59 protein-coding genes (1 of these 59 only partly in view) are annotated in these 55791 nt (G+C 54.6%); 24 read left to right on the top strand and 35 right to left on the bottom strand.

From position 1 onward, the window contains the following. Positions 1 to 163: the 5' end (the start) of a TetR family transcriptional regulator C-terminal domain-containing protein gene (locus ACR0EN_RS16705; protein ID WP_170392839.1), read on the bottom strand. The gene continues 431 nt to the left of window position 1, outside the view; 163 of the gene's 594 nt are visible here — the first part of the coding sequence; its start codon is at positions 161 to 163; its stop codon lies beyond the left edge, outside the window. Positions 164 to 281: 118 nt separating this feature from the next. Between ACR0EN_RS16705 and ACR0EN_RS16700 the strand changes: the two genes are divergently transcribed. The 6 genes from ACR0EN_RS16700 to ACR0EN_RS16675 all read left to right on the top strand — a co-directional run bounded on the left by ACR0EN_RS16700 (position 282) and on the right by ACR0EN_RS16675 (position 5119). Continuing rightward, positions 282 to 659: a hypothetical protein gene (locus ACR0EN_RS16700; RefSeq protein ID WP_480587877.1), complete on the top strand. Its 378-nt coding sequence runs from the start codon at positions 282 to 284 to the stop codon at positions 657 to 659. A gap of 9 nt (positions 660 to 668) precedes the next feature. Continuing rightward, positions 669 to 1094, top strand: coding sequence for a GFA family protein (locus tag ACR0EN_RS16695; RefSeq protein ID WP_480587874.1), 426 nt, complete (start codon positions 669 to 671; stop codon positions 1092 to 1094). Then, positions 1091 to 1981, top strand: coding sequence for a haloalkane dehalogenase (locus ACR0EN_RS16690; protein ID WP_480587871.1), 891 nt, complete (start codon positions 1091 to 1093; stop codon positions 1979 to 1981). The genes ACR0EN_RS16695 and ACR0EN_RS16690 overlap by 4 nt, the downstream gene beginning before the upstream one ends. Positions 1982 to 2094: 113 nt before the next feature. After that, a complete protein-coding gene (locus ACR0EN_RS16685) occupies positions 2095 to 3054 on the top strand; it encodes an HlyD family secretion protein (RefSeq protein ID WP_480503697.1) in 960 nt (319 codons plus the stop codon). After that, entirely contained in the window at positions 3051 to 3977 is a 927-nt protein-coding gene (locus ACR0EN_RS16680; protein WP_170818982.1) for an ABC transporter ATP-binding protein, read from the top strand. The genes ACR0EN_RS16685 and ACR0EN_RS16680 overlap by 4 nt, the downstream gene beginning before the upstream one ends. After that, complete coding sequence (locus tag ACR0EN_RS16675; protein ID WP_170597677.1) at positions 3974 to 5119, top strand: ABC transporter permease; 1146 nt, start codon at positions 3974 to 3976, stop codon at positions 5117 to 5119. The genes ACR0EN_RS16680 and ACR0EN_RS16675 overlap by 4 nt, the downstream gene beginning before the upstream one ends. 115 nt (positions 5120 to 5234) lie before the next feature. On the opposite strand, the gene ACR0EN_RS16670 is transcribed toward ACR0EN_RS16675, so the two are convergent. Genes ACR0EN_RS16670 through ACR0EN_RS16655 form a run of 4 tightly spaced genes read right to left on the bottom strand, consistent with a single transcriptional unit; the run spans position 5235 to position 7746 of the window. Then, positions 5235 to 5870: an NAD-dependent epimerase/dehydratase family protein gene (locus tag ACR0EN_RS16670; protein WP_480587868.1), complete on the bottom strand. Its 636-nt coding sequence runs from the start codon at positions 5868 to 5870 to the stop codon at positions 5235 to 5237. A gap of 28 nt (positions 5871 to 5898) precedes the next feature. Further along, positions 5899 to 6378, bottom strand: coding sequence for an SRPBCC domain-containing protein (locus tag ACR0EN_RS16665; protein ID WP_170818980.1), 480 nt, complete (start codon positions 6376 to 6378; stop codon positions 5899 to 5901). 21 nt (positions 6379 to 6399) lie between these two features. Further along, positions 6400 to 6843, bottom strand: coding sequence for a hypothetical protein (locus ACR0EN_RS16660; RefSeq protein ID WP_170663969.1), 444 nt, complete (start codon positions 6841 to 6843; stop codon positions 6400 to 6402). Between the two features lie 21 nt (positions 6844 to 6864). After that, positions 6865 to 7746, bottom strand: a complete 882-nt coding sequence (locus tag ACR0EN_RS16655) for an oxidoreductase (protein ID WP_170818979.1) — start codon at positions 7744 to 7746, stop codon at positions 6865 to 6867. Positions 7747 to 7824: 78 nt separating this feature from the next. Here ACR0EN_RS16655 and ACR0EN_RS16650 point away from each other — a divergent pair, with 78 nt between their 5' ends. Further along, positions 7825 to 8388 (top strand): TetR/AcrR family transcriptional regulator, encoded by a 564-nt coding sequence (locus ACR0EN_RS16650; protein ID WP_170818978.1) that lies wholly within the window; start codon positions 7825 to 7827, stop codon positions 8386 to 8388. A gap of 108 nt (positions 8389 to 8496) precedes the next feature. Here the strand turns inward: ACR0EN_RS16650 and ACR0EN_RS16645 are convergent, their stop codons facing one another. Beyond that, positions 8497 to 9447 (bottom strand): aldo/keto reductase, encoded by a 951-nt coding sequence (locus tag ACR0EN_RS16645; protein ID WP_255612150.1) that lies wholly within the window; start codon positions 9445 to 9447, stop codon positions 8497 to 8499. A gap of 117 nt (positions 9448 to 9564) precedes the next feature. On the opposite strand from ACR0EN_RS16645, the gene ACR0EN_RS16640 reads away from it, so the two are divergent. After that, positions 9565 to 10392 carry a LysR family transcriptional regulator gene (locus ACR0EN_RS16640; RefSeq protein ID WP_170392827.1) on the top strand — a complete coding sequence of 276 codons (828 nt, stop codon included), beginning with the start codon at positions 9565 to 9567 and terminating at the stop codon, positions 10390 to 10392. A 20-nt stretch (positions 10393 to 10412) separates the two neighbouring features. On the opposite strand, the gene ACR0EN_RS16635 is transcribed toward ACR0EN_RS16640, so the two are convergent. The 12 genes from ACR0EN_RS16635 to ACR0EN_RS16580 all read right to left on the bottom strand — a co-directional run bounded on the left by ACR0EN_RS16635 (position 10413) and on the right by ACR0EN_RS16580 (position 28164). Next, positions 10413 to 11780, bottom strand: a complete 1368-nt coding sequence (locus ACR0EN_RS16635; protein ID WP_170392826.1) for a dipeptidase — start codon at positions 11778 to 11780, stop codon at positions 10413 to 10415. A gap of 370 nt (positions 11781 to 12150) precedes the next feature. Further along, a complete protein-coding gene (locus ACR0EN_RS16630; protein ID WP_480587864.1) occupies positions 12151 to 13188 on the bottom strand; it encodes a glutathione S-transferase C-terminal domain-containing protein in 1038 nt (345 codons plus the stop codon). Between the two features lie 10 nt (positions 13189 to 13198). Further along, a complete protein-coding gene (locus ACR0EN_RS16625) occupies positions 13199 to 13765 on the bottom strand; it encodes a hemerythrin domain-containing protein (RefSeq protein WP_170392824.1) in 567 nt (188 codons plus the stop codon). 913 nt (positions 13766 to 14678) lie between these two features. Next, positions 14679 to 17339: a nitrate reductase gene (locus tag ACR0EN_RS16620; protein ID WP_170818975.1), complete on the bottom strand. Its 2661-nt coding sequence runs from the start codon at positions 17337 to 17339 to the stop codon at positions 14679 to 14681. Beyond that, complete coding sequence (gene nirD, locus ACR0EN_RS16615) at positions 17339 to 17671, bottom strand: nitrite reductase small subunit NirD (protein WP_170818974.1); 333 nt, start codon at positions 17669 to 17671, stop codon at positions 17339 to 17341. The genes ACR0EN_RS16620 and nirD overlap by 1 nt, the downstream gene beginning before the upstream one ends. Further along, positions 17668 to 20103, bottom strand: a complete 2436-nt coding sequence (gene nirB, locus ACR0EN_RS16610) for a nitrite reductase large subunit NirB (protein ID WP_170818973.1) — start codon at positions 20101 to 20103, stop codon at positions 17668 to 17670. Before nirB ends, nirD begins: the two co-directional genes overlap by 4 nt. A gap of 4 nt (positions 20104 to 20107) precedes the next feature. Continuing rightward, positions 20108 to 21787: an ABC transporter ATP-binding protein gene (locus ACR0EN_RS16605; protein ID WP_170818972.1), complete on the bottom strand. Its 1680-nt coding sequence runs from the start codon at positions 21785 to 21787 to the stop codon at positions 20108 to 20110. Positions 21788 to 21792: 5 nt separating this feature from the next. Beyond that, positions 21793 to 22875 (bottom strand): ABC transporter permease, encoded by a 1083-nt coding sequence (locus tag ACR0EN_RS16600; protein WP_170424685.1) that lies wholly within the window; start codon positions 22873 to 22875, stop codon positions 21793 to 21795. A gap of 73 nt (positions 22876 to 22948) precedes the next feature. Continuing rightward, positions 22949 to 24313, bottom strand: a complete 1365-nt coding sequence (locus ACR0EN_RS16595; RefSeq protein WP_170407179.1) for a CmpA/NrtA family ABC transporter substrate-binding protein — start codon at positions 24311 to 24313, stop codon at positions 22949 to 22951. A 271-nt stretch (positions 24314 to 24584) separates the two neighbouring features. Further along, positions 24585 to 25754 (bottom strand): ABC transporter substrate-binding protein, encoded by a 1170-nt coding sequence (locus ACR0EN_RS16590; RefSeq protein WP_480587860.1) that lies wholly within the window; start codon positions 25752 to 25754, stop codon positions 24585 to 24587. Next, entirely contained in the window at positions 25751 to 26335 is a 585-nt protein-coding gene (locus ACR0EN_RS16585) for an ANTAR domain-containing response regulator (protein ID WP_170424691.1), read from the bottom strand. Before ACR0EN_RS16585 ends, ACR0EN_RS16590 begins: the two co-directional genes overlap by 4 nt. A 908-nt stretch (positions 26336 to 27243) precedes the next feature. Further along, positions 27244 to 28164, bottom strand: coding sequence for a LysR family transcriptional regulator (locus ACR0EN_RS16580; RefSeq protein ID WP_170392815.1), 921 nt, complete (start codon positions 28162 to 28164; stop codon positions 27244 to 27246). A 111-nt stretch (positions 28165 to 28275) separates the two neighbouring features. On the opposite strand from ACR0EN_RS16580, the gene ACR0EN_RS16575 reads away from it, so the two are divergent. From ACR0EN_RS16575 to ACR0EN_RS16560, 4 genes are all read left to right on the top strand, one after another. Beyond that, positions 28276 to 29199 carry an SDR family NAD(P)-dependent oxidoreductase gene (locus tag ACR0EN_RS16575; protein ID WP_170392814.1) on the top strand — a complete coding sequence of 308 codons (924 nt, stop codon included), beginning with the start codon at positions 28276 to 28278 and terminating at the stop codon, positions 29197 to 29199. A 17-nt stretch (positions 29200 to 29216) separates the two neighbouring features. Then, positions 29217 to 29591: a DUF4345 family protein gene (locus ACR0EN_RS16570; RefSeq protein ID WP_170392813.1), complete on the top strand. Its 375-nt coding sequence runs from the start codon at positions 29217 to 29219 to the stop codon at positions 29589 to 29591. Between the two features lie 272 nt (positions 29592 to 29863). Beyond that, the gene (locus ACR0EN_RS16565) at positions 29864 to 30190 is read left to right on the top strand and encodes a winged helix-turn-helix domain-containing protein (protein ID WP_170818969.1); all 327 of its coding nucleotides are present in this window, start codon (positions 29864 to 29866) and stop codon (positions 30188 to 30190) included. Then, complete coding sequence (locus ACR0EN_RS16560; protein WP_480587857.1) at positions 30187 to 30564, top strand: VOC family protein; 378 nt, start codon at positions 30187 to 30189, stop codon at positions 30562 to 30564. Before ACR0EN_RS16565 ends, ACR0EN_RS16560 begins: the two co-directional genes overlap by 4 nt. Positions 30565 to 30667: 103 nt before the next feature. Here ACR0EN_RS16560 and ACR0EN_RS16555 read toward each other — a convergent pair whose 3' ends face one another. Then, positions 30668 to 31621 (bottom strand): SDR family oxidoreductase, encoded by a 954-nt coding sequence (locus ACR0EN_RS16555; RefSeq protein ID WP_170818967.1) that lies wholly within the window; start codon positions 31619 to 31621, stop codon positions 30668 to 30670. A gap of 168 nt (positions 31622 to 31789) precedes the next feature. Between ACR0EN_RS16555 and ACR0EN_RS16550 the strand changes: the two genes are divergently transcribed. After that, positions 31790 to 32689: an AraC family transcriptional regulator gene (locus tag ACR0EN_RS16550; protein ID WP_170818966.1), complete on the top strand. Its 900-nt coding sequence runs from the start codon at positions 31790 to 31792 to the stop codon at positions 32687 to 32689. A 241-nt stretch (positions 32690 to 32930) separates the two neighbouring features. On the opposite strand, the gene ACR0EN_RS16545 is transcribed toward ACR0EN_RS16550, so the two are convergent. The 4 genes from ACR0EN_RS16545 to ACR0EN_RS16530 all read right to left on the bottom strand — a co-directional run bounded on the left by ACR0EN_RS16545 (position 32931) and on the right by ACR0EN_RS16530 (position 36521). Further along, positions 32931 to 33941 carry a DUF2955 domain-containing protein gene (locus ACR0EN_RS16545; protein WP_170424669.1) on the bottom strand — a complete coding sequence of 337 codons (1011 nt, stop codon included), beginning with the start codon at positions 33939 to 33941 and terminating at the stop codon, positions 32931 to 32933. Beyond that, positions 33931 to 34995 carry an HlyD family secretion protein gene (locus tag ACR0EN_RS16540; protein ID WP_170403695.1) on the bottom strand — a complete coding sequence of 355 codons (1065 nt, stop codon included), beginning with the start codon at positions 34993 to 34995 and terminating at the stop codon, positions 33931 to 33933. Before ACR0EN_RS16540 ends, ACR0EN_RS16545 begins: the two co-directional genes overlap by 11 nt. Next, on the bottom strand, positions 34992 to 36071 hold the full coding sequence (locus tag ACR0EN_RS16535) for an AI-2E family transporter (RefSeq protein WP_480587853.1): 1080 nt from the start codon (positions 36069 to 36071) through the stop codon (positions 34992 to 34994). The genes ACR0EN_RS16540 and ACR0EN_RS16535 overlap by 4 nt, the downstream gene beginning before the upstream one ends. Positions 36072 to 36251: 180 nt before the next feature. Continuing rightward, on the bottom strand, positions 36252 to 36521 hold the full coding sequence (locus ACR0EN_RS16530; protein ID WP_480439390.1) for a potassium channel family protein: 270 nt from the start codon (positions 36519 to 36521) through the stop codon (positions 36252 to 36254). Positions 36522 to 36944: 423 nt separating this feature from the next. Between ACR0EN_RS16530 and ACR0EN_RS16525 the strand changes: the two genes are divergently transcribed. Further along, on the top strand, positions 36945 to 39593 hold the full coding sequence (locus ACR0EN_RS16525; protein ID WP_480587850.1) for an AsmA family protein: 2649 nt from the start codon (positions 36945 to 36947) through the stop codon (positions 39591 to 39593). Positions 39594 to 40122: 529 nt separating this feature from the next. Here the strand turns inward: ACR0EN_RS16525 and ACR0EN_RS16520 are convergent. The 3 genes from ACR0EN_RS16520 to ACR0EN_RS16510 form a co-directional block, all read right to left on the bottom strand. Further along, entirely contained in the window at positions 40123 to 40464 is a 342-nt protein-coding gene (locus ACR0EN_RS16520; RefSeq protein WP_480587847.1) for a dienelactone hydrolase family protein, read from the bottom strand. A gap of 338 nt (positions 40465 to 40802) precedes the next feature. After that, positions 40803 to 41459 carry a GntR family transcriptional regulator gene (locus ACR0EN_RS16515; protein ID WP_255611858.1) on the bottom strand — a complete coding sequence of 219 codons (657 nt, stop codon included), beginning with the start codon at positions 41457 to 41459 and terminating at the stop codon, positions 40803 to 40805. A gap of 51 nt (positions 41460 to 41510) precedes the next feature. Continuing rightward, positions 41511 to 41897, bottom strand: a complete 387-nt coding sequence (locus ACR0EN_RS16510) for a YciI family protein (protein WP_170625007.1) — start codon at positions 41895 to 41897, stop codon at positions 41511 to 41513. An 84-nt stretch (positions 41898 to 41981) separates the two neighbouring features. On the opposite strand from ACR0EN_RS16510, the gene ACR0EN_RS16505 reads away from it, so the two are divergent. The 10 genes from ACR0EN_RS16505 to ACR0EN_RS16460 all read left to right on the top strand — a co-directional run bounded on the left by ACR0EN_RS16505 (position 41982) and on the right by ACR0EN_RS16460 (position 50194). Further along, positions 41982 to 42866, top strand: coding sequence for a fumarylacetoacetate hydrolase family protein (locus tag ACR0EN_RS16505; protein ID WP_170818964.1), 885 nt, complete (start codon positions 41982 to 41984; stop codon positions 42864 to 42866). After that, on the top strand, positions 42863 to 43528 hold the full coding sequence (locus tag ACR0EN_RS16500; RefSeq protein WP_170818963.1) for a malonic semialdehyde reductase: 666 nt from the start codon (positions 42863 to 42865) through the stop codon (positions 43526 to 43528). The genes ACR0EN_RS16505 and ACR0EN_RS16500 overlap by 4 nt, the downstream gene beginning before the upstream one ends. 18 nt (positions 43529 to 43546) lie before the next feature. After that, positions 43547 to 44002 (top strand): OsmC family protein, encoded by a 456-nt coding sequence (locus ACR0EN_RS16495; RefSeq protein WP_170818962.1) that lies wholly within the window; start codon positions 43547 to 43549, stop codon positions 44000 to 44002. A gap of 35 nt (positions 44003 to 44037) precedes the next feature. Then, complete coding sequence (locus ACR0EN_RS16490; RefSeq protein WP_170392798.1) at positions 44038 to 45111, top strand: C4-dicarboxylate TRAP transporter substrate-binding protein; 1074 nt, start codon at positions 44038 to 44040, stop codon at positions 45109 to 45111. A gap of 30 nt (positions 45112 to 45141) precedes the next feature. Further along, on the top strand, positions 45142 to 45693 hold the full coding sequence (locus tag ACR0EN_RS16485) for a TRAP transporter small permease subunit (RefSeq protein ID WP_480587843.1): 552 nt from the start codon (positions 45142 to 45144) through the stop codon (positions 45691 to 45693). Beyond that, entirely contained in the window at positions 45690 to 46994 is a 1305-nt protein-coding gene (locus ACR0EN_RS16480) for a TRAP transporter large permease (protein WP_170565456.1), read from the top strand. The genes ACR0EN_RS16485 and ACR0EN_RS16480 overlap by 4 nt, the downstream gene beginning before the upstream one ends. A 10-nt stretch (positions 46995 to 47004) precedes the next feature. Further along, positions 47005 to 47871 (top strand): dioxygenase family protein, encoded by an 867-nt coding sequence (locus ACR0EN_RS16475; protein WP_170597623.1) that lies wholly within the window; start codon positions 47005 to 47007, stop codon positions 47869 to 47871. Positions 47872 to 47892: 21 nt separating this feature from the next. Then, entirely contained in the window at positions 47893 to 48699 is an 807-nt protein-coding gene (locus tag ACR0EN_RS16470) for an amidohydrolase family protein (protein WP_480587839.1), read from the top strand. A gap of 68 nt (positions 48700 to 48767) precedes the next feature. Continuing rightward, complete coding sequence (locus tag ACR0EN_RS16465) at positions 48768 to 49073, top strand: hypothetical protein (RefSeq protein WP_170818960.1); 306 nt, start codon at positions 48768 to 48770, stop codon at positions 49071 to 49073. Between the two features lie 8 nt (positions 49074 to 49081). Further along, on the top strand, positions 49082 to 50194 hold the full coding sequence (locus ACR0EN_RS16460) for a cytochrome c peroxidase (protein ID WP_170818959.1): 1113 nt from the start codon (positions 49082 to 49084) through the stop codon (positions 50192 to 50194). 70 nt (positions 50195 to 50264) lie between these two features. Here ACR0EN_RS16460 and ureG read toward each other — a convergent pair whose 3' ends face one another. The 9 genes from ureG to ACR0EN_RS16415 form a co-directional block, all read right to left on the bottom strand. Further along, a complete protein-coding gene (gene ureG / locus ACR0EN_RS16455; RefSeq protein ID WP_170392791.1) occupies positions 50265 to 50894 on the bottom strand; it encodes an urease accessory protein UreG in 630 nt (209 codons plus the stop codon). Then, the gene (locus ACR0EN_RS16450; RefSeq protein WP_170625012.1) at positions 50891 to 51544 is read right to left on the bottom strand and encodes an urease accessory UreF family protein; all 654 of its coding nucleotides are present in this window, start codon (positions 51542 to 51544) and stop codon (positions 50891 to 50893) included. The genes ureG and ACR0EN_RS16450 overlap by 4 nt, the downstream gene beginning before the upstream one ends. Further along, a complete protein-coding gene (ureE, locus tag ACR0EN_RS16445; RefSeq protein ID WP_170424891.1) occupies positions 51528 to 51980 on the bottom strand; it encodes an urease accessory protein UreE in 453 nt (150 codons plus the stop codon). The genes ACR0EN_RS16450 and ureE overlap by 17 nt, the downstream gene beginning before the upstream one ends. A gap of 28 nt (positions 51981 to 52008) precedes the next feature. Then, complete coding sequence (locus tag ACR0EN_RS16440; RefSeq protein WP_170392788.1) at positions 52009 to 52233, bottom strand: DUF1127 domain-containing protein; 225 nt, start codon at positions 52231 to 52233, stop codon at positions 52009 to 52011. A 121-nt stretch (positions 52234 to 52354) separates the two neighbouring features. After that, complete coding sequence (gene ureC / locus ACR0EN_RS16435) at positions 52355 to 54064, bottom strand: urease subunit alpha (RefSeq protein WP_170818958.1); 1710 nt, start codon at positions 54062 to 54064, stop codon at positions 52355 to 52357. Beyond that, positions 54064 to 54369 carry an urease subunit beta gene (locus ACR0EN_RS16430; protein WP_170636296.1) on the bottom strand — a complete coding sequence of 102 codons (306 nt, stop codon included), beginning with the start codon at positions 54367 to 54369 and terminating at the stop codon, positions 54064 to 54066. Before ACR0EN_RS16430 ends, ureC begins: the two co-directional genes overlap by 1 nt. Continuing rightward, the gene (locus ACR0EN_RS16425) at positions 54366 to 54527 is read right to left on the bottom strand and encodes a peptidase M23 (RefSeq protein ID WP_170392785.1); all 162 of its coding nucleotides are present in this window, start codon (positions 54525 to 54527) and stop codon (positions 54366 to 54368) included. Before ACR0EN_RS16425 ends, ACR0EN_RS16430 begins: the two co-directional genes overlap by 4 nt. Before the next feature lie 13 nt (positions 54528 to 54540). Continuing rightward, a complete protein-coding gene (locus ACR0EN_RS16420; RefSeq protein WP_170392784.1) occupies positions 54541 to 54843 on the bottom strand; it encodes an urease subunit gamma in 303 nt (100 codons plus the stop codon). A gap of 1 nt (position 54844) precedes the next feature. Further along, entirely contained in the window at positions 54845 to 55612 is a 768-nt protein-coding gene (locus ACR0EN_RS16415) for an urease accessory protein UreD (protein ID WP_480503672.1), read from the bottom strand. Positions 55613 to 55791: the final 179 nt, after the last annotated feature.

Raw genomic sequence — 55791 nt, 5'->3', positions numbered from 1 at the left:
AGAACTTCTCTTTTCCGCCATAGGTGGTTTGCAGTGTGAACCGAGTTAGCCCGGTCTCCTGCTCCAGTTCCCGCGTGCTGGCACCATGGTATCCCCGCCGCCAAAACAGGTCCAAAGCGCCTGCCACAGCACTGTCGTGATCCGTCTTGCGTTTGCGCGCCACAGATTTCTCCTTGCTTTTTCTATCCGCATGGATAGTAATAAATTCCTATCCACTTGGATAGCATTGCGGGCGCGCGGCTGCAAATGCCGCGTGGCCCCACGTCAAACGGAGACCTGACATGACCGCCATCGACCCGACAACCGGGGCCTCAAAGCCCGTAACACTGCGCGCCATCTTCATTCTGAACGCGCTGAAAATCCTGCTGGCCCTTGGCTTCTTCGCCGCGTTCAAATTCTACGGGCTGCAGGTCGGAGAACTGGCAGGCCCCCAAGCCGCCAACCTGATGCTCTATACGATGCTGGGATATATGGTGACTTTTGCCTGCATCATCGCATCCATCCTCAGGCGCAGCCTGGTCGGTATCCGCGCAGCGATTGCCGTTGATTTTCTGGTCTCGATCCCGGCAACGGCGGTCATCGGCTTTATCATCGCGATCATCAGCTTGGGCCTGACTTTTACGGCCTCTGTCCACTCCTATTTCGCCTATCGCGGCTGAGGTGTTCAGATGAGTCACCCAAACACGATCGACGGCCAATGTATCTGTGGCTCGGTGCGCTATCGGGTGCGGGAAAACATGGCCGCCTTCAAACTCTGCTATTGCAGCTTCTGCCAGAAGGCCTCGGGCTCGGCCCATGTTGCGAATGCGTTCACCACGCCCGATCAGATCGAATGGCTGGAAGGCAAAAACATGCTGACCACCTTCGACGTGCCCAATTCCCAAGTACGCCGGGTGTTCTGCCGGAACTGCGGGACGACGCTGCCATTCGAGACTCAAAACGGCAAGATTCTGATTGTCCCCGTTGGCAGCTTGTCCTGCCCGCCGTCCCAATCCGTCAACGCGATCGTTGGCTGGTCGTCCCGACCTGCGTGGTATGGTGAGGCGCTGGGCCTGATCGAAGAGACTTGCAATGCAGAAAGAGTGGCTCAATGAGTACCGAACAAGAGATCTCAGCCGACTTCCCGTTTGACTCGAAATATGTCGAGGTGAATGGGCAGCGCATTCACTATGTCGAGGAAGGCGACGGCTCGCCGGTTCTGTTTCTGCACGGCAATCCCACCTCGTCTTATCTGTGGCGCAACATCATTCCCTATGCCGCCGGGCAGGGCCGCGCTATCGCGATGGATCTGATCGGTATGGGCAAATCGGATAAGCCGGATATTCCCTACCGCTTTGTCGACCACGTTCCCTACGTTGACGGATTCATCGAGGCGCTGGGGTTAGAGGACGTAACGCTCGTCATTCATGACTGGGGCTCGGCATTGGGGTTTCACTATGCGCACCGACATCCCGAGAACATCCGCGGCATCGTGTTCATGGAGGGCGTGGTCCGCCCGATGAGTTGGGCGGGATTTCCGCCCGATTTCCGCACCGGGTTTCGCTTGATGCGGACGCCGGGTCTGGGATGGATGATGATCTCGGGCCTGAATATGTTCGTCGAGAAAATCCTGCCAAGCGCCATAGTACGTGATCTGGCACCGCAAGAAATGTCGCAGTACCGTGCGCCCTTTCCCACAGCACGAAGTCGCAAGCCGGTTCGTGTGTGGCCTTGCGAGATTCCGATCGATGGCACGCCTTCTGACGTTCATGAGATCGTCAGCGCCTACGGCCGTTGGTTGGGAGAAACGCAAACCCCGATGCTGATGTTCCACGCCACGCCCGGAGGCACCATCGGGACAAAAGAGGTCGCCTGGTGCCATCAGACCATCCAGAACCTCGAAGCGGTGGATATCGGCAAAGGCATTCATTTCCTACAGGAAGATAACCCCCATCTGATCGGAGAAAAGCTGGAGGAGTGGTTGGCGCGATTGCCCGCATGACCCCGTGCTGCCACGTGTAGCGGCTGAGCCGTATACATAAATCAGATTTCCTGATTTTATGCTTTAACTATCACCCAATACGTTCAAAGGCCAAACACCGGAGGGAAACCCTGTTGAATCTGACGACCCCCATCCCTTTGATTCTAGCGGCTGTACTGCCCGCCTTTCTGGACCGGTGCTCCGGGTCTGATACCAGCGTCGCTTTGGGCGTATTGGCGCGCGACCGGGTGGCCTTGACCGCGACAGCCAGCGAAATCGTCGTCGATTTGCCTATTGCCGAAGGTGCCGTGGTCAAGGCAGGCGACACGCTGGTTCAGCTTGATCCAACATTGCAAAGCTCAAAACTGGCACTGGCGCAGGCTGAACTGGAAAAGGCGCAGGCCACGCTTCTGAAGCTGCAGGTGGGGCCGCGAGAGGAGGAGATTGCGATAGCCGAGGCCAAAGTCGCGGGCGCTGTTGCACGCCTTGCCGATGCCGAAGCCATCTATGACCGAAACGCCAGACTGGTCGAAAACTCGGTCGTGACCGAAGCGCAGGTAGCAAATGATCTGGCCCTGCGCGATTCCGCGCGAGCTGAACTGGCCAGCGCTCAGGAATCGCTTAAAGAGTTGCAGAACGGGACCAGACCCGAAGACCTGGCGGTTGCCGAAGCCAACGTACGGGCCGCCGAAGCGTTGGTTTCCGCCGAGCAAACAGTTCTGGACGACTTGACGGTTACGGCCACCCGCGACGGCGTGCTGGATTCCCTGCCGTGGAATTTGGGCGAGCGGGTAACATCCGGCAGCCCGGTTGCCGTGATGGTCACGGGCCAGACGCCTTACGCGCGCGTCTATGTGCCCGAGCCGCATCGCGTCAATCTGAAACCCGGCGACACGCTGGAAGTACGCATTGACGGGCTGGCCGATCCGCTGGACGGCGTGATCCGCTGGATCAGCGACGACGCGTCCTTCACCCCCTATTACGGATTGAACAAGGACGACCGCACGCGCCTGGTGTATTTGGCCGAGATTGACTTGCCCACTGCAACACCCGACCTGCCCGCCGGAGTGCCAGTGCAGGTCCCCATGCCATGAGTGAAATCGTCGTCTCGACGCAGGGGCTGACCCGTCGGTTTGGGGAAAACACCGCAGTCAACAATCTGGACCTCGAAATCCGAATGGGCCAGATATACGGGTTTCTCGGCCCCAACGGCTGCGGCAAGACAACCACCATGCGCATGCTGACCGGCCTACTGACCCCCAGCAGCGGGGCAATTTCGGTTTTGGGCCGATCAATGCCCGAAGCGGCTGAGCAGTTAAAAAATGAGATCGGGTACATGACCCAGATCTTCTCGTATTACCGCGACCTGACAGTGCTGGAGAACCTTCGGTTCGCGGCAGAAATTTATGGCATTCCAGTGAAGTCGGCCAAGGACCGGATTGAAGAACTGCTGCACACCTATGACCTGACAACCAACATTGATCAGCTCAGCGGCAGCATGAGCGGCGGGCAAAGACAAAAACTCGCCCTTGCAGCGACCGTCATGCACCGACCAAAACTGTTGTTTCTGGATGAACCGACCTCGGCCGTTGACCCCGAAACCCGACGCACTTTCTGGGAACAGCTGTTCGATCTGGTCGATCAGGGCGCGACGATGATCGTCTCGACCCATTTCATGGACGAGGCCGAACGCTGCCACCGGTTGGCGATCTTGCAACACGGGGTGAAGAAGGCGGACGGCTCTCCGCGTGAGTTGATGGATGATCTGCAGGCCGATGTTGTCGAAGTTGAAGGCCCGGACCTGCGCAAGGTCAAACACGCATTGGACGTCCAGCCCATGATCCTGTCGACCGCGCAAGTCGGATCGCGGCTGCGTGTGCTGGTGGACAAATCCGAACCTCAGCCGGTGGACATGTTGCGCGGCCAACTTGCTGCGTTTCCCGACCTGTCCCTGACCCCGCAGCGACCAAATCTGGAAGACGTGTTCGTCAGCGCCACACGGGGGCCAAAACAGTGATCTCGCCACGCCGCATCGCTGCTGTATTGAAGAAAGAGCTGCTACAACTTCGGCGGGATCGGATGACCTTTGCCATGGTGATTATGATCCCCCTGATCCAACTGCTGCTGTTTGGCTATGCGATCAACACCAACCTGCGCCATGTGCCTGTCGCACTGGTGGACAAGTCCGGAACCGAGTTGTCCCGAACATTGGCGCAGATCGTTCAGGCCACGCAGGTCGTAACCATCACCGAACATCTAACAACCCCACTAGAAGCCGAGCGCGCGATCACTGAATCCCGCGTGCGCGCCGCGCTTATCATCCCATCAGACGTCAGCCAACGCCTTGCCCGAAGCCCGTCTGTCGGGCTGGGCCTGCCCAACGCAACGGACAAGACCAGCAGCCGACCGGTTGCCCATTGGATCGTCGATGGCTCGGACACGATGGTGGCCAGCGCAATCAAATCCCTGCGCACGATGCCTTTGACAGAACTGCTGAAACAACCACCAAACCGGCAGGTGCCTACCTTCGAGGTGACGCTTTACTTCAACCCTGAACAGCGATCAGCAGTCAATATCGTGCCAGGTCTTGTCGGCGTGATCCTGACCATGACGATGATCCTGTTCACTTCAGCCGCCATCGTCCGCGAACGCGAACGGGGCAATATGGAGATGCTGATCAACACCCCGATCAAATCGATCGAACTGATGATCGGGAAGATCATCCCCTATATCTTTCTGGGCCTGATACAGGTCGCAATCATCCTCGGCCTCGGGCATGTCCTTTTCGATGTCCCGATAAACGGCGGATTGGGCACTTTGCTTGTGGTGACTTTGTTGTTCATCATCGCCAGCCTGTCGCTTGGGCTGGTGATTTCCACGCTTGCGCAGAACCAATTGCAATCAATGCAGATGACTATCTTTGTTCTGCTGCCATCGATCCTGATGTCGGGCTTTATGTTCCCCTTCGACGGCATGCCGCAACCAGTCCAGATGATTGCTCAGGTTCTGCCCGCCACTCATTTTATGGACATGATCCGCGGCGTGGTCCTGCGTGACGCGTCGCTATACGAGTTGCGCTGGGGAATTCTCTGGATGATTGGATTTGCGGCATTCGGATTGTTGGCGGCCACTTTAAGGTTCAAGAAACGGTTGGGTTGAAGGCGGCCCAGAGCCGCCGTCCGTGCGGGATTTGAATGCTGCATTGAGGCTTCCCAGAATCGGGAATTGAAAGACCTCTGTTGAAAACTAAACAACTCGAGGCGCAACCGCAGCCTCATCCGAGCAATGTACGCAACTCACCGTTTTCAAGAACAGCAGTACGACGAGGATCGTGCATCGCAGTTTGAAGCATGGCATGAGCCAATTCATCGGAAGTTACACCGATGGACGGCATCAGCCTTTGGAGCGGTTTGAGAAGATAATCACCCTTCTTCCACGTGTTCCTCGGCCCCGACGGCGCAATATAGCCTGGACGAAAGGCGAATTTCCTTTCGAGGTCAGATGCAAATAGCTTGCTCTCCGCTTCGCCCTTAATCTTCAAAGCAAAGGACATGCCGCCGCCAACAGACCCAGCGCCTTGAGCGGAAAACAAGCAGAACGTCACACCGGGCGCAGACCTCTCGCAAGCCACCAGCAAAGCGCGCATCCAATCGACTGTGATTTCCTCGTATTCTGTTCGACTGACGCGCGCGGAATAAGTGGCAAGGCAATGGAAGACGGTGTCGATGCCATCAAGATAGGCTTCGATGGCTTGGGTATCGCCGAATGCTGCAAACCTCACATCGGTCAGCTTTGGTTGATTCATATTGCATGGCCTGCGCCCAAGTGACACGATTTCGAGCGCAGTTTTTTCGTTCAGCAATGCCGCAAGTACCGAGGAACCCACCATCCCCGTCGCACCGGTCAGCAAGACGCGTCCAAGTGGTCGTGTTGTCTTGTCAGGTGGATTGGGCACGGCGCTCTGCCTCGGCTTTCAAGCCGCGATTGAAAGCTTGGTAACCTTCCACATACATCTTTGCCAATCGTCCGCCCATCAGGAAAGTGATGCCCCCCATGATTTCATCGGATTGTAAGAAGCGAGTTTTGCCACCCTCCAACGGCTCAACACAAAAGTGGTGGTTATCGCGAATGCCACCCGGCCCCTTCTCAGCCCAGAAAAACTCCGTCCCCTGCACGACCGAGATGGTATGATCCAAGGTGGTCAGTTTCTTCTTTGATGAATCAAGCTGAAAGTCGACGGTGATTGTCGATCCATCCTTGATCTCTCCGTGGATGCCCACAAGGAACGCCGCCCAGTCCTTGTAGTTTGGCGTGTCGGTCAACGCCGACCAGACCACGTCCGGCGGCGCATCGATCACAATATCGGTGTGGATTTTGTAATGTGAGAGGCTCACTTTTTCCGATGATCCGGTTTCCATGACAATCCTTCCTTTGAGGTCTCAGGCGTTCTGTGGTGATACGCGATCCCCGCCCTGAATTGTGATCTGCCCAAAACGATCCCGCATGCGCTTGGATCGAAAAAGGTAGATCGAGATGATGATGTAATTGACACATTCCTGGGCGAAGTTCCGGTAGCGATCCGGATTTTCCAACATGTCTAAGGTTTGCACAGCACACATCGTGGCAAGCGCGGTGAACATGACCAGCATGGCAATCGGAGTGACGCTCCAGCGCAGGACGTATCCGGCCAGATAGGTGGCACCCGAAGCGGTGATCAAAATCCAATGGAGAGTTTGCATGCCCGGCGGAAAGGTCGCGTTTTGCAAAGGCATAAGCGGCGCCAGCCCGGTGAAGTATTCAAGAAACCCGAGAAGTCCCCAGCCCAACATGATAGCTGAGGCGAGCACGATCAGATACTCGAACCCCCGCGAGAGTCGCTGCATGAACCTGTTCATCCCCGTCCCTCAGATCGTGAATGTCTGGTCGGTCATCTCTTCCGAGAGACGCCACAAACGTTCGGTCAAACCGTGGTCTTCGCAAATTGGATTGCGGATCGCGATTCCGGTCTTGCCACTCATTTCTTCGGGGCCTGTAGGGCCGTAGTACTCGCCGCCTTTGACCTGATCAGACAAAGCGGCGAACAGAGATGGCCTCGCAGCGTCTTCATTGGAGTGCAGAAGTTGTTCGACTTGTGCCTTCATGTTAGCGCGCGTTTCTTCGTCCAAATCGTTGAACAGACCGGAGTCCGACCCGCCCGGATGCACAGTTAGCGACTTCAGCAACTTGCCCGAAGCCTTGAGTTGACGGTCCAGTTCGTCGCCGAACAGAAGGCAGGCGAGCTTTGATTGACCGTAAGCGACACCACCGTCCCGGTCGCATGCAAGATCGTCAAAGTGAATGTTCGCGTTCTTGTGGGCGATACTGGAAAGCGAGACGATCCGTGATGCGGGGTCGTCCAGGAACATGTCGATCAGCAGTGCGGTCAGCAGAAAATGTCCCAGGTGGTTGGTTGCGAATTGCAACTCGACACCATCAGCATTTGTTTGAGCTGAGTAAAGCAGAATACCCGCGTTGTTTATCAGCACATCCAGCGTGGAGTACCGGGCTCGGAAAACCTCAGCGAACGCGCGAACCGAGGTAAAATCGCTGAGGTTCAGCACTAGAATCTCAAGTGATGCGGACGGGATCCGCGCAAGAACGTTTGCTTTGGCGGCTTCGGCTTTTTCGAGGCTGCGGCACGCCATGACGACGTGAAAATCTGCTTCGGCCATACCGACTGTTGTTTCAAATCCGATGCCATTGTTCGCACCGGTGACGATTGCGACTTTTCCAGATTGTCCAGACATCTCGCATCCTGACAAGTTGACATATTGTGAGTGACTGTCAACATTGACACTAAGCGCTCATTTGTCAATATGTAAATCATGGAAGATCGCCACGACTATATCCTCGAAGCCGCGAAACGACTTTTTCTTCGCTACGGCGTGAAGCGAACGGGTATGAGCGACATCGCCCAAGAGGCGGGTATCTCGCGTCAAACTCTTTACAAGGCATTCGCGAACAAAGACGAGGTGTTGCGGGCCACGATCCGGTCGCTGGCAGACAGAGTCGTTCTGGATATCGAGGCCGGTCTTAAAAAAGCTGACGGACTTGGAGCACAACTTGATATCGTCTTCAAATATGCCGTAATTGAGCACTATGATTTCTTGCAGTCTTCGCCCAATGCCGAGGACATCATCGCTGGCGTAACTTCGACAAGTCAGAATGAGCTGGAGGCCGGCGCAAAGCGAAACACCGAGATCATCGCGCGTGTCCTGGAGCCGTATTCGAGTGCGATTGAAAGCTGTGACCTGACTGTTGATCAGTACGCGGATTTTATCCAGCGCTCTTCAACAGCGGCCAAGTACAGCGCAAAGAACAAGAAACACTTGATCGGATTGCTGTCCGCTTTGCGAATGTCGGCGTTGAAAGTCACCAGCAGCGTTTAGACGGGTTAGGCCCATAGCAGACCTTGAACAGAAAATTGAAATGCTGCGTTGGCAGCCCGCGTTGCCGACATTGGCGGCAAGCGCACAGTATCGATACAGTTCTGAAAGCTACCTAGGGCGGTCTGGGGCGTGGGGGTTACGCGTTATCAAGCTTTCTATTTCGTTTATTGCTGCAACCGGCAAGGCACCGAAGGTCAATGCCGCTGAAATACCCTCAATTTGTTCTTCTGTCCGAGCGCCTGGAATCGGTATGTATGTTTCAGATTGGCCCCAAATCCACCCGAGAGCCCCCTGCACAAGCGTTCGGCCATTTGTAGTCAGTAAATCGCGAACCGCATCGAGTTGTCGCATGAAGTCTGGATTTGCCCTGCCATCCGTATAGTACTCCATCCAGCTTTCGCCGGATGCGCGCACATCATCCGATGCGATAACGGTATTCTGATGGTACTTCCCTGAAAGCAGCCCCATCGCAAGTGGTGAGCGGATAAGGGACAACAGTCCTTCCTCTTGGACAACCTGTTGCATGCGAGGCGCATCGAAAAAGACGTTCATCACGTATTCGACCGCCTTGAAACCATCCCTGGACGAGGCCGTCCTGGCGTTTTGGGAATAGTCAGTGCTCCAACCATAGGCGCGCAACTTCCCCGCCTCTTTTAAACGGTCCAGTTCGTCAAACACGGCCTCGGCCTGGTCTATTGGCATATCGTTCACATGCAACAGCAAGAGATCAATCCGATCCCGTTCCAGCCGCGACAGACACCCATCTAGGGCAGGGCCAACCTGAGCTGGGGTGAAGGGGTCAAATGAAATCTGCCTGCTCGCTTCATCGATCCCAACCCCAATCTTTGTGACAATCAGGGTGTCGGGTCGATGCTTGAGCGCTTTGCCTAACAAACGTTCCGAATGCCCCGCGCCATAGGCGGCAGCGGTGTCAAAAAGTGTGATTCCACCATCCAATGCGGCGTGGATTGTACGAATGGAGACACCGTCGTCCGATCGGGTGTAACCCAACGACTGCTCGCCACAATACATTTTGCCACCAATCGGCCAGCACCCCATGCCAAGGGGTGAGATTTCGGTTTCGAGAAAGTTCATGTGTGAGTCTCCTGACTGATACTTCAGAAGAAACGCCATCACAGTCTTTTCATCAACAATATAAAATGTAAGTTTCATTTCATGTATGAAAGCTACTTTGACTGGGACAACCTGCGGCTTTTTCTTGCGGTTGCCAGAGCGGGCGGGCTTGGGCCAGCAGCTGAACAGACCGGCAAGAGCGCACCCACACTGGGTCGGCGCATGATCGAGTTGGAACGCAATCTGGGAACTGAGTTGTTTCACCGTAAACCGCGTGGGTACGATCTGACTGAGGACGGACAAGCGCTGTTGAAAAAAGTCGAAAGCATCGAAGCGCGTGTCCTACCTGTCACGGAAAGCGGCCTTGCCACCTCACCACCGTTGGTCAAAATTTCGGCCGGGACCTGGGTGACAAGGATTTTGATCAGCGCTGTCGGAAGACTTACGGGATCAATGTCAGTTCGGCTGCGTTTCATCTCGTCAGAAGACCTACTGAACATCGGGCACAGGGAAGCCGCGATTGGTATTCGAAATCACCGGCCAGAAGAGATAGGCTTGGCCGGTCGCAAGATCGGGCGAGTTCGGTTTGGAGTCTATGCTGCGGATGAAAGCATTTCGACCTGGGTTCGCGTGATGTCCAAAACACCCTCGGCCAGATGGGTGAGAGAGCATTCGCAAGAGGACGACGCCATCGAAGTTACGGCGCCACAAAATGCGCTTGAGCTTGCAAATGCAGGTCTTGCCCGAGCGGTTCTGCCAACTTTCATTGGAAACACGCAGCCGGGCCTGATACCAGTGTCACCTTTGATTGACGATCTGGAACATGATCAATGGCTCGTCACGCATCATGAAGATCGGTTTCTTGCTGAGGTGCGGCATGTCATAGATCGCGCTCATGCAGTGATGTCGGAAGCTTGTGAAAACGGTTGAACCGATGTTGGCTGTTAGCACTATTCGCCCAACAGTTCCATCAACCGCGCGTAAGCTGTTTGGCCGCGTCTGAAGGTTGGCAGACGGAAAAACTCGTCCGGTGCATGTTGGTTTTCATCCTCATGTCCAAAGGCAAACATGACAGCGTGCAAACCCAGTTCGTCCAGTAAGGTCGACATCACAGGGATCGAGCCACCAACGCGGGTTTTATAAGCGGGTTTGCCGTAAACCTCTTCGAGAACCTGACCCGCGATGGCAGTTGCGTTGTGGCCAGCAGGTACAAGAAATGGGTCCGCGCGCCCAGGGTTGCGCGATACCTGAGCGGTAACACCCGGCGGGCATTCGGCCTCGACATGGGCGGAGATCAGATCAAAGATCTTTTCAGGACTCTGATTGGCGACCAAGCGACACGTGATCTTAGCCGAAGCAACCGCGGGCAAAACGGTCTTTGTGCCTTCCCCTTGCCAACCGCTGGTCAGCCCATTGACCTCAAGCGTCGGACGTGCCCACAGATTTTCACGTGTGGAATATCCTGGCTCGCCCAAGGTCTCTGGTGCTCCAGTCTGGGCAAGATAGGCCGCTTCATCCCAAGGCACCCGCGCAATTGCCGTGCGATCTTCATCGGTCAGCTCGATGACATCGTCGTAGAAGCCATTCACCGTGATCCGACCATTGGTCGATTTCATACTGGCCAGCAACTGGGCAAGCGCCATCGCGGGATTTGCGACGCCGCCGCCATGCATGCCAGAATGCAGATCGGATTTCGCGCTCTGAACCGAGATCTCAAGTGAGGTGAGCCCTTTCAGACCCAGAACCAGTTGCGGCGTCTCGGTATCCCACTGACTTCCATCGGCTGAAAAGATCATATCGGCCTGAAGTCGGTCGAGATTCGCCTCGATAAAGGGCGGAAGGTCGGGCGATCCGATCTCTTCTTGGCCCTCAAAGAAAAACCGCACGTTCACAGGCAGCTTCCCAGTCTTCGCCAGCAATGCCTCAGCCGCGAGGATCGGTATTAACATTGCACCCTTGTCGTCGGTCGCCCCACGCCCGTAAATCCGATCGCCGCGGATCGTCGGCTCGAACGGAGGCGAGGACCAGAGCTCAAATGGTTCGGCTGGTTGCACGTCAAAATGGCCATAGATCAGGATTGTAGGCGCATCCGGCCCGGCATGCAGCCAATCGGCACAGACCACCGGATGACCTGCTGTCTCCATCATCTGAACGTTTTCCATTCCCGCCATAACCAACCGATCAACCACCCACTGCCCGGCCTTTCGAACATCGCCCGCGTTTTCGGGTTTGGCTGATACCGATGGAATACGAATGAAGTCGCACAGCTCTTCAACAAAGCGCGATTGGTGTGTGTCGAGATATTCGGTCCAGCTCATTCCATACCCTCTCTGATGCTGGCGCTCAACTTACGAAACTGGCCGTAGCCCGCAAGCCTGCGGAAGATAAATTGGGGTCAGGATCATAGCCAGCGCTCTTGCTCAACACCCGTTTGATATCAACCCGAGGCTTGCCGTGCGACTTAGTGGAGAAGGGGGCGAGCTTCGCCATCTACTCGTCGGTTAGCTGATAGAGGTCTCTTATGTCACCGCACCGCTTTAGGAGCCGTGAACCATACAGCAAGCGAAAATCAAGGCATCCTGACCCTAAAATAGTAACATTTGAAGACGGTCGCGCTTCGTCTGCGTTTGCAAAACAAGTCTGCTGCATTTGCAGCAATGTCAGTTTCAAGGTCGAGATTATGAAAAACTAAACTGACGATGCCTTCAGCACTGCGAGATCAGGGCGTAGATAGGCCTCAGGGTAAGACATTGGTTTAGATGGCCCTCGGGGAACAACGCCATTCCAACTGCGCCCGAAATATCCCTGGCGGCAATGCACAAGGGATCCGGAGTTTGCAACGCCAGGCAGTGCATACACACGGCATAGCCAACGCCATAAGTATGGGTAGTCCAATATCCGCGCTCCGTTAAGCTTCATCCGCACATAGTAGACGGGATCATGGCGATAAAGCGTAGGGAACAGGCGCAGGTCGGCCTCTGTGAAGTGAATGCCGGTTAAAAAAGGCCTGCCATCAGAAAGGAGCTGCTCCAATTGTTCAAGTGCCTCGAAATAGGCGTCAAATGCTGCCGTATAGATCGTTTGATCGGACGAAAATCCGGCCTTGTAGGCGCCGTTGTTGATCGCAGTGTAGATCAAGTCATTCAAGTTATGGATGTGTTGGCGCAGTGCTTCGTCGTCCGGGTAAAGCCTCACGTGCCTCTTTGCTGGGATGGTGCCGCCAAGGGACTCTGCAGAGGCATCCAACATGCGGATAATTTCGGCGCTTTCGTTGCTCACGATTTGGCCTGATTTCTTATCATAAAGGATCGGCAGGGATTGTTCTTCGGAGCCTTCGGCACGGTAAATATCTTTGGCAAGGCGCAGTCCTCTGCCAGTTCCGGTCTCTCCGGTGCACTCTGGCAAGGTCTCGCTTGTGAGCGAAGCAATGCGGTTGGGTGCGAACTCCCACAGGTTCGGTCCTTCTGGATCGTCTTTGCCAGTGCGGTTGGAAAATGCCACATCCATCGTGACGCCGTCCTGCAACCCCAGAACACTGCGCGCCAAGGTCACGCGATGACACCACGGGCAATTCAGCGCCACAAACAGGTGATATCGGTTGGGTTCTGCAGGAAAATCCGGATCGCCAACGGAGTGGCGAAAGCCGCTGACGCCGCGCACAAATTCACCCCGTGCGCGGCGCTCAGTGATGGCAGTCTGGTCTTCTTCAGTAGATGTGTCGGTCATGACGTCAGCATCATCCTCTGAGTCTGTGATGCAAGATAATTGGTACGGCCAATTCTTCTTCATCACTCAAGTGGCGTTCCAGAAACGCTTTGATCGCTTCGCTTGTCGCATGGAGCTGCCCGGTCTCATCATAGGCTTGGGCCTCATCCAGAGCAGACAGTTTGATCACACGGTTCGCTGCGCGGGTGAAATCATCCAACACCTTGTTCAGATCGGCGTGATCCTGTTCCAGAAGCTCAAGCCCCGCATCAAATCGCGGGTCTGCAGTCGACAATTCAGGGAAATAGCTACGATCTTCCCAGCCGTGATGACCATGCAGGCTCCCGACCAGGTTGCCGCCATAGTGGGACAGCCGCCCAGCATAATCGTCCAACCCCAAATCGTTGTTCAACACATTTTCCGTGTCCAATCGAATACGTTCCGCCAAGTGGTGGAACATCAGGTGTGCGCCGAGCCAATGCTTGGTTTTTTCTTTGAACCCAGGGTGCGCATCCCAGCTGTCGCGCGGGTATTTTTCCAAGAGAAACCGCATCTCTTTCGGCATATCGTCTTGGCGGATAGTGTATTTATCGAGCATCGGTCGTCTCCTTTCGAGACATAGGTGGGAAATCGGATCAGTCTCACCAGTAGCGCAAAACGCACAGTGACTATGCGTCAGCGAACCCCCGCAAAGTGCATGCCGCCTTGATCAGCGATCGCGTATTTAAGTTGGTGATGTCACGTTGCGTGAAGTCAGACAGGCTGTCTTGGCCGCAAACGCCAGCGTAGACCTGCATAAATTGAGCGGTTATACTAGAGTTTCGCGCGAACCGTTCCGCACCGACCTTCAATTCAAACACTGGGTTGTAATGCACGCTCTAGTGCGCGCTTCTCCGTTGGCCATTCAGATTAGAAGTGCGGGGCAAAAAAAACGCACCCCGCACCAGCTTCTAACGACCGCCCGCTTTCCCGGGCATGTTCATCCTCTTGGCCGTTCGTCGTGGCATTTTCATGCGCAGGTCACGCGGCGGTTTGGCTTTGGTCTTCACACGATTCGCAGATTTCGATGTGTCCTCCGCAGCAGGAAGGGTTCGCACAAGGGCGATTTTTGGTGGCTTAAAGGGCATATTGCACCTCATGACAAAAAGAAGGTTAAGTCGCGCAGATGCACGACTACGAATGCCCACAAGGGGCTAGCGTCGTGTGTCCATTGTCAGAGTCCTCCGCAGGAGTGTTTCGGTGCGCATTCTGCCATTTAGGTCAGCGCGCGGCGGGATCAGAAAGTATGCTGGTCCATTGTCAGAATATCCTTTGCGAGTGTTGGGAGCGTCTCAGACAACCGAGTATCTGTCAAACCTGTTCAACGAACAGCGACATTTGTCGCCTCGCTTCCGAGCGCGGCCCTGAACTGCGGTTGGTCGATCGGTATCATTGCAATTGCGCGTGGCGTCAGAGAAGAAAATTTCTGCTCAACCAAAACAGACTGCAGTCCTGCATCAAGAACCTTGAGACTACCCCAATTGTTCATGCGGGCATTTCTTAGGCTTATTGCTGATCAATTTCGAATGCTCGGCGATCAAGTCAGCCAACTCTGGCCGGCATGAACCGCAGTTCGTTCCCGCATTAAGGGCGTCTCCGATATCGTCCATATTGATCAAACGCTTGTCGTGAATGGCGCGGATAAGGGTTTTTAATCCGACCTCGAAACACGAACAGACGATTGGCCCGCAGTCCTCAGAACCAACAGATGACTGGCCAGACAGAATCTGCTGAGGCGTTACCTCAGGCAAAGTTGCCAAATAGTCTCGCATCAGGGTGATAGGTCGGCGCGAGACGAAGAGCACTGCCAGAATGCGCTGACCGTCTGACAGCGCAATTCTATAAGAGCCGCGTTTGGGATCTTCTACCGAAGTCGCCATCGCATCCGGTAAACCAAACCAAACGCGAGCAGTCCTTTCCCAGTCTTCAATAATCTGGTTCCCTGCCAACTCCATCCTATAGCCGTTGTTTGTTCTGGCTGTCGCCGAATATTCTGCTTCAGGGAACGCTGCATCGGCTGAAACGGCGAAACCGTACCATGCTGCTCTCATACGTCGAACAGATACCGCTGTTGATTTGCTTTCCGGCTGACCAGAAATCGGGTCAGTTACACTAGGAATTATCTCGTTTACACGGGCCGACGGTGCCGTTTCTCCGGTCCAATGAATGGGCGCAAACACATTGCCACGCGCAATAGATTCCGTAATGCGAAGCCGAAATATGCCGCTGCCGACTGAACTGCTAACTTCGACCAAATCGGCAGGACCAAGCCCCAGTTGATCAACGTCCTTCGGGTTCATTTCCAAATAGGGCTCGGCAAGGTGGGCCGATAAACGAGGCGACAATCCGGATCGGGTCATGGTGTGCCACTGATCCCGATTTCTCCCTGTGTTCAACAGGAAAGGGTAGCGTTCTGATGGCTCTGCCTTGGGCGCTCGAAGGGTGACCGGCACAAACCGCGCCTTGCCATCGGGATGAAAAAACTGCCCGTCTCCGAAGAAACGACCGTCAGTTTTCCGCGATGCCGTGGGCCATCGTGTCGGGCACATCGCATCATAATCTTCGTCGTTGATGTCCGAAAAGCCAGCAATCTCAAAGTCTTTGCCAAATGAGACGGCAAGCGAGGACATGTTCGCATATTCCCTAAAAATCTGCGCCGCAGACTCATAGCTGAAGGCCTCGGCCCAACCCATGCGGCGGCCAACCTCGGCCAAGATATCCCAATCCGCACGTGCCTGTCCCGGAGGGGTCAGAACGGCGCGTTGCCTGCTGATCATGCGGTCGGAATTGGTTATTGTGCCGCTTTTTTCGCCCCATCCTGCTGCTGGAAGCAATACGTCTGCGAGACGCGCGGTGTCTGTTTGGGCAGTCAGGTCGCTTACAACGGTGAATGGGCAGTTTTTGATCGCCGTCTTGACTCGATCGGCGTCCGGCATCGTGGCCGCTGGATTGGTGTGGATGATCCAAAGTGCTTTGATCTGTCCATCTTTAACGGCGCGAAACATGTCGACAGCTTTGAGCCCCTGCTTTTCTGGCAGGATGGGCGCTTTCCAAAAGTCCCGGACGGCTGCTCTGTGGGCCTCGTTTTCGATATCCAGGTGACACGCAAGCATGTTGGCCAGACCGCCGACCTCTCGACCACCCATGGCGTTTGGTTGACCGGTAACCGAGAACGGGCCCATCCCTGCGCGTCCGATGCGCCCCGTAGCCAGATGGCAGTTCAGGATCGCGTTGACTTTGTCTGTTCCGCTGGAGGATTGGTTTACGCCTTGACTGAAAATCGTAACAACCCGCTCGGTTCCAATCCACAGATCGCAAAACGCTTCGATTTCACCTGGGGTAAGTCCGGTCTCATCCGGATCATCAAGCTGTGCGAGTTCGAGGGCTTCAGTGTACCCTACGCTGCGATCCAGAAAATCCGGTGCCACATGCCCCGATTGGTGAATTCTGGTCAGCAGACGATTGAACAGCGCCACGTCGCTGCCGGGTTGCAACGCCAGGTGAAGATCTGCTTGATCGCAGCTTGCTGTTCGACGTGGATCGACAACCACAATCTTCGTACCGCGCGCCTGACGCGCAGCTATGACGCGTTGATAGAGAACGGGATGGCACCATGCGAGGTTTGAGCCAACCAAGACAACCAAATCAGCCTCATCCAGATCCTCATAAGTCCCAGGCACGGTATCTGTGCCAAAGGCGCGTTTGTGTCCCGCCACAGTTGACGCCATACACAGTCGAGAATTGGTGTCGATGTTGGCCGACCCCATAAAACCCTTCATCAGCTTGTTGGCGACGTAATAATCCTCTGTCAGCAACTGCCCCGAGACGTAAAATGCCACGCTGTCCGGTCCATGGTTCTTGATTGCGGCAGAAAACCGATCTGCGACCAGTTGCAGCGCGTTGTCCCAGTTTGTGTCTCGGCCGAAGGCGCGAGGAGCCAGCAAGCGATGTTCCAGCCCAACTGTTTCGCCCAAAGCAAATCCTTTCGAGCACAAACGCCCAAAATTCGCTGGATGATCCGGATCGCCGCGAACGGTCAAGCCTCCGGCCCCATCGGGCCGCAAAAGCACACCGCAGCCGACCCCGCAATAGGCGCAAGTCGAGCGAACTTCAGGCAGACCACTTCCGTCCATCAGGCGGCGCTCCGCCGGGTAACTGCGCTGTCGTCTAACAGGATACGGTCGTCTTTAATACGCACGGGATAGATGGTGATGCGGCCATCATCCGCGCCTTGCGCCTCGCCCGTATTCAGGTCAAATACCCAATTGTGCAAAGGACAGGTCACCGACTGCCCGTGCACGATACCCTCAGACAAAGGACCGCCCTTGTGCGGACAGCTGTTAGTCGCAGCATAGACCTCCACCTCGGCAGTACGGAAGACAGCGATGCAGCCGATATGCGTCTTGACCAGACGCGCCCCACGCAAGGGAACCTCGTCGATATGTCCGATGTCGATCCAGCTCATTCTGCGGCCTCCAGTGTGAAATCTGCAATTGGCGCGTAGGTTTGCGCTTTTTCTTTGACGTGTTCGGCCCACGGGTCTTTGCGGTAGATGTTTTGCGACAGTTCGAACCGCGCGACGAGGGCCGCGCGATTTTCATGGTCGTCCACGACCTGCACCTTGACCCAGTCCATGCCCACCTTACCCAGCCATTTATATAAACGGTCCAGATACTTGCCGCCTTCGCGATAGGCTTGCGTGACGGCCATCACGATCTCGATCGCTTCTTCTTCGGTGGGAATCTGACAGAGTAGCTCGGTCTCTTTGACATCCATCCCTGCGGCCCCGCCGATGCTGATCTGATAGCCAGATTCGACGCAGACCACGCCGATGTCCTTGCAGGTCGCCTCGGCACAGTTTCGAGGGCAGCCAGATACGGCCAGCTTCAGCTTGTGCGGCGTCCACGACCCCCACAGGATTCTTTCAAGCTTTATGCCAAGCCCGGTGCTGTCCTGAGTCCCAAACCGGCAATGATCGGTGCCGACGCAGGTTTTGACCGTGCGCAGACCTTTGGAATAGGCGTGGCCAGAGACCAGCCCGGCTTTGTTCAGGTCTGACCACATGGCGGGCAGATCTTCGCCTTTGACGCCCAGCAGATCGATCCGCTGACCGCCTGTGACCTTGACGGTGGGAACATCGTATTTATCCGCCGCATCTGCAATGGCGCGCAGTTCGTCGGGCGTGGTGATCCCGCCCCACATACGCGGTACAACGCTGAACGTGCCATCCTTCTGGATGTTGGCGTGTTTGCGTTCATTGACGAAACGGCTTTGTGGGTCGTCTTGGTATTCCAGCGGCCAGTCGGCCAGCAGGTAGTAGTTGATCGCGGGCCTACAGACATGGCAGCCATTGGGCGTCGTCCAACCCAGTTCCTGCCAGACGGCAGCCTGACTTTTTAACTCCTGCCCTTTGATCAGGCGTCGCACATCCTCATGAGTCAGGTCGGTGCATCCGCAGACCGGCTGCGCGGCAGGCATCTGGAACGCGTCGCCCAGAGTGACCTGCAACAATTGCTCAACCAATCCTGTGCAAGTTCCGCAGGATGCGCTAGCCTTTGTGGTCGTGCGCACCGCGCCCAGATCACCCGCCCCTGCATTGATCGCCTCGACGATGTCACCTTTGCATACGCCGTTGCAGCCGCAAATCTCCGCCTCATGCGGCAATGCTGCAACGGCTGAGAGAGGGTCCGCAGTGTCGCCCCCCTGATATGCGGGTCCGAAGATCAGCGTCTCGCGCATTTCTTCTACGCTGGTGCCGTCTTTGATGAGGCCAAAGAACCAGCTGCCATCAGTAGTGTCACCATACATGACCGCGCCGACCAGCCGGTTCTCTTCAATCACAAGCCGTTTGTAGACCCCGCGCGAGGGGTCGCGGAACACGATATCCTCGCGCCCCGGCCCATCCGCAAAATCCCCTGCACTGAACAGATCGCAGCCGGTGACCTTCAACTTGGTCGAGAGGGTTTTCTGAGCAAACGCAGCCTCTTCACCCAACAAAGCCTGCGCAGCCACTTTTGCCTGATCGTAAAGCGGCGCGACAAGACCGAAGACCGCCCCGTCATGTTCGACGCATTCACCTACCGCAAAGACATCCGGATCCGAAGTCAGCATCTGGTCATCCACATGGATACCGCGCCCGGTGGCCAGCCCAGCCTCTTGCGCCAGAGCTGTGTTGGGGCGGATACCCACGGCCATTACAAGCAGATCACAGGGCAATTCGGTCCCGTCGTCCAGAAGCAGCGCGCGGACCTTTCCGTCCTGTCCGAGGATTTCTTTAGAGTTCGCCTGCAGGCAAATCCTGATGCCTTTGTCTTCTAGCGATTTCTTCAGCAGGTAGCCTGCGGCCTCGTCCAGCTGTCGCTCCATCAGGTGGCCCATGATATGCACCACCGTCACGTCAACGCCATGGGCAGCCATACCCGCGGCGGCCTCGAGCCCCAGCAAGCCGCCGCCGATCACGACCACCTTGTTTTCAGGGCCCATGCCCATCATTTGCTTGGTGTCTTCCAGATCGCGGTAGGCAATCACACCCTCCAGATCATGCCCTGGCAGAGGGATCATGAACGGGTTAGACCCGGTCGCAATCACCAGCTTGTCATAGGGAACGTGGCCGTTCTGACCTTCGACCACCTTCATCTCGCGGTCGATCTTCGCGACCTTTTCACCAAAGCGGCAGGCAATGCCCCGCGCGGAATACCACGCGTCGTCATGGGTGACGATCTCTTCATAGGTTTTCTCGCCCGAGAGTACCGGGCTGAGCATGATGCGGTTGTAGTTCCCGCGCGGCTCGGCGTTGAACAGGGTGATGTCGAACGTATCCGGCGCGGCGTCGGTCAGGTGTTCCAACACCCGGCCTGAGGCCATACCCGCGCCTATGACAACAAGTCTTTGCTTCATGATTTCACTCCGCTGCAATCGCCTTGGGGGCGGGTGTATTTGGCTTGGCTCCATGTTCATATTCTTCGAGGAAATCGAGGACTTCCTGCCGGTAAGCATAGTAATCCGGGTGCTCCAGAAGGGCTTTGCGCGTGCGCGGACGCGGCAGCTCAACCTTGGTGATCTTGCCGATGGTTGCCTGCGGACCGTTGGTCATCATCACCACGCGATCAGCCAGTAAGATCGCCTCATCCACGTCGTGGGTAACGCAGATCGCAGTGACCTTGGTGCGGGACCAGACCTCCATCAGGACTTCCTGTAATTCCCATCGGGTCAGGCTGTCGAGCATGCCGAAGGGCTCATCGAGCAACAGCAGTTTGGGGGACAGAGCAAAAGCACGGGCGATGCCGACGCGTTGCTTCATGCCGTTCGATAGGTCGCTTGCGGATTTGTCCATCGCGTCAGCCAAACCGACGCGTTCCAGATAGTATTCAACCACATCCTGACGCTCGGCCATGCTGGCCTTTGGATAGACCTTGTCCACCCCAATCGCGACGTTCTCCTTGGCGGTTAACCATGGGAACAGGTTGGGGGATTGGAACACCACCGCGCGTTCGGGATCGGCCCCTTCGACGTGACGGCCATCCAGCTTGATCGCACCCTTCGAGATGTCATTGAGCCCAGCCGCCATAGTAAGAACCGTGGACTTGCCACAGCCTGAGTGGCCAATCAGCGAGATGAACTCGCCCTTATCGATCTTCAGGTCGAAATCCTCGACCACGGTCAACGGGCCTTTGGGCGTCGGATACACCTTGTGCAGTTGCGAGAAGTCGAGGAAGCGGTTCTCGATCAGCCCCTTTTGCGCCTCGGCCACCGCCGTTGGAACACCGTGGATTGGGGTGACATCCGGGAGGATACGCGAGCCTTCGACCTTGGCCTCGATCCCCACATCCATCAGGTATTTGGTGACGTCCGCGCGCAGGCGTTTGAATGTCTCGTCATTGTTCATCGCAGCGCGTTCGCGCGGACGCGGGATCGAGACACGGAATTCCTGCCCCAGCGTGCCATCCGGGTTCAGGGCAATGATACGGTCGGCCAGAATGATCGCCTCATCAACGTCATTGGTGATGAGGACACAAGTTTTCTTGTCGGCTTCCCAGATATGTTCGATCTCATCGGCCAGATTGGCGCGGGTCAGCGCGTCGAGCGCCGACAGAGGCTCATCCAGCAACAAAACCTCGGGGTTCATCGACAAGGCACGCGCCACGTTGACCCGCTGGCGCATCCCACCCGACAGCTCTGCCGGGCGGCGGGTCGCGGCGTGACTGAGGCCGACCATCTTGACGTAATGCGCGACTTTTTCGGCCTTCTCGGTCTTGCTGAGACCCGGAAAGACCGTATCCACCGCCAACCCCACATTGCCACTGACCGTCAGCCAGGGCATCAGCGAGTAGTTCTGGAAGATCACGCCACGCTCAGGGCCCGGCCCTTTGATCGGAGTGCCTTTGAAGGTGACCTCTCCGCCGGTTGGGGTGTCCAGCCCGGCCATTAGATTGATAAGGGTGGTTTTGCCGGTGCCGGAAAAACCGAGGATCACCAGAAACTCACCCTCTTGCACGTCCAGATTGATGCTTTTCAGCACATCCGTGCGCGCGGTACCTTCACCGAAGGATTTCGAGGCGTTCTTGAAGCTCAGAATGCTCATCGCGATCACCGGTTGTTCGTGAAGGTAAACAGGGATTGCAGCGCGTACATCACCCGGTCCAGCAGGAAGCCGATGATACCGATGGTGAAGACTGCAACCATGATCTTGGCGAGTGAGCTGGACGAGCCGTTCTGGAACTCATCCCAGACGAATTTGCCCAGACCGGGGTTCTGCGCCAGCATTTCCGCCGCGATCAAAACCATCCAGCCGACACCCAGCGACAGGCGCAGGCCGGTGAAGATCAGCGGCAGGGCCGAGGGCAGCACCAGTTTGGTGATCTTGGTATAGGTGTTCATTTTCAGGACTTTGGAGACATTCACCAGGTCCTTGTCGATGGAGGCTACACCCAAAGATGTATTGATCAACGTGGGCCATAGCGAACACAGGGTCACGGTGATGGCCGAGATCAGGAAGGATTTCGCGAACCAGCCGTCATTGGTGACGTAAACGGCCGAGACGATCATGGTGACGATCGGCAACCAGGCCAGAGGCGAGACCGGTTTGAATATCTGGATTAGCGGGTTTAGGGCTGCATTTGCAGTCGGAGACAGGCCGGCCGCGATACCAAGTGGGACCGCGATGACGGTGGCGATCAGAAACCCAAAAAACACTGTTTTGATCGAAGTCCAGATTTGCTGGTAATAGGTCGGAGCACCCGTGAAGGCGACCTCTTTCACTTTCTCCGGCTGGCCAGCGTCAATGAATTTCTGATTGCGCTTCTCGACCATGGCCTCGAACTTCGCGCGTTTGGCCGCTTTGGCCTTGGCATCCTGGTTCAGGCTGACCATCTCTTCCCAAACCTGCGCCGGCCCCGGAACCGCGCCGAGAGAGGTCTGCACCTTGGGGGCCAGCGTTCCCCACAGCAACAAGAAGGCGCAGATCGACAACAGAGGCACGATCAGCAACCGCCATATCTCGGTCATCTGAGCGCGGGGATTGTCCCCGGCGGCGGCTTTCAGGACCGGGGTCGCCCAGCTGAGACCCAGAACCTGGAACCATTTGTCGGCTGCATTGATGCGGGTGAAAAGGCGGGCGCGACGTTCCTCTCGGGCAGCGTCTGCGTTGAATTCGGGATCGACCGTTGTCATCTGATGTGTCCTTGCGATGGCGGGGCACTTTGGGGGCTGCGCCCGGCGCGGGCCGGGCGCAGGATTAGGGGAATTAGCCTTGCACGTCCGAGCCGATGATCTTCTGCTCGCCCTTCAGGCCTATGGACAGGCTTTCGAGATAGGCGTTGGGTGTGCGTCCGTCGTAAGCGATGCCGTCAATGATATCCTCGGCCGGGGTCGGCGCTTTGTAACCATCGCTGTCCCAGGGGAAGTCGGCTTCATTCGCCAGACCTTCGTCGACCAGCAAGCGGGCGGCTTCCAAATAGATCTCGGGTTTGTAGACGGACTTGGCGACCTCGTCATACCAGCTGTCGGGCTTGGACTCGGCAATCTGCCCCCAGCGGCGCATCTGCGTCAGGTACCAAACGGCGTCCGAGTAGAACGGATAGGTCGCGTTGTAGCGGAAAAACACGTTGAAATCGGGGACTTCACGCTTGTCGCCCTTCTCATACTCAAACGTGCCGGTCATCGAGTTGGCGATAACCTCATAATCCGCGCCCACATATTCAGCCCGGCTCAGAATCTCGACTGCTTCAGGGCGGTTGGCATTTTCGTTCTCGTCCAGCCACATCGCCGCGCGTATCAGGGCCTTGGTCACGGCCAGAGTGGTGTTGGGGTACTGTTCTGCGAACTCGGCATTGAGACCAAAGACCTTTTCGGGGTTGTTCTTCCACAGCTCGTAGTCGGTAATAACCGGTACGCCGATACCCTTGAACACAGCCTGCTGATTCCACGGCTCGCCCACGCAATAGCCATAGATCGTGCCGGCCTCCAACGTGGCAGGCATCTGCGGTGGAGGGGTCACCGACAGGAACACATCCGCACCAATCTGACCGGTCACGTTTTCAGGGCTGTAGTAACCCGGATGCAGACCACCGGCGGCCAGCCAATAGCGCAGCTCGTAGTTATGGGTCGAAACCGGGAAGACCATGCCCATGTTAAATGGCTTGCCTTCTGATTTGTACTTCTCGACGACCGGGGCCAGAGCCTCGGCGCTGATCGGATGCTGGGGACGGCCGTCGTCCATCACCGGGATGTTCGGCTTCATCTCTTCCCAAATCTCGTTGGAGACGGTGATGCCGTTGCCGTTCAGGTCCATTGAGAATGGCGTGATGATATGGGCTTCGGTCCCATACCCGATGGTTGCGGCCAATGGTTGTCCGGCCAGCATATGTGCGCCGTCAAGCTGTCCGTCAATCACGCCATCCAACAGCACCTTCCAGTTTGCTTGTGCTTCCAGCGTCACGAACAGGCCTTCGTCCAGAAAGTACCCATTCTCATAGGCGACAGCCAGCGGCGCCATGTCGGTCAGTTTGATAAAGCCAAAGGTCAGCTCGTCTTTTTCCAGTTCCAATTCGGCCAGTGCTGGAGACACAAGCGCCGTCGTCGCGGCGAGGCCTAAAAGAAGCTTTTTCATCTCGATCCCTTTCGGTTCAGCCCAACCCCATGGGCAAACAAAAAAAGCCGCCGACACAGTCCGCCGGGAGGAGGTGGCGGATGGTCGAGCGGCTTTGCTCTTCTAAGGTGCCCTGGATTGTGGGCGAATTCCGTCGGTGGGCGTCGTTGCCTTCCGATGTCCCGATTAAGTCAGACGCGCAGTGCGACGTCATCATTTTTTGACATCTTCACTTCGAGAATTCTGCATCGCAGCAAAAAGAGATGCTGCGCTGCAAAAAAATTGTGCAATCTTACCCTGCGGGCTCGAAAATGCGCCGGTCGAAGAAGACGTTCCGAGACAGAATCAGGCTGCCATTGGCTGAGGCAACTGCCGTCGACTCAGACAAAGCTCCTTCAAGTTTCTCGGATGCGCCGGGTGTTTCCACACCAAGCCCTTGCAACTCCCGACGATAGAGATCACTTCGAAAGACCTTGGCTGCTTGTCGTTCCGCTGTACCGGCGTCCAGCCCGTTTCTTAGCGCCAATTGATGCGCGACCCATTTTGCCTGACTACGCCACGGGAAGGTGGCAGCACCGTCAAAAAACTCGACAAACCCTTCCACACTGCGTTGCTCGCCGCGTGCAGATATGGCGAACTCACCCATTAACGCTCGGTCGATCAGCTCGGGTGAGACATTGAGGTAGGTTTTGCGTGACAGCATCTCGGACGCGGTTGTTCGGCTGTCCGTGTTTGACAGCCAGCGTCCCGCACGCCATACGGTCCGCATGAGACTTCCCAGCAAATGCGGTTCCGTCTCGGCCCAGTCGTTTCTGACTGCCAACACCTTTTCAGGTGCACAAGTCCAGATCGCCTTACCGGGCAACAGCAGTGCGCCAACACTGTCGTCCACTGCGAAGGAGCCCCAAGGCTCGCCCACGCAAAAGGCATCGATCTCGCCTCCCGCAAGCGCCTGCGCCATGAGTGGCGGCGGGACGGTGCGGATTTCGACCTGTTTTGAGGCCAGTTTGGTTCCCGCAATCCAATAGCGCAGCAGCTCGACATGCATTGAAAATGGGAATGGCACGCCAAACACCAAGACTTCATCGGCAGCTTTTGCCAGTGCAGCCCCAGCCGCAGCGGCATCGGTGAAATCAAAACCATAGCCCTGGTCGATCAGTCGCTCGGCCAATTGCGTTCCAACACCTATAACATTGCCGTTCAAAGACAGGACAGATACCGCAGATAGCGGTGTCGCGATTCCACCAAGACCCAAAGCCATCGCAACGGGGACAGGCGATAGTAGATGCGCCGCGTCCACATGCCCAAAGGCCAGCATATCGCGCAAAGAGGACCACGATGGCGCCGGACGCAGGTCCAGCGAGATGCCTTCAGCATGGTCGAACCCCATTTCGCGCGCAACGATCAACGGGGCCGCGTCGACAAGCGGCATATACGCGACGGGCAGTGTTACGGTTCTCATGACAACAACCCCGAAGCAGTGACCAAGGCTTCTGCCACCTCGGCGACACGGCGGTTTTGGTTCATCGCGGTATTTCGGAGTAGCGCATAGGCTTCGTCTTCCGAAATGCCCTTGGCTTTCATCAGCAAACCTTTTGCGCGGTCGATCACTTTACGCTCTTCAAGCGCACGGCGGGTTTCTGCAAGTTCAGTCCGCATCTGGCGCAACACCTGAAACCGAGCGATGGCGGTATCGATAACAGGTTTAATTCGCTCAGCTTGCAATCCATCGACAACATAGGCCGATACACCGGCCTCAACAGCAGCTTTTGCCAATCCGCCTGCGGCGCCTGAGACGAACATAGCCACGGGTCGTTCCAATGGGCCCGAAGCAACGGTAAGTTCTTCCAACATATCTCGAGAGGGGTTGTCGATATCAATCAGGACAATATCTGGGCTATGAGTAGCAATTTTCCTTGCCAGCCCGGAGACATTGCCGATTACAGAAACGTCTACGTCTCCGGCCTCTTTAAGAGCATCTACAATCGCAAAGGCTCGTTCTTGGTTCTGCTCGACTACAACGACAGTTAGATGTTGGTTCATAGGGTCACAAGTGAGGCCAAGGCGCATTGGTAGCAATTCCAGCGCCATTTAATGCTTCATCAGGCTGCCGTTCGCCCAATTTTTCAGCTTGATTTCACACTTAGCGGAATAGCTGCACAGTTTTTCTACATGCCATCAAAGAAATCCGTGATAGCACATCGCATCATTTTTTGGTTTTTCAGTTGCGCTACCAGTTTGCTTGAGGCACCAGATTCCACTTCCATTTGCAGATCAAAACCGAAGGTCCGCTTTGACAACTAATACAATGTGTTCCCGCGCCTGCAGCAAATGACTGCTTTCCGCCGATTCTTTAGAAAAGCAACGTGTTCTGGAGCAGAAGTAACGGCACAGCCAACTCAGCCGCACTTGTTTTTGGGGCTAGTAGGATTTGGACAAGCCAAACGCCTCTGGCGATCAGGGGTAAGACGCTGCCTTCCCCCTCGGGCAACCCTATTAGACAAATCCGTGTCTTCGGCTGCGCTTGCGGGCCGCACCACTATTGTCGAATAACATTGCGTCGCCCCCAAGCGCGTTCGCCACGTGGCAGAGCAGCAGGAACAGGCGCCTCCGGCGTCTGATCTGCAAATCAGCCCTGGTTTTCTCGAAAGGAAGTCAGGATCAACTAAATCGGTCCGGGTTCTGGATGAAGGAAGGGACGCGAAAACGGCAAGGCTCTGTCGCTGCTGGCAGAACTATGTGTCGCCTTACAACAAGGAAATGTGGAACTTCACTGATCGTGGACTCAATCGACAACCAAAACCTCAACAAAGCGGTCGATCACGTCATTCAATTCTGACCCAAACGTCAAGCATTTCTGACCCAATACTAGTAACCGCCATTCAACGACGCTGCTGTTAGTGTCTCAAAAGAGTACAGTTTACCGTCCATCTTTCCGAATAGAATAACCGCTACTCCCGCTTTGAGGTTCCCGAAACCCAGAACTCGTTTCGCCTAGACCTGACCCGCTCGGACATAAAATCGACGAAGAGTCGGACACGCGTGGTGTTTCTAAGATCACGATGCAGCAATAGCCAAATGTTTCGGTACGGTATCGGCTTTTGGAAGGGCGCACGGATCAGATCGGGATGGCGGTCGCCAAGATTGCACGCAAGATAGGCCATGCCAAGACCGGACGCCGCCAATGTGATCAAGGGCACAAGTTCTGAAACACGATGCTTAAGCCGGGCTTTCGGATAGTAACTGTCTTTGATCCATTTGGCTGTAATGGCCTCTTCTGGCTCATGCCAACCGATGAAATGCAACCCCTCGCCGCCATTGTCGCAGATCCGTTCGGCGTAGTCTCGCGTGCAATAGGCTGCTTGAGACATCTGGACCAACTTTCGCCCGACCACATCGTCCGTCACCTCATCCGCGATACGCAGGGAGATGTCAGCCTCTCGTCGCATCAGGTCTCGGATGTCGTTGGTGAAGTTCAAGCTCAGGATGATGTCTGGGTAAAAATCTGCGAAGGCGGCAAAATCATCCATCAACGATGTCATTGCCAATCCATGGGGAAGAGTAACGTAGACCGTGCCCGAGGGTTGCGCATCTCTGCCAACAATGACGCGAGACGCAGCGGTCATTTCAGCTTCTACCCGTTCGGCGTGAGGCATCAGATCTTCGCCGAGCTGAGTCAGGGCGAGGCCGGTTTTTGAGCGATCAAACAACCGGCTGCCGACGCGTTCTTCCATGACTGAAATCCTGCGCGTCAGCGTGGTGTGGTTCACCTGAATACTGTCAGCTGCCCCCCGAAGAGTTCCGGTTCGGGCAACCGCCAGAAAGTACTTCAGATCGTCCCAGTTCAGGGAATGGCTTTCCTTGATCGACATACATCTTGTGTTTCATTTTTGAAGCACTGTGTCCAGAAATACCTATCTACAGATCATTTATTGGCCATCCTACCTTGGGCGCATCAATCGCAAACCCAAGGACCATACCCTATGAACCAAATACAATCTGTATTGATCACAGGCGCAAATGCCGGACTGGGCCGCGAGGCGGCCCGACAGCTTGCACTGCAAAAGGGCATATCCAAAGTTTATCTGGCTTGCCGCAACCCAACGAAGGCGGAAGCCGCAATTGCAGCGTTGGAACGTGAGACCAGGCGCAAAATCTTTGAAATCGTCCTGATGGACGTGACCGATCCGGCTTCGGTTCGCGCCGCTGTAGCCGAACTTTCCACCCCAATCGACGCCGTAATCCTGAATGCAGGCGGTACGGGTGGACGGCATCCGAACAGCCTCACCAGCGATGGCGTGACCAACATCTTCGCCACCAATGTTCTCGGCCACGTGGTGTTGGTAGACGCATTATTGGAGCGTCAGTTGGTAACGTCCACAATTCTGTATGCCGGATCCGAAGCCGCACGCGGCATTCCCAAAATGGGTATGCGCCGCCCGGACTTGTCCGATAGAACAGTCGACGAATTCAAATCAATCGCTGATGGCAGCAAGTTCGGCCCCGAGGGCGATCCGATGCAGACCTACGGCTACGCCAAGCTCACCGCGACCCTGTGGATGGGAGCGATGGCACGTCAGCACCCCCATATTCGCTTTGTCACAATGAGCCCGGGTGGTACCGCAGGTACCGCTGGCTTTGACGACCTGCCGTTTATAAAACGTATTGTCTTCAAACATATTGGCGGCGTTCTGATGCCCATATTCGGGATGATGCACGGCGTTGAGGCTGGGGCAAAACGGTATCTGGACGGTTTGCTGAACCCGGAATTCAAGACTGGCCACTTCTACGCCAGTCAAACCGGCTATCCCACCGGAGCAGTCGTGGATCAAGCTAGCATCGACGGGGCTCTGTCAGACGTCACCACTCAGGATAACGCGAACCAGGCACTACGTCAGTTCGCCTGAAGCAAAGGAGAAATGAAATGGAAACCATACTGAACATCTTGGTCATCCTTGCAACTCTTATGCTGTCTAGTCTCGGCCTCATGTCAATGTTTGCACCCCGGCGCATGATAGCCAACTTTGCTATCGAGCCGGTCGGCACCACTGGACTCAGCACGATCCGTTCGGTGATCGGCGGGCTGTTTCTGGCCTCAGTGGCTTTGCTGGTGATCGGTCTGACCACTGGGCAGACACTGGGATATGTGGCTGTTGCAATCCTGATGGCGGTTGTTGCTGTCGGACGTATTGTGGGAATTCTTGCGGATGGGTTTGACAAGGCAGTTCTGCCACCGTTGGTCGTTGAACTTGTGATCATCGCGGTTTTGCTGTCAGCCTACTACCAGCTCTCCTACTAATCGCCTTCGAAATAGATGGATGGTGGCGAGAGTGAAGTGGCCGCCGTCCAATCAGCCCATCATTATTCGCACCAGCTAGCATTCGAACAGTTTCCGCTTTGTCCCGTATAGCGACCGGATCAGATCACGGGACCGAACATTCCGGATATCCAAATCTGTCATTCGTGAGGGGCACAAAGAATGTCAGCGACGAGCCCTATGAAATGAATGCCGTGAACTGCTCGAACTGATAGTTCGATTTGACATGCAACATTATTGTTGCATGATGAAGCATGAGCGTTCATTTTGATCCGCAACTAAGCATTCTTTTCAACGCCCTTGGCGACACCAAGCGGTTGTTGATCCTTGAAGAGCTGAGAAAGCGTCACGACCAGACGCTTTTCGAACTTTGTGCTCGTTTGTTGGAAGAGCATTCAGTCACAATTTCCAGACAAGGCATAACTCGACATCTGAATACGCTTGAGCAGGCAGGTCTGATCACCACGACTTGGCGGGGGCGCACAAAAATTCACACCCTGGTGGCCGCGCCGATCGCGGATGCGATCAATCCCTGGGTGGACCTATATTCCCAAGGAGACGCACTAAGAAAATGTACATGATGAGTATTTCTGTGGATGATCAATCTAAGGCTCTGGATTTTTACACCAACAGACTTGGGTTTGTAGTGAAGCACGATTTTCCACTCGGCCAGCACCGCTGGTTAACACTGGTATCAGCGGAGGAAGCCGAAGGAGTGGAGTTAGGCTTAGAACCGAATGTGCATCCGGCGAGCCGTGCCTATCAGGAAGCACTTGTGGCTGATGGCATTCCCGTTTCGGCATTCAGTGTTGACGACATTGACGCTGAGGTTGGCAAGTTCGAGGCGACAGGGGTGGAATTTATTCAACCCCCAGTGAAGGCAAGTGGCGCAACAATGGCAGTGTTCGACGACACCTGTGGAAACCTTATTCAGCTAGTTGAGTTGCATGTCTGACCGTCAAGAATGGCAATCCCGTCAGTTAGACGACGTGGGTATGCAAGACATCGATGTCAGCTTTAGTGATGGAACACTGGGGCACGTCACACAACCCATCAACTCAGACCTCCCAGCTGAAACCAGTCGCCTTTTCGGATACGTTCCATAGCTGAACCATCACATCCTTCTCATATGCGTGTGGGTTCAATGTACCCTTGCCAACCGCGCCAACGGCTTCAAGACGGCCCGTTGGTCCGTAGAGCGCGCGTTGTTCGGTCAAAGTCTTTTCGGCGGCGCACATGACTTCGGGATAGGACCCTTGCTCGGCGGTCTGAACCATCGGTGTTTTGGTCATGAGCCACCAGATGAACCGCATCGTCCGACTGCCACTTGTGCTGATCAGTGACGTTGCCGAAGAGCCGGGGTGGCAGACATAGACCTCGACCTCAGTGCGCCCGGCGGCGGCAAGCCTGTCCTGTAGTTCATAGGCGAACATCATTTGCGCCAGCTTGCTTTGCGAGTAGGCGGTATTCGGCCCGTAACCCTCTTCCCAGTTCATGTCGTCGAACTTGATCGTCTTCAGGCCCATGTTGTAGCCAAGACTGGCAACAACAACGATCCGACCTTTCGAGGCTTCGATCCGCTCAAACAGTAGACCACAGAGCAGGAAGTGACCGTAATGGTTGGTACCGAGCTGACTCTCGAACCCATCCTCTGTCAGCTTGCGGGTTGGCACCTGCGCGATGGCAGCATTGCAGATGAGCGCATCAATCCGGGGAACAGAATTCAGAACTTCTTCCGCAGCTTCGCGTACGCTCGTCAGCGAGGCCAGATCCATGCGAATGAAGCTCACTTCCGCCTCGCTGCCGAACTCAGTATTCAGGTCCTCAACAGCTGCCTGAGACTTCTCAACCGAGCGGTTCAACATTACGACCTTGGCGTTCTTTTTTAGGAGCGTCCGCGCGGCCTGGAACCCGGCACCGGCGTTGGCACCCGTGATGAGGTAGGTCTTGCCGGAGAGGTCGCCGAGGCGCACAGGCATCCAGCCTTTGGGTCCAAAGGTGGTATCGGGCATCTTTTGTCTCCTAACTGCGTCAGCGCAGGGATCGAGTGAAGAGTGTGTTAACTTGGAAATGCATATAACTCTCACCAAAGCACAGAAACAGGCGAGATCATCGCGAATTCTTGCCCGATTACATCAAGGTAGTTGCCAGCATCGATCTGGAGCCATTACATCTCTGTTATGAGCAAGGATCAGATTAAACAAATCATCGCTAGCCGAACCGAAACAGACGGCCTGACCGAGACAGGCATCACGGGCGTGCGGCTATTTCGCGCCACGCAATCAATCCCCTGTGTTCCCGTCGTTTACGAGCCCTGCATCGTGGCCATTGTGAGTGGTGTGAAGGAAGCCGTTCTGGATGGCCGAAGATACGAATATGACAACAGTCAATACCTCTGCTGCCCAATGTCGATGCCGGTCAAGGCGGGGACGCCTTTGGCCTCGCATGACAACCCTCTCTACGGGGTTATGATCTCTCTTGAGCAACGCGCCATGGCCGAGTTGGCAATGGAGATGGAAAATGCCGGGGGCGTTCTGCCTTCGGTCAAAGGAGATCTGCGGGAGCCAGGAATTAGGTTTGCACGATGGGACGATGGATTCACTGAAGCTCTGCTGCGGCTACTGCAGCTCGGAAACAGCGAGACGGATACAGCAGTTCTTGGCGAGGCGCGATTACGTGAGGTGTTCTATGCGATCCTGAGGGGAGAAGCTGGCACCTTCGCCCGGCAGGCATTCGGTGCTGGCAACGCCATCGCACGTTCAATTGCACATGTGTCGTCACACTTGGATGCGCCGGTCTCGATTGACGATATGGCAAGCCGAGCGGGCATGAGCCGGGCCGTCTTCCATCGTAAATTCAAGCAAGTCACGACGATGGCACCAATCCAATTCGTTAAGTCGATGCGCCTCAACAACGCCGCCATGAAGATCGCGGGCGGGATGCCTGTGAACGAAGCCGCAATGGACGTTGGTTACGTCAGCCCGTCCCAGTTCAGTCGCGAGTTCAGGCGCATGTATGGGCAATCGCCGAGGCAATGGGGTAACGCACAGAAACTTCCGGTCAGTGTTGCTCAACGCTGACTTTCGAAGGGAAGGCAGACGTTGGCGCAGCTTGGGCGAAAGCTTCATTCGTCCCGTGAGGAGGCAGCCTTTCGAACTTGTTCCACAGAACGGTCATCACTCAACCAGAGATCGCTTGACATAAAACCGCTTCAGCAATGTTCGCGGTTTATTATGGCGCTGCAATTCGAGCGATGGTTGCAAAAATCAGTCAAACTGGAAACTCTGCTGGTTTCAGCGCCAAGCTTTATCGCAACTAACTTCATGGAGTCGCCTGGCGCTCTTTTTCTGGCCAGAATTCATCCACCACGACATATGCGATAATTACAAAGAAAGCGGCGCTGGCGACTTGCAATACACGAGTGATGCTCTTGACGTCAGCTTCGTCTGAAAACGGCGCAACCGAACCGCCATATACAATCAGAGCTGTTGTAATAGCGGAACCGGCGGCGGCGGCGAGCGGGACTTTTGACTTTCCAAGTGCTCCGAGTGTTAGGCAAAAGAAAAAACACAGCAGAATGGGGGTTAGAATAACCGGAGCTATTACGTTTATTTCATAGCATATGATGGAGACTGCCGCCCCAAGTAGATTTGCCGTCAGCATTGCTTTTGCAACTGCTTTGCCTGCAGCAGGCATTGCCGCAAGTTGCTGGCTCAGCAGGGCGACAAAAAACAGAACCAACAAAGCAGAAGCGCCGGAAATAAAGAACGCCATAGCAAAGGGCACTGTGACAAGAGACATCCTGACTATTCGGCGATGTGAGTCGAAGTCCGGCGATGCTGCAGCTTTCTTTTGAGGTGCCGTTTGAGGTGCAGCGGGTATCAACACGAACATCAGCGTCGATACGAAGCCAGCAAACAGCAGGTTCAACGGGATCCAATACACAAGCACCAAAGCCAGATCCTGTGATTGCAGCACCAAATTCGGAATCATCAACGCCCCCATGAGAGCGATGACACCCGGCAATACTCCGGCACCGGAAACTGACCAAATGAAAGACAGGATTATTCCAATGGCCACCAGAATGAGAAACACAAGAGGATAAGGTGAGAAGATTGACGACAAAAGGAATGAAATGAACATCAATCCAATCGAGAAGACAAACAGCTTACCAAATGCTGCCAAAGGTAGTGCCGCAGGTGCTTGAAGGAAAAGGGCAGTGAACACCGCCCCAACAACGGCAAGGGGCCACCCAAGAAATAGGCCCAATGCAAAGACACCGGTAACACCCAGCGCAAGCCGGGTGACAGAGCTTTGATCCTCAGTACGCATAGGAGAAGATTGAAACTACGCGGATGTAGGCGCGGCCTACGAGGTTCAGCAACGAGTTGTCGCTTAGATACATGATCACATCGGCCTGCCCGTTCAGTTGAAAGCGAAGATCGTCTTCGGCACTTCCAGCTTCATAGCCGGGTAAAACAATCCTGACCGGAAACCTTTCAGGCTCCCGCAAAAATCCCTTGGTGCTTGGCGGGCTCGCCAATTGCCCCGGCTCATCACCGCCACTCAAAGAAACAGCAGCACTAAAGCTCTCAATGACGCCCGGAACAATCTTACCAGGATGCATATCCAACACCACATCGACCGGAGACCCTATTGAAGCTCTTCCCAGATTGTTCTCGGTAAAATACGCCTCGATCCAGACGTCGGTTGCATCCAGAAACGTCAAAAGATCCTGACCGGATCGCGCATACGTTCCGGGGGCAATCAGCAGATTAGAAATGACACCTGTCGCCGGAGCACGCAGTTCGGTCCATTCAAGGTTCAGTTCCGCATCCGCCAAGGCCGCCAGTGCGCGCTGGATTTTCGGGTTTTCAATCCCATCGTCACCAAGCCTTTGCTTCGCTTTTTCCAGATCAGCTTTTGCGTTCTCAAAGTTTGCCTCAGATTCTGCCAGTTGTCCTCGTGCATCATCGGCCTTTGAGACGGCAATCAAACCTTTCTTTTCGAGCGCAAATACACGTTCCGTCTGAATGCGCATCGTATCCAGATCGCTCTGCGCCCTTGCGAGTTTGGCTTGTGCCGCACTTACCTCTGCCGAAGACGCACCCACTTCTTGGGTCGCCGCTTCAAGATCAGCTTCCGCCTTTGAACGCTCGATTTCGTAGGGTCTGGAATCTATTCGAACCAGAACATCACCTGCCGAAACGACTTGGCCGTTTTCTACCAAAACTTCCGTTACCGTTCCGGTTACCTGAGGCACGATTTGGGTGGCCACAGCTTTTACTCTGGCGTTCCCGGTAAATGGCGTTTTTCGATCAGCGACCAGATACCAGACAAGAAAAATCAGAATGACAGCCAGGGTTGTCCATATCGTTTTCCTCATTTCGCCGCACCTTCAACAGTGCCCTCGGCTTCAGGTGAGGTATCAATCCAAACCTTGAACAGCTCATAGAAGACAGCAAAGAGTACCGGCCCCATAAAAACGCCGATCAACCCGTACGCCATCATACCTCCGAGAACACCGATGAGGATGACCAGCATGGGAGTCTCAAGGCCTTTTGAGATGAACACAGGTCTTAGGAAACTGTCCATTATCATGACGGGAACGGCCAATATGGTGAAGATCAAAGCAGTTCCGCCGGACATGGAACTCCAAGCGTAGATAATAACGGGTATCAGAACCAGTCCGGGCCCGATTTGGATAATCGAGAGTATGAGGCAGACAAATGCCAGTGTGGCGGCCGAAGAAATCCCAAACAAAGCCAGCAGTATCCAAACGAAAACAGCCTGAATGGCTGCTACGCCAATCACGCCTTTTGTAACGTTCCGGATCGTTGCACCTGCCAGTGTCACGAATTCACCGCCGCGTGGTGCAAAGACACGATTGGCAAAGCGCTGAAGACCCTGGACCAAATTTGGCCCCGGGCTGAACAATGCCCCCATAATCAATACGGACAGAGCTAAGCCAAGAAGCCCGATACCAATGCCCAGCACCTTTCCGAAGAGCGATTTGGTTATCTCAAGGATTTGCGCGCCGTATTTTGCAAGCGCGCCGTCAAGATTGCGCTCAAACATTCCCCAGACATCGGAGATTTTATTTCCAACCAACGGCAATTCCTTGAGGCCCTCGGGCGCAGGGGGGATTTTCAATTCACCCTTGTCTGCTTGTTCCGCGAATTCAGACCCAAGTTCTGCGGCTCCAGATACCGCAGTTGCGACTGGCCCGAGGGTCAGAACAAGGCCCAACAAAACCAAGATCGTTGTGGCAAGCTTTTTCCGCCCTCCTAGCTTGGATTGTAGCCAATCAAATGCCGGGTAAAGCGCAACGCAGAGGATCGTCGCCCAGATGACTATGCTTGCAAGCGGAGCCACCATTACCAGGGCGCTGTAAAGGAACAATCCGAGAAAGAGCAATCGTATCGCGAGGTCGACAATCTTCGCGTCCTGGGTCTTTTCCATTCCATCCCTCCACTATCTGTTTTCCAAACAATACACTCAAAAAACGTAATATGTATATTTTTTGAGTTTTCGGCGCTCATCTATCAGTTTGAAGGTACGAGTGAAACCGAGGCACGGCTTCAGATGCGCGGTCGCACTGATACCTGCGCATGAACTCAAATTGCCTTAATTTGGGATAATCTATTTGTCCGTTTTTTCGTCGTCTTGGGACAAGATTGTATCTGCCACTGTGGTCGCCGCAGTCACGAAAACACCCAAGCCTACAATGATATATACCATTGTGAAGATTTTCCCCGCCGCAGTTTCAGGTGAGAAGTCACCGAACCCTACGGTCGAAATTGTCACTACGGAAAAGTAGATCGAGTCTAGCCAACTCCAACCTTCGACAAAGTGGTAGAAGACTGAGGCCCATAAAATCATTCCGACTGTGAAGGCAAGAAGGCCTTTCACTCTACCGTCCTTGAAAGCGACGCCTATCCCACGTGTTATTCTAGTTAGCGAATTCATTGTGTCCCCGTCGTTTGAAGAATTCACATATAACAGTAATTAGATGGATGTGGGAAATTGAAGCATTTTAACCGCGTCTAGTTTAATTGGGGTGTCCAGGCGCAGTAGTCAAAGCTAATGCAATGTGCTCGTTTATGAAACGTTAAACGCGTTTCAAGCCAGCTATTTTGAAACTGGGTCAGCAGCACATCCTAAATTTGGTCCTTTAACCGTTTCTTGGTCGCCCGACCAATTCCGCAAGAGAAGTCGGCTAAATGGTCAAGGTCATTTAGGGTTCAGCAAAATAAGAAGCCACATATTCCATTAACATGATGCTTTAATGGTCTAGTCTGCCCAAGAAAGGAATCAGAACCTTAGGAGAAAAGCGTGCGGTTCATCACAAGAGGTGTAATGATTTGTTGCGCTGTCGCGTTCGTCGCGGTTGTTGTGGCATGGCTTTTCCTGTCCTCTGCGTTGTTTTCTTCTGTCAGAACCACTTTTGTTGAAAACCTGATCTCGAAGAAACTTGGTCAGGACGTGTTGATAGAAGATGAAGTGCGTCTAGGCCTTGGTCGGCAACTGCAGGTATCCGCAGCGGGATTGGTACTACCCGGCGCGATCAAGACCAAAGCGAATCTGGCGGCAATCGACAAACTTGAGTTCAATATTTCTGCCCGCGACCTTTGGAACAGCAAATTGTCGCTGAGTGAGCTTTCTATCTCGGGTGTTCACCTCAACTTGATCACGGACAAAGACGGTGTCGGAAACTGGCAGTCCGCTTCCCAAACGGGCGCTAAAGCCGGGGATCCGGCCAAACCTGCAAACCTGTCTGTGGCTGGAATTCTAACGGACCAAAAAATTGACCTGACCGATGTTGCCGTTCTTTACCAGAACGATCTAAACGGGCTTGTGCTGGATCTGCAGCTTCCTGAGCTGTTTTTAAAGCGTGATACGGAAACCGACGTTGCGACCGCGGTTGGGGCTGGTTCACTAAATGGAGAGAAGTTTGATCTGAACGCGAGCATTCCCGCGGACGACCCGTTTCAGGTCGCAGTGAACTTCGAACAGATTGCGATTGCCGCCGAAGAAGTCCCTGAAGAGAACGGGCTACAAGTGAATACGACCATAGAGGTTGCCGAACTTGGTCAGCTTCTTGATATCCTGAAACTCAATCGCGTTCTGGAGGGTTCAGGAAGCATTGGTGCAACATTCAAATCAGTCGACGGCGTAGCCCGGATTGATGACCTGGCTGTATTGACTGAATTGGATGGTGGGCAAAGCCTTTCGCTGACGGGACAAATCGGAGAGTTGGGAAACCCAGAAGACGTATCCCTGATAACCCGCATTCGGTTGTACCCTGAAGATGCTGAACCCGCCCCAGCCGCGTCGCGGTATGATCTAAAACTAATAGCAGTTGACATGGTTATCGATAGCGTACCCGGGCAGGTCCCGCAGCGGCAAATGGTCATTGAAACCAACGGGTTCACATTGGATACCTCTGGTGAAGGGCCGCCCCCGATTAAGTTTTCCGAGCTTTCCAGAACTCCTGAAGGCGCCTTGAGTGTTGGAAACATCAATTTGAGAATTGGGAACCCTGCTGATCCATTTATCATTTTGAACGGTTCGGTCGAAGACGCGTTGCAATTACAAGGCATATCGGCCGACGGGTTAATGGATATACCCGCAAGCAGCTTAATCTCACCAGAGCTTCTGGGACCGGATGATCAACTTGGTCGATTTTCTGGTAACTTTCGTTTGAACGGCGACATCAATCAGCTTTCGCTGACAAATTTGGATGGCCAAACAAGCGAAACGGAACTTTGGAACCTTGAGGTGCATGGCTCTGTCAAAAATGTGCTCAAATTCGAGAACCTGGATTTGGCAATTCAAGTAGAAGTCCCCTCCGGAGCGGACCTGTTAGAAGCCCTATCGCTTGAACGGGTGGAAACTGGGCAGGCTAACTTTGAAATTGGCCTTGCCAGCGAAGGAGCCGATTGGGATGCGAATGCCAAAGTCAAGGTTGCTGACTCTGTCTTGCAAATTGAGGCCGATCTTGATGATGCAACGAGTGATCCTGTACTGCAGGGTTCCATAGAGAGTGACTTGATAAAGATAGATCAGATCCGAACCATCGTTCAGGCCGCTGCACAATTGAGGAAAATAGGCGGTCCAGAGCCCGACGAGGAAGACGTCATTGAGGAATCCGGCGACACTAGTCCTCTAAGAAACGTAACACTTAAACCTATTGGGCGTTCAATTCTCTTGTCCGGTATGGATATGGATGTCGACGTTGACCTTCGGCACATAGAGGGTGCCAAAGGCATCAGCAGTTTGCAGAGTGAACTGACGCTCAACGAAAATGAACTCAAGGCCGGACCTTTGAATTTTGAATACGGAGGTGCTCATTTCGATGTCAGCGGACAAATGGATCTATCGAACGACGCGCATCTGCTCACGCTGACCGGCACAGCAGGCGGCTGGCAGCTGGATGAAATTCTTCACAACCTGAACTTCAAAAAGGGCGCAAGCGGTACCATCTATGCAGATTTTTCGGTGACCGGCGGAACCGATTCACCTAAGCATTTTGCCAGCAGCATGAACGGCAATGCCACGGTCTCAATGCGTGACGGCTCGATCGAGACCCAGCTTTTGGATCTGGCAGGGCTAGGGATACTACCTTGGGTGTTTACCAAAGAGAAACAAAAGGTTGCTCCGATCATATGTTTGCGTGCACCGATTAGTATTTCGAATGGAAATATTTCGACGAAACAAACCACACTGGAGACAGATCATGTCCAAGTCGTCGTCTTTGGCGGTGTTAATGTAGCGGGCAAGGTTTTGGACCTAAACCTGCAGCCCCGCAAGATTGGCGAACCTCTTTCGAAGAGCCCCTGGCCCGTGACCTTGAAGGGCCCACTAGCAAAGCCGAAGATCAAGGTAAAAGACGGTCCCAAGCGACTGAAACGATCGGATGGTGCGGACAAAATGCCGGCAAAAAGAAAACTTTGCGTTCCGGATATTTTACAACTGCAGTAGTGGCGAGGGCAGTCGACAAAAGAACACAAATAAAGTTCAAAAGCTTAGTTAAGCGTGACCGACACATAGTTCTGCCACCAGTGACAAAACTTTGCCATTTTCGCCTCACTTCTTTCATCTGGTATCCAATTCAACTTCATCTTTTGGGATTACTTCGGGCGGAATGCGGAAATTCGCAGCAGGTGAGAGGGATATCCGGCGAACTTAAGTAGCAAGCATTCAGGCTTAGGTGACTGTGCAGGCTGTACTCTGACGAGCCGACCACTCAACCAGAGAACGCCTCACATAACTCCCACAGGACGCTCGTGTTTCGACGTTTTTAGTAAACAACCAATGGTTTTGTACCCCGCCAATGAAGGCTTCTTTTAGCGATGATTTCTTTTTTCCCAAGCCTTGTAGCCAAGCGTTCCTTTCGACCTACCTGCTCATGGAAGATAGATTACTGGAGCTTAAAATGAATCGGCGCCGGTAGACTGAGGGTTGCGACGAAGCGATTAAAACACAATGCGCGCTTCGCCGTACACTGTAGTTACTTCAAATAAGTGTTGAACCAATCAATGGTGCGGTACCAGGCTAGGTTTGCCATTTCCTCGTCATAACGAGGCGTGCTGTCATTATGAAAACCATGGTTGGCATTATCGTAGATGTAGGCTTGGTAAACCTTTTCGTTGGATTGCAGGGCGGCTTCAAAATCCGGCCAACCTGCGTTGCTGCGCTCATCAAGCTCTCCCATCTGAATCAGCAACGGTGCCTGAATTTTGGCCACATCCTCAACTGCTGGCTGGCGACCATAGAATGGCACGCCCGCCGCCAATTTTGGGTAGGCCACGGCAATTGCGCTGACCACACCACTGCCATAGAAGAAACCCACAACTCATCCCGCCCTGGCTCTGAAACTTCACTAAGCCTTTGATAAATATTGATACTTTGATCACTGGCGTAGATGCGGGCTGTCGCCGAAAGTTGATCCGCATCCAACTCAAGTTGGTCATTCAACTAGACAAAAAAGTCTAGTTTCTCCGTATCATTCAGGGTGTGGTAGCGCCCTAGGATCGTAGACGCGAGCATGAAGTCTGAAACTTCACCTTCGGCAGACAATAGCGCTTCGCATAGTTCGGCAATGGACCGTTTGTCATCTTGGCCACGCCTATTTCAGTACGCTCCAGAAATTGGTTCAATAGATCACCCAGAAACCAATTCCGCTGAATTTCAGGGCTCCATCTGACTACTCAGGTATTCGCCTGTTCGACGATAGTGATCAACCAGGTGCCGAGTTGCGCTGTCCGCGTCGTGGTTCAGTGCGGCGTCCAAGATTTGCTGGTGCTCAGCGGCAATGTCCCGCTTCTTGTAGCTCGAACCGCCAGCCGCCAGATAGCGATAGCGAATGTTCAGGTCGTAAAGCTGCGAGCAATACCGCATCAGCAACGGCAGATTCGAATTGTCCAACAAGGCCATATGAAACTCCTTGTGAGCGTCTTCAAAGTCACGCGCGCCGTTCTGGCCGGCCTTTTTCATATGATGGTGACGCAAAACAAGCCGATCTTCCCAGGCCTCATCCGCGTTGGTGATAGAGGCGCGCAACGCGGTTTCCTCAAGGTTGCAGCGCAACAGAAGTATTTCTTCGAAGTTACACTTGCTGACTGGTGCTGCCCGAAATCCGCGCTGATCAATCCGCTCGACCAACATGTCCGAAGTCAAAAGGCTAAGCGCTTCGCGAACCGGACTAGCGCCGGTGTCCAAAAGCCCCCGAAGCTGCTCGATCTTGAGTTTTTGTCCCGGAGGTAATTCTCCGGTCAAGATCATGTCGCGGAGCCTTCGATACGCGCCATGCGTGGCTGATGTCTCTTTACCCTCAGTATCAAGCATGGCGTCCATATCCGACCGTTCCTTTGTTTGCGGCAAAACTCTTGATTGCTCTTAACTGAGGGCACTCGTTCCAGTCGATAGGCCAACTGAAAGGCTCAGCGAGCCTTCGTTGATCATCCAGCGCCGAAGTTCAAATTCGCGCGCACCGCTTTGGTGCATCGGATCGTCCTCGGCCAGTTTTCGGGCAGCCTCAAGACTGTCAGCACGATAGATAATCAGGCCCATTCCTTGCATGTGCTCACCAGTCTCATCCGACATTGGCCCTGCAAAAGCCAGCTGTCCCGCGCGTTCAAGCTGTGCTTGATAGGCCAGGTGGTCAGGAAGTGTCGCCTTTACATCTTCGGGTTTTTTGGCAGGTGTGCTGAGTACTACGTAGAGTTCCAAAGCAAGTGCACCACGGCTTTTTGCTTCTGATTTGTAGTTCGCCCAGGCAACCATTTGCGTCCTCCAAAAATATCGATATTATTTGACATATTGCAAAATAGTCGGCAAAAATCAAGTGAACTGACATGGATGGTGAAAATGAAATACCTGGTGGGAGAGACTTTGGATGGCACAGCGGTTTTTGCTGTAAACGGCGAAAATGCAGTGAATCTAACGGCTTTGCATCCTGCAATCGGTTCGGATTTGATGGGTTTGATAGCCAAGCCTGAACTGGCCGACTCACTTGCCCCCCAAATTGACGCGGCAGACAGTGTGCCCGTGTCTTCCATCACTCCGGCATTGCCCGTTGCCGCTCCCGGAACGATCATTTGCATGGGGTTGAACTACACGGATCACATCAAGGAAGGCGGGTATGATATCCCGGAGTATCCGACGCTGTTTATGCGTGGGAAGAATTCGATCATGGCGGCAGGGCAACCTATGGTGCGGCCGACCTGTTCCGAGAAACTCGACTACGAAGCCGAGCTTATGCTGATCGTTGGAAAACGCGGCCGTCATATCTCGGAAGAGGACGCACTGGATTATATCTTTGGCTACACCGTGTTTAACGACGGGTCGCTGCGGGATTATCAGCGTAAAACCGTTCAATGGACGCCCGGCAAAAACTTCGATGACACAGGCGCGATCGGCCCTTTCACTGTAACGCCGGAAGACTTGCCGGAGGGAGCATCCGGCCTGAAAATCGAAAGCCGAGTGGGGGACGAAATCCTGCAAAGCTCGAACACCGCCAACATGATCTGGGGGGTCCCTCAGGTCATCGCCACGATCTCGGAATATACCACTCTCGAACCCGGTGATCTGATTGCGTTGGGTACGCCGCCGGGTGTTGGTCACGCCAAAAAGCCCAATCCACGTTGGTTGAAGCCGGGTGAAACCGTCGAGGTCGAGATTGAGGGCATCGGCATATGCGCAAGCCCCGTCATCGACGAAAAGGACGCCGAGACTAAGGTGGCCGCAGCATGAGCGCACCAACCGGGTCAGAGCTGGAGGCACTTCGCGCAAAGGCGCAGCAAGATCATCGCGATCTGCGCGAGCGCATTCCACGTCTTTCAGACGACGCAATTGCTCTGATCCTCCGCGAATCCAGATCTCATTACGCCTGGACCGACAAGGCTGTTTCTAACGAATTGCTTGAAGAGATCTATGACATCACGATCAACGGCGCGACCAGCATGAACACGCTGCCCGCCCGCTTCGTTTTCGTTAAAAGTGCGGAAGGAAAAGAGCGCCTAGCTAAGTCGTTAAAGCCGAAGAACGTGCCAAAGATGATGGATGCGCCGGTCACTGCGATCATTGCTTATGACATGGACTTCTGGAAGGAATTACCTTTTCTTTTCCCGCACGAAGATCGACGGCCACTTTTCGAAAATAGTCCCGAATATGTAGCCGATACAGCGTTTCGCAATGGAACGCTTCAGGGCGCTTACTTCATGATCGCCGCGCGTGCGGTTGGGTTGGACGTCGGCGCCATGTCTGGCTTTTCAAACAAGATCGTCGACGAGGAATTCTTCGCGGGCACGACGCTCAAGTCGAACTTTCTTTGCAATCTGGGCTACGCAGACGAAACAGGATTGTTTCACAAGCTGCCTCGCTTCTCATTCGAAAAGGTTTGCTCTTATGCATGAGGAGGTGACGCTGTGGCGATGAAAGTGAAACCTATCGTGACCTACCGTACGACAGCTCAATGCCCGACACACGCGCGCACCGAGATCCCAATTCGCGATCTGGACGTGATTATCGACGAGCCTGTCGAACGAGGCGGAACAAATCTTGGTCCGTCTCCGACTGAAGCCGCAATGGCAGCCCTGATCGCCTGCACGAATGTCATCGGGCACAAGAATGCGCACCGCTTGGGAATTGATCTTGGCACCGTGACAATCGACGCGAAATGCAGGCTGGATCGGCGCGGTGTCCTGATGGAAGAGGAGATCGATGTTCCGTTTCCCGAAATCGAACTCACTGTGAAGTGCGATACGCCCGCCAGTCAGGAGGATCTGACACGCGTGGGCGAGGAGACAGCCAAGTATTGCGCCATCGCAAAACTGTTTCAAGCGGCAGGCACGGACCTGACCGTCAACTGGGTCAAAACCAACCAATAAAAATCGACAGGACCCGACTTTCTGGGAGGAGAGAAATGAAAAACTGGACTAAACGCAGCCTAATGGGATTTGCTCTGGCAGGCACCATGGCGTTGCCTCTTGCAGCAGAAGAGACCATTTCCGCCGTCGTGATTGATGGCTATCCCGATCGGGCCTTGTGGGTGAAAGAATTCACCAATTTCTTCATTCCAGAAGTGGATAAGCGGCTGGCCGACTCCGGCAACTACAAGATGAACTGGCAAGAGAACTATGGCGGTTCGATCGTAAAGCCGAAGGGCGTGCTGGAAGGGATCCAGCTTGGCCTTGGCGACATCGGCATTGTCACAACTATCTTCCATTCGTCCAAGTTGCCCAGTCAGGGGATATCGGGGTCGACCCCCTTCGTGTCATCGGACTCTCGCGCGGTAGCCAAAGCCGTGGATGAGATCGCGCGCGAATACCCAGCGATGCAAAATGAGTTCGCTGCGCAGAACCAAGTCTATCTGGCGACCGGTGTAGTGCTCGATACTTATCAGGTTTTTTGTACAGAGCCGGTCTCGGCTGTTTCTGATCTGGAAGGCCGAAAAGTGGCAGGGGCGGGACTGAACCTCCGATATCTCGAAGGTATCAAAGATGCAGCGGGGGTTCGCGGTGGCCTGACCGATTTCTACAATATGCTGCAAACCGGCCTTGTTGATTGTGCGATGCTGTGGCCTGAAGCCGCCAAGACCTTCAAGATCGCCGAAGTGGCTCCCTACATGCTCAAAGCTGACTTGGGTGCCGTGAACTCCAAGACGATCACGGTGAATTCTGACTATTGGGCAAAGTTGCCGGATGAAGTCAAAGGCGTTCTGCAGGCCGTCGCAATTGACTACCGTGATCATGTGGCCGGCATAGCTATGGACCGGGCTGCGGCCTCAAGGGACGCATACACCGAAGCCGGCGGGACGATTGTCGAAGTTTCGGACGAAGACCGAGCGGCCTGGGCCAACGCAATGCCAAATGTAGCACAGGAATGGGCAGCCACGCTGAATGAGAACGGTGAACAAGGCGACGCGATACTGGCCGCTTATCTCGGCAAGCTGCAGGACGCCGGTTTTACCGGAGTGCGTGACTGGACGGCCGAGTAACAGTCTGGCGATCCACGAAAGGGGCCTTTCATGCTGAAGACCGCAGTTGCTGGCTTGTCGCGGGTCGCCAATTCGCTTGCTATCGCCGCCAACGCATTGGGTACGCTTGTCGTCCTTGCGTTGGTGGTCATTCTGAATGTCGACGTCATTGCGCGCGGTCTGTTTTCGGCACCTCTGCGTGGCACCTATGAAATGGTGCAGTTTTCGGTCGTGATGATCGTTTTTTTGCAGCTGGCCGACGTAGTCAGAGTGGATCGGCTGACGCGCTCGGACGGGTTTCTGAACCTGCTACACCACCGCCGTCCTGGGCTAACGGCCAACCTGAGGCGCATTATCAATGCCATCTCCGCAATCTTCATGGGTCTGATTGCTTATGTAACCTTTCCCGAGTTCCTGCATATGTGGGAGACAAAGGACTACTTCGGAGTTCCGGGTCTTTTCACTCTGCCATGGTGGCCGGTCAAACTGGTCATCGCGTGCGGTACTGCGCTTGCCTGCGTGATCTTCCTTCTCAAGGTTGTCACGGCGCAGGACCGCCCGCATCTAATTCGTGCACCTGAACATGACGAGGCCGCAGAATGACGCCGATTGAGATTGGCCTGATCTCGGTCATAGCCATCGTCTTTCTGATTTACGCAGGCGTTTACATTCCGATCGCATTGGGCGTTGTCTCGTTCGTGTCGATCTGGCTGATGCGGGACAATTTCACGCTGGCGCTCAACCTGCTGAAAGTGGCAGTCGGCGACAGCGCGATGGAATACAGCTTTGCAACCATCCCATTGTTTACTTTCATGGGGCTCATTGTCTCAAAAGCCGGGTTGGGCAGGGACATCTACGAAGTCATGACCATGCGATTTCGCAAGGTCAAAGGCGGTATCGGTATGGCAACCGTTGGAGCCAACGCCGTCTTTGCCGCAGTGACTGGGTCGTCAATAGCCTCCGCATCCGTGTTCACCAAGGTCTCGGTCCCGCAGATGATGGCGCAGGCTTATAACCCACGGTTTGCTGTTGGCGTGGTCGCCGGGTCTTCGGTTTTGGGGATGATCATCCCGCCCTCGGCGATGCTGATCATCTATTCCTTTGTCGCCGAGCAATCTGTAGGGGACATGTTCCTTGCGGGGGTTATTCCGGGAATCATGCTGGCGATCGCTTATGTAGGCGCGATTTGGGTTATGGGTCGTTTCACCCCAGCATTCGTCGGTGGCCGCGTTGTCGAAGACACCGAGTGGATGTCAGGGCGCGAGATAGCCTCCAAAACACTGCCGACACTGTTCATCATTACCATCGTCCTTGGTGGTATCTACACAGGTTGGTTGACTGCGGTAGAAGCAGGGGCCGCCGGCGCTCTCGTTGCGCTAATCATCGCGGTTGCCCGTAAGTCGATGTCTCCACGCGCATTCTGGGACGCGTTGCTGGAAACCGGTCACATCACAGCCGCGATCCTGTTCCTGATCACGGCCGCTTCAATCTACAGCCGCATGCTGGGGCTGGCCGGGCTGCCCAATCAACTACAGGATCTGCTTGCGGGGAATTCCGCATCTTTCTGGTCGATCATGCTGCTCTATGTTCTGTTGATGCTGTTTCTGGGAACATTGCTCGACACCGCATCGATCATTCTGATTGTGGTACCGCTGTTCCTGCCCATGGCCGAAGCGCTTGATATGTCGCTGATCTGGTTTGGCATTATCACCGTGGTCGGGGCTGAGATCGGTCTTTTGACACCACCTTTGGGTATATCCTGCTTCGTTATCAAATCCACGATTAACGATGACCGCATATCACTTAAGGACGTGTTCATGGGCGCACTTCCCTTTGCGTTCGTGATGCTGATCGTTCTGTTCATTCTGATCGAGTTCCCGATCCTCAGCCTTGCCCTGATTTAAGGAGGACAAGATGCGCTCTGTCACCAAAGACAATATCACCGACGTCTTCATGGGGTACCTGTCAAAAGATACTGATCCACGGATGCGTGAAATCATGGGCTCCCTGGTCAAACACCTCCACGACTTTGCGCGGGAAACCAACCTGACGCATGACGAGTGGCGGGCCGGGATTGCGTTTCTGGAAGGCTGCGCTGCGGTGGAAACCGAGGATAGGCATGAATTCGTGCTAGCCTCGGACGTGTTGGGCCTGTCGTCATTGGTTGATATGCTGCATTCCAGTGCCGATGCGACCAGTTCGTCCGTTTTAGGTCCATTTCACGTCTCGGGCGCCCCCCCGCTGCCAATCGGTGGCGATATGAAGCGTCACTACGGCGGGCCGGTTCTACTTGCAGAGGGCGTGATCCGCGATACCGAAGGTCATCCGATTGCCGGGGCAGAACTGGATATCTGGCAAACGGCACCCAACGGCCTCTACGCCAGTCAAGATGAAGAACAGGACACCTATTCTTTCCACGGGCTGATGTCAGTTGGCGATGATGGCAGATATGCGTTCACCACAGTTAAACCAGTTGAATACACCGTGCCGTCTGACGGGCCAGTCGGTGATATTCTGCGCGCTTGTGGTCGCCATCCATGGAGGCCCTCACACTTGCACTTTATCGTCAAAGCCCCCGGGTATCGCTCACTCGTGACGGAGATTTTTCCGGACAATGATCCCTATTTAGATCAGGATACTGTCTTTGGCGTTCGGGACGATCTGGTAATGACATATGTTGAACGACCTGCATCAGAATTTCCCGATGGCATGGAGCTTTCTGGTAAGATTGCCGAACCTTTCTTGCACGTGAATTTCGACGTGACGCTTGCCAGGGTCTGAATGATATTGAGGAGGCTTGAGGTGCTGAAACATATCTCCATTTTAAGTGCAGCGTTATTTTGCAATACCGCCGTCGCAGAACAGCGACCGATCTTTGACGCACATATTCACTACAGCCACGATTCTGTCAAACTGGTTCCGCCTGAACAGGTGGCCGAAATCCTTCGAGATGCAGGCGTGCGTAAAGCGCTGATTTCCAGCTCGGATGATAATGGCACTCAGCTATTGTTGGCCGTGGCACCGGACATCGTTGTTCCGGCGCTTCGCCCTTATCGTCGTCGCGGTGAGATCAACACCTGGATGCACGATGAAACTGTAATCGAGTATCTGGAAACAAACCTGGCAAAAAACAACTACGAGGCCATCGGCGAGTTTCACGCTTACGGAGATGACATCAAGACGCCGGTCATCCAGCGTATGATTGCACTGGCGAAAGAGCGGAACCTAATCCTGCACCACCATGGTGATCGCGAGGCCGTTGATTTGATCTTCGAAACATGGCCGGAAGCTCGGGTATTGTGGGCCCATTCTGGGTTTGACGATCCAGCCAGTGTGGTCGATGCGCTAGACATCTATCCCGGGCTATGGGCCGATCTGGCATTTCGTTCGGACATGGTTTCGCGGGGCCGTGTCGACCCGGATTGGAGGGCTGCGTTCCAAGCCCATCCCGATAGGTTCATGGTCGGTACGGATACGTTCGCACCTGAACGTTGGTACTACGTAGGCCCTCATGCCGATTTTTCGCGTGAATGGTTGGATTTGCTGCCGGACCAGATCGCAGACAACATTGCCTATGCTAACGCAGAACGTTTGCTGGCATCAGAATGACCCACTGCGCTGCTTGGTTTCTTATATGGTCCAGCGCGGCGGTTGCTTGTGAAGCGACGGGGCAACGCATGAATTCGGAAGTTCAAAACGCACCCAAGGTTTATCTGGCGGTCGACGAAATTCCGTTGGCCCAACCGTTTTCGGTGTTGGTTTCAGTTTGTAGTGAAACTGCTGTGGGCCAAATGCGTGTGGATGCAATCATGCCTGCTCATCAACATGGTATGAACTATACTCCCAAGGTTATTGCATTGGACGGCGGAGTGTTCCGAATTGATGATATGTTGTTTCACATGCCGGGTTTGTGGGAGCTGCAAATCGATGTCGACGTCAGTGGCCAATCGGTGTTCTACACGTCAGAAATTGCGCTGAAATGAAGCTGTGGATGACAGCTGCGCTAATTTTTCTGACCGGGGCGGTACGTGCAGATGTCTTGTTGACCGAAGACGAAATTGAACAAACGTTGTCCTTTGGGCCGTGGCCACTATCCTTCCAGCCGGATCCAAGCAATAGATTTTCCAAAGACGCCACGGCAATCAAGCTCGGACAGGCTTTATTCAACGATCCGGTGTTGTCGGTCGATGGTGCATTTTCCTGTGCAAGTTGTCATGATCCTGAACAGGCATTTACGATGCCGGAGGCGCGGGCACTCGGTCGTGATTTGTTAAATCGAAACACACCATCACTGCGAAACCTTGCCGGGCTGCGCTGGTATGGTTGGGGCGGCAAAAGCGATAATCTTTGGGCAGCCAGCCTGCATCCGATCATCGAAGAACAAGAGATGGCGCATAGTGCCGAAAGCCTGAAGATAGCTATCTCTGAAAGTACCTACATTGATGATTTTGAAGCCATATTTGGTCACCTCCAGGATCAAAGCCCTGAACTTTTTCTGGTGAATACTGCAAAAGCTCTTTCTGCTTACTTAGAGACCTTAGCCACCGACCGGACGATATTTGACGATTTTCGCGATGCTTTGGAGCGCCGAGATATTGCAGCGGCTAAGGAATACCCCGAAGCAGCTCAGCGAGGTCTTCAGCTCTTTTTAGGGCGCGGGAAATGCGTATTTTGCCACAACGGTCCGAGGTTTTCCAACAACGAGTTCCATGACGCTGGTGTGCCATATTTTCTGAATGAAACCGAGGTTGACCAAGGTCGGTTCGGAGGATTGAACATTTTACTCTCAAGCCCCTACACATTGGACGGCGACTGGAACGACGATCCAGAAAAGAAAGGTGCCTGGGCCGTTCGAAATGTACGCAGGAGCCATTCTGATTTTGGGACCTTTCGGACGCCCAGCCTGCGGGGAGTGGTTGAAACCGCTCCTTACATGCATGACGGCAGCTTAGATGATCTGAAATCTGTGATACGGCATTACAGCAAAATTGATACTGAAAGGCTGCACGCCGACGGTGAAGCCATTCTTTCGGAATTGAATTTGTCTGAGCAGGAGATTGCAGACTTAGTTGCGTTTTTGGTCACGCTCTCCAAGGATTCTTAATAAAGCACTGGTGTAAAGGGCTTGGGAATGGGCTAATTGGCGAGCTATCTTAGCCTCTTCGTCTCTGGGACTAATTCGCTTCCGAAATTCTTAAACCTCCGCCTTTCACAAGCAGATCCACAATTGCGTCGACCCCGCTTCTGTGACGAAGTGACGAAAACAAGAAGGGCCTTCCTTTACGCATCATTTTCGCATCACGTTCCATAACCTGCAGCGAAGCGCCAACATGCGGCGCAAGGTCGGTTTTGTTGATTACAAGTATGTCCGATTTCGTAATCGCCGGCCCGCCTTTCCTGGGGATTTCCTCGCCCGCGGCGACATCAATCACATAGATGGTCAGATCCGCCAGTTCCGGGCTGAATGTGGCTGATAGATTGTCGCCTCCGCTTTCAATCAAAACAATATCGAGATCCGGATGACGTGTCTGCATCTCGGCGACAGCCGCCAAGTTGATCGAGGCGTCTTCGCGAATTGCTGTATGCGGGCAACCGCCAGTTTCGACGCCGATGATCCTGTCCCGCGGCAGGACCTGCATGCGCATCAGCGCTTCGGCATCTTCCTGCGTATATATGTCGTTAGTAATAACTCCCACCGAACAGACATCGCGCAGCGCTTCAGACAAGGCGGCGGTCAAAGTGGTTTTTCCGGCTCCTACTGGGCCTCCAATACCTACGCGAAGCGGGCCGTTCATACTGGTCATGTGCGGAAAATCCTCGAATATTGTGTTTCGTGCTTCATGGCCGCAATGTCCCCCAAGAACGCGGTAGAGCTTAACTCATCCAGGCTCGCCTTTTTTGCCCTTTCAGCAATCTGGGCACACAACTGTGTCAGCTGGCGGATCAACCGCTGCGCATCGGTCTGTCCCAGTGGTACAAGACGCGTCGCACAGGCGACAAGGTTGCTTGCGAATGCTTGCAGAAACATCTTGGTCGTCAGCTGCAAGGGAAGGTTTTGAAGTCTTGCAGCCCGTCCAATCGAGACGGGGTAGGTGAATTGCCCAAGGTCCAATTCCCAGACACCTTTAGTGACGTTTCCGAAGGCCTGTCCCAGCAACTCGGTTTCCATGAGCCTTTCGGATGTCGCACAAAAGGCGCGCGCCGCGATATCGACGTTGATCAGTTCTTCTTTGTCATGCGCGTTGAAGGCCGCCACAACGAACACAGCATCATTCCACCCAGAGCCATGTTCCAGCACATCTGAAATCCAGGCTTCAGTATCCCGAGAATTCGCGACAGTTCCCTGGTCAATCGCAGCTTCAAGCCCGTGAGAGTAGGCAAACCCCCCAACAGGATAGGCAGGGGACAACCATTGTGTCAGCGTCAGGATGTCGGCGTCAGTGGGTGTGGCCATGGGTCCTGCCGTGGCCATAGGCCCCGCCTTCGGGGGTGAATGGTTCATTCACCTCTCGCACTTTTGCTCCGATTTTAAGAAGCATATCACGGATGACGTGATCGACTTGGATCAACAGGCGAGTCTTTTCAATCTGACAAGGCGTGTGCCGATTGCCGATATGCCAGGCGATACGTGTCAGGTCCGGTGCTTTTACCTCCAGCAACACTTCCGGTGCTGCCTGTATTTCCACTTCGCGACCGTCGTCCAAAACCAACGCGCCACCGTGGTTCAGTGAGGTCGTTTGCGCGAGATCGATGAGAATCTGTTCGCCGCTTTCGCAGGTAAGAACCTTACGCCGCAAAAAACGGTCGTCGTAGGTCAACGAGAGACAGTCTGCCGGATCGCCATGCGTGTGATCCGAATACTGGCGCGCAGTGCAGAGCAGGGCGGTCATACCATCACCTCCTCTGCAGCGGGAATAGTCAGAGCCAGATTGAGTCCGAGAACACCCGATGCACGATCCGTTCGCGCGTCAGACCGCGGTTTTTCAGCTCTTCGTCGCTGAGCGATTGCAGGAATTCGACTTGCCGGACGCGAGATTGAGCTTCGGCTACGCTGATCAGGGCCGAGTAAATTGACGACCCGATGGATACGATTAAACCGGCCAGCGAAAAGCGCGTGTTTGTATGTGTTGCTGAGTGTGCCATTTGGACCCTCGTAAACGTTGGTCCTCCCATGGGTTTTTATATCTGTCATATTGGCCTCACTTAGAAGTGCGTATTTGGTCATTGCTGCCTTGCACGCGCCGCAACGCAGCACATTTTTTGATCAGAATAAAAAATATCGTTGCGCCATCGGCAGCGTTTCGGCGGGTTGGCAAGTCAGCAATTCGCCATCCGCACGCACCTCGTAGGTTTCCGGGTCGACCTCGACATGCGGTGTCGCGTTGTTCAACAGAAGATCCTGCTTGCCAATTTCTCGTGTGTTTTGGACGGCGACGGTTTGCTTTGCCAATCCCAGTGTATCACCGATCCCATCTGCATGGGCCGCCTGCGAGACAAATGTGATCGCCGAGTTTTCCACCGACCGTCCGTAAGCGCCAAACATTGGGCGACTATAAACCGGCTGCGGTGTAGGGATCGACGCGTTAGGATCGCCCATTTGCGCGCAGGCTATGGTGCCGCCTAGCAGAACCATCTCGGGCTTCACGCCGAAAAAGGCCGGGTTCCAAAGGACGAGGTCAGCGCGTTTGCCTTCCTCGATGCTCCCGATCTCGTGGCTGAGCCCATGGGCAATAGCAGGGTTGATCGTGTATTTGGCAATATAGCGACGGACGCGAAGGTTGTCGTTCTCACCGGTTTCTTCGGGCAGGCGCCCGCGCTGTTTCTTCATCTTGTCAGCGGTTTGCCACGTGCGGATCAAAACCTCTCCGACCCGACCCATGGCCTGACTGTCAGACGCGATGATGCTAAATGCGCCCATGTCGTGCAGTATATCCTCGGCTGCGATTGTCTCACGCCGGATGCGGCTTTCGGCAAAGGCCACGTCCTCGGGGATGGATTTGTCGAGGTGGTGGCAGACCATCAGCATATCCAAATGTTCCTCAACCGTGTTCACGGTGAAGGGCCGCGTGGGATTGGTCGAGGACGGCAGAACGTGGTTCTCGCCGCAGATCTTGATGATATCCGGAGCATGGCCTCCGCCTGCGCCTTCGGTGTGGAAAGCGTGAATAGTGCGACCCTTCATGGCCGCCACGGTGTTTTCAACAAAGCCTGATTCATTGAGCGTGTCAGTGTGAATCATCACCTGCACGTCCATCGCGTCGGCCACCGACAGGCAGCAATCAATGGCGGCCGGGGTGGTTCCCCAGTCCTCGTGCAGTTTCAGGGCACAGGCTCCGGCTTTGACCTGTTCTTCGAGCGCGGCAGGCAGCGAAGCGTTGCCCTTACCCGCAAAGGCCAGATTCATCGGGAAAGCATCCGCCGCTTGCAACATCCGCCCGATATGCCATGGACCGGGGGTGCAAGTGGTGGCCAATGTCCCATGCGCAGGACCTGTGCCACCGCCCAGCATGGTGGTCAGGCCGGAATGTAGTGCGTCTTCAATCTGTTGCGGGCAGATAAAGTGGATATGACTGTCGAACCCACCTGCCGTCAGGATACGACCCTCGCCAGCAATGGCCTCGGTTCCGGGTCCTATGATGATGTCGACACCGGGTTGTGTATCGGGGTTTCCCGCCTTGCCGATCTTGGCGATCCGCCCGTCTTTCAGGCCAACGTCGGCCTTGTAGATGCCCGAGTGATCAACGATCAGAGCATTGGTGATGACCGTATCCACAGCGCCTTCGGCGCGCGTGGTCTGAGATTGCCCCATCCCGTCGCGGATTACCTTTCCGCCACCAAACTTGACCTCTTCGCCATAGCTGGTCAGATCATGTTCGACCTCGATCACAAGATCGGTGTCGGCCAACCGCAGCTTGTCCCCTGCGGTCGGGCCGAACATCGCGGCGTAGTCTGAGCGCTTGATTTTTGCTGGCATCAGAGTGCCCCCATGACCTTTTGATTGAAGCCGTAGACCCTGCGCGCACCACTGATCGGGATCAGCGAAACTTCGCGGGCCTGCCCCGGTTCGAACCGCACAGCGGTGCCTGGCGCAATGTCCAGGCGCAGGCCACGCGCGGCAGTTCGGTCAAAGTCGAGCGCCGGGTTGGTTTCGGCGAAATGGTAGTGTGAGCCGACCTGAACCGGGCGGTCGCCGGTATTGGCGACCATCAAAGTGATCGCATTAGTATCGGGGTTCAGGGTAATTTCACCATCAGCCGGGAACAGCTCCCCGGGGATCATTTGTTCAGCTTTGTGATCAGCGCGACAGCAGCCAGCGCAACAACCGCCAGCCCAACGCCCATCGCCGCATAATCGGTGCCGTGCGCGTGGATATGCGTTCCGTTGTGGGCGGCTGCCGGGCCAGCGAAGATCAGGGCGGGGAAAAGCATGCGTGTCATATTGGTTTCCTTTTCAGCGAATGGGGTTGTGGACGGTCACCAGCTTGGTGCCATCTGGAAAGGTGGCTTCGACCTGAACTTCGTGGATCATTTCGGGCACACCTTCCATGCATTGCTCTCGGGTGATCACCTCGGCCCCGGCTTGCATCATGTCAGCAACTGAACGCCCATCGCGTGCACCTTCGACCACGGCATCGGTGATCAGGGCGATCGCCTCGGGGTGGTTCAGTTTGACGCCGCGGTCCAGGCGTTTGCGGGCGACTTCGGCGGCCATGGCGACCAACAGTTTGTCTTTTTCGCGAGGGGTCAGGTTCATGTCAAAGCATCCAGCATCGAGGCAGCGTGTCTTTGTTCAACCGTCGCAAGATCGGCATCAATGTGCGACGGAGGGCAAAGCTGTTTTCGGCAAGAACACGAGCAACCAACAGGTCATTGCGGATCATAGTTGCACCTGCGGTGTCGGGCAGCATCTGACGAATGGCATTCAGATGACCTTCGGCTGACTCCGATACAAAGACGATCAACGCCATCGCACCCGCGCCGTTTGCAATATGCGGTTTGGACAGATGTTTGTGCCAATCACCCGAGAACTGGATCGCGTCAAGGAACACCTTTTTTCCTTGGTACCGTATCTCGATCCGATCGTTTAGACGGATATCGGTCAGCGTCTCGCCCATCGCAATACGGCCGAAGACCAGCGGCTCTACCATCAGCATCTCGGCATCTGGCGCCATCTCGATTTTCAGGCGTCGCTCCAGAGCGCTGCCATTGAACAGAATAGTCTCTTGCGGCAACCAGTTCAGCCGGGCTTCAGTCTCAACAGTCAGATGACTGGTAATCTGGCCACGTTCTTGCGGCTTGGCCTTGTAGGCGCGCTCGCAGGCTTGTGTTGTCAAAGTCAGCGCCGTTCCTTTTGCTGCCTTACCGGAAAGTCGAAATGAGTCGCCTCCGGTTACGCCGCCTGCCGTGTTAAGAAGAACCGCGTCAAGATCAGGTGTGTTGGTTCTGGGGAACAGACATTTATAAGACCCGGACTGGCGAAACTTGTTCAGCACCGTCCTGTCACCCAATTGCTTGGTACTCAAACTGACGGCGCCTGCAGCGCGCGGTGGAATAGCACTGTGCATAGGCAATATGGCTGCAACGTGGGTAATAGGGCACCTTTGGAGCTTTGATTGGTGCCACTTGTTTCTCTGTTGAAGGGGCGGAACACTAATCTACAGTGTCGAAATCTGCTTAATTCGACATCGCGCGTCTAAATTTT

The sequence above is a fragment of the Ruegeria sp. AB7 genome, assembly GCF_056542625.1.
This window is presented reverse-complemented; position numbering and strand designations above follow the sequence as displayed.

Excerpts from the sequence above, each read along its gene's own strand:
- ACR0EN_RS16700 (WP_480587877.1), top strand. The coding sequence starts at position 282 with ATGACCGCCATCGACCCGACAACCGGGGCCTCAAAGCCCGTAACACTG.
- ACR0EN_RS16695 (WP_480587874.1), top strand. The coding sequence starts at position 669 with ATGAGTCACCCAAACACGATCGACGGCCAATGTATCTGTGGCTCGGTG.
- ACR0EN_RS16690 (WP_480587871.1), top strand. The coding sequence starts at position 1,091 with ATGAGTACCGAACAAGAGATCTCAGCCGACTTCCCGTTTGACTCGAAA.
- ACR0EN_RS16680 (WP_170818982.1), top strand. The coding sequence starts at position 3,051 with ATGAGTGAAATCGTCGTCTCGACGCAGGGGCTGACCCGTCGGTTTGGG.
- ACR0EN_RS16665 (WP_170818980.1), bottom strand. The coding sequence starts at position 6,378 with ATGGAAACCGGATCATCGGAAAAAGTGAGCCTCTCACATTACAAAATC.
- ACR0EN_RS16660 (WP_170663969.1), bottom strand. The coding sequence starts at position 6,843 with ATGCAGCGACTCTCGCGGGGGTTCGAGTATCTGATCGTGCTCGCCTCA.
- ACR0EN_RS16655 (WP_170818979.1), bottom strand. The coding sequence starts at position 7,746 with ATGTCTGGACAATCTGGAAAAGTCGCAATCGTCACCGGTGCGAACAAT.
- ACR0EN_RS16650 (WP_170818978.1), top strand. The coding sequence starts at position 7,825 with ATGGAAGATCGCCACGACTATATCCTCGAAGCCGCGAAACGACTTTTT.
- ACR0EN_RS16645 (WP_255612150.1), bottom strand. The coding sequence starts at position 9,447 with ATGGGGTGCTGGCCGATTGGTGGCAAAATGTATTGTGGCGAGCAGTCG.
- ACR0EN_RS16640 (WP_170392827.1), top strand. The coding sequence starts at position 9,565 with ATGTATGAAAGCTACTTTGACTGGGACAACCTGCGGCTTTTTCTTGCG.
- ACR0EN_RS16635 (WP_170392826.1), bottom strand. The coding sequence starts at position 11,780 with ATGAGCTGGACCGAATATCTCGACACACACCAATCGCGCTTTGTTGAA.
- ACR0EN_RS16630 (WP_480587864.1), bottom strand. The coding sequence starts at position 13,188 with ATGACCGACACATCTACTGAAGAAGACCAGACTGCCATCACTGAGCGC.
- ACR0EN_RS16625 (WP_170392824.1), bottom strand. The coding sequence starts at position 13,765 with ATGCTCGATAAATACACTATCCGCCAAGACGATATGCCGAAAGAGATG.
- ACR0EN_RS16620 (WP_170818975.1), bottom strand. The coding sequence starts at position 17,339 with ATGGACGGAAGTGGTCTGCCTGAAGTTCGCTCGACTTGCGCCTATTGC.
- nirD (WP_170818974.1), bottom strand. The coding sequence starts at position 17,671 with ATGAGCTGGATCGACATCGGACATATCGACGAGGTTCCCTTGCGTGGG.
- nirB (WP_170818973.1), bottom strand. The coding sequence starts at position 20,103 with ATGAAGCAAAGACTTGTTGTCATAGGCGCGGGTATGGCCTCAGGCCGG.
- ACR0EN_RS16605 (WP_170818972.1), bottom strand. The coding sequence starts at position 21,787 with ATGAGCATTCTGAGCTTCAAGAACGCCTCGAAATCCTTCGGTGAAGGT.
- ACR0EN_RS16600 (WP_170424685.1), bottom strand. The coding sequence starts at position 22,875 with ATGACAACGGTCGATCCCGAATTCAACGCAGACGCTGCCCGAGAGGAA.
- ACR0EN_RS16595 (WP_170407179.1), bottom strand. The coding sequence starts at position 24,313 with ATGAAAAAGCTTCTTTTAGGCCTCGCCGCGACGACGGCGCTTGTGTCT.
- ACR0EN_RS16590 (WP_480587860.1), bottom strand. The coding sequence starts at position 25,754 with ATGAGAACCGTAACACTGCCCGTCGCGTATATGCCGCTTGTCGACGCG.
- ACR0EN_RS16585 (WP_170424691.1), bottom strand. The coding sequence starts at position 26,335 with ATGAACCAACATCTAACTGTCGTTGTAGTCGAGCAGAACCAAGAACGA.
- ACR0EN_RS16580 (WP_170392815.1), bottom strand. The coding sequence starts at position 28,164 with ATGTCGATCAAGGAAAGCCATTCCCTGAACTGGGACGATCTGAAGTAC.
- ACR0EN_RS16575 (WP_170392814.1), top strand. The coding sequence starts at position 28,276 with ATGAACCAAATACAATCTGTATTGATCACAGGCGCAAATGCCGGACTG.
- ACR0EN_RS16570 (WP_170392813.1), top strand. The coding sequence starts at position 29,217 with ATGGAAACCATACTGAACATCTTGGTCATCCTTGCAACTCTTATGCTG.
- ACR0EN_RS16565 (WP_170818969.1), top strand. The coding sequence starts at position 29,864 with ATGAGCGTTCATTTTGATCCGCAACTAAGCATTCTTTTCAACGCCCTT.
- ACR0EN_RS16560 (WP_480587857.1), top strand. The coding sequence starts at position 30,187 with ATGATGAGTATTTCTGTGGATGATCAATCTAAGGCTCTGGATTTTTAC.
- ACR0EN_RS16555 (WP_170818967.1), bottom strand. The coding sequence starts at position 31,621 with ATGCCCGATACCACCTTTGGACCCAAAGGCTGGATGCCTGTGCGCCTC.
- ACR0EN_RS16550 (WP_170818966.1), top strand. The coding sequence starts at position 31,790 with ATGAGCAAGGATCAGATTAAACAAATCATCGCTAGCCGAACCGAAACA.
- ACR0EN_RS16545 (WP_170424669.1), bottom strand. The coding sequence starts at position 33,941 with ATGCGTACTGAGGATCAAAGCTCTGTCACCCGGCTTGCGCTGGGTGTT.
- ACR0EN_RS16540 (WP_170403695.1), bottom strand. The coding sequence starts at position 34,995 with ATGAGGAAAACGATATGGACAACCCTGGCTGTCATTCTGATTTTTCTT.
- ACR0EN_RS16535 (WP_480587853.1), bottom strand. The coding sequence starts at position 36,071 with ATGGAAAAGACCCAGGACGCGAAGATTGTCGACCTCGCGATACGATTG.
- ACR0EN_RS16515 (WP_255611858.1), bottom strand. The coding sequence starts at position 41,459 with ATGCTTGATACTGAGGGTAAAGAGACATCAGCCACGCATGGCGCGTAT.
- ACR0EN_RS16510 (WP_170625007.1), bottom strand. The coding sequence starts at position 41,897 with ATGGTTGCCTGGGCGAACTACAAATCAGAAGCAAAAAGCCGTGGTGCA.
- ACR0EN_RS16505 (WP_170818964.1), top strand. The coding sequence starts at position 41,982 with ATGAAATACCTGGTGGGAGAGACTTTGGATGGCACAGCGGTTTTTGCT.
- ACR0EN_RS16500 (WP_170818963.1), top strand. The coding sequence starts at position 42,863 with ATGAGCGCACCAACCGGGTCAGAGCTGGAGGCACTTCGCGCAAAGGCG.
- ACR0EN_RS16495 (WP_170818962.1), top strand. The coding sequence starts at position 43,547 with ATGAAAGTGAAACCTATCGTGACCTACCGTACGACAGCTCAATGCCCG.
- ACR0EN_RS16490 (WP_170392798.1), top strand. The coding sequence starts at position 44,038 with ATGAAAAACTGGACTAAACGCAGCCTAATGGGATTTGCTCTGGCAGGC.
- ACR0EN_RS16485 (WP_480587843.1), top strand. The coding sequence starts at position 45,142 with ATGCTGAAGACCGCAGTTGCTGGCTTGTCGCGGGTCGCCAATTCGCTT.
- ACR0EN_RS16480 (WP_170565456.1), top strand. The coding sequence starts at position 45,690 with ATGACGCCGATTGAGATTGGCCTGATCTCGGTCATAGCCATCGTCTTT.
- ACR0EN_RS16475 (WP_170597623.1), top strand. The coding sequence starts at position 47,005 with ATGCGCTCTGTCACCAAAGACAATATCACCGACGTCTTCATGGGGTAC.
- ACR0EN_RS16465 (WP_170818960.1), top strand. The coding sequence starts at position 48,768 with ATGAATTCGGAAGTTCAAAACGCACCCAAGGTTTATCTGGCGGTCGAC.
- ACR0EN_RS16460 (WP_170818959.1), top strand. The coding sequence starts at position 49,082 with ATGACAGCTGCGCTAATTTTTCTGACCGGGGCGGTACGTGCAGATGTC.
- ureG (WP_170392791.1), bottom strand. The coding sequence starts at position 50,894 with ATGACCAGTATGAACGGCCCGCTTCGCGTAGGTATTGGAGGCCCAGTA.
- ACR0EN_RS16450 (WP_170625012.1), bottom strand. The coding sequence starts at position 51,544 with ATGGCCACACCCACTGACGCCGACATCCTGACGCTGACACAATGGTTG.
- ureE (WP_170424891.1), bottom strand. The coding sequence starts at position 51,980 with ATGACCGCCCTGCTCTGCACTGCGCGCCAGTATTCGGATCACACGCAT.
- ACR0EN_RS16440 (WP_170392788.1), bottom strand. The coding sequence starts at position 52,233 with ATGGCACACTCAGCAACACATACAAACACGCGCTTTTCGCTGGCCGGT.
- ureC (WP_170818958.1), bottom strand. The coding sequence starts at position 54,064 with ATGCCAGCAAAAATCAAGCGCTCAGACTACGCCGCGATGTTCGGCCCG.
- ACR0EN_RS16430 (WP_170636296.1), bottom strand. The coding sequence starts at position 54,369 with ATGATCCCCGGGGAGCTGTTCCCGGCTGATGGTGAAATTACCCTGAAC.
- ACR0EN_RS16425 (WP_170392785.1), bottom strand. The coding sequence starts at position 54,527 with ATGACACGCATGCTTTTCCCCGCCCTGATCTTCGCTGGCCCGGCAGCC.
- ACR0EN_RS16420 (WP_170392784.1), bottom strand. The coding sequence starts at position 54,843 with ATGAACCTGACCCCTCGCGAAAAAGACAAACTGTTGGTCGCCATGGCC.